Below are 55,500 nucleotides of genomic sequence, written 5' to 3' on the forward strand. Positions count from 1 at the left end.
AAAACGTCAACGCCGACGCCATGCGCGTCCTGGCCAAGACCACCCGCGTATCGCCGTCCGGCGACTGCGTCGCCATCGCTCAGGACCGCATCGCGGAAAAAGCCTGGATCGCCAAGGCCGGCTTGCCCACCGCTCCGTATCTGGCCATCCAGAGCGTGGAGGACATTCAGGTTGAGCTCGCGCCCTACCTGCCCGGCATCCTGAAAACCGCGCGCCTGGGCTATGACGGCAAGGGCCAGGTACGGGTCGGCACCGCGGAAGAAGCGCGCGCCGCCTACGCCAATCTGGGCGGCCAGGCCTGCGTGCTGGAAAAGATGCTGGACCTGCAACTGGAAGTGTCCGCCATCGTCACCCGAGTCAGCGCCACTCAGAGCGCGGTGTTCCCGGTGGCCGAGAACATCCACGCCGGCGGCATTCTGGACGAATCCATCGTGCCGGCGCGCATCAAACCGGCGCTGGCGGCCGAAGCGCAGAGCATGGCGATGCGGCTGGCCGAGGCGCTGGACTACGTTGGCGTGCTGGCGGTGGAATTCTTCGTGCTGGCAGACGACAGCCTGGTGGTCAACGAGATAGCCCCACGGCCGCACAACTCCGGCCACTACACGCTCACCGCCTGCCTCACCGACCAGTTCCAGCAACAGGTGCGCGCAATGTGCGGCCTGCTGCCGGGCCGCACCGACCTGCTCAGCCCGGTGGTGATGGTCAACCTGCTGGGCGATGTGTGGAAGGACAACGGCGGCCAGCCCAACTGGGACGTGCTGGCGGAAGCGCCCAACGCCCAACTGCATCTGTACGGCAAGAAAAGCGCGCGCCCCGGCCGCAAGATGGGCCACTTCAATGTGATGGCGGCCACGGCCGACGAAGCCTTGGACCAGGCCCGGGCCTTGAAGGATACGTTGTAAGCACATGGCGAAGCCTAAGAACCCGTTCAATGTCTGCTGCGCGTCGGCGATACCGCGTTGAAAACGGCTTCAGAATGCTCATGTACCACATGTACATTCCGCTTCTTCAGCCGTTTTCGCCTTGTCTCGCTCTAGCTCGCTAAACTTTGAACAGGTTCTTACAGGGCTTCGCCATTTTTTCGCCATGACACTGAACGGCCTCAATCACCTGACCCTGGCGGTGCGCGATCTGGAGCGCGCCTGGGACTTCTACGCCCTCACCCTGGGCTGCCGTCCCCACGCGCGCTGGGACGGCGGCGGCTATCTGAGCCTTAACGGCCTGTGGCTGTGTCTGTCCTTGGACCCGGCCGCCGCGCCAGCCCCCGGCTACACCCACTACGCCTTCGGCGTGGACGCCGCCGACTTCCCGGCCTGGCGCGAGCGCCTGGCCGCCGCCGGCGTCCGCCAATGGCGGGACAACCGCAGCGAGGGCGACTCGCTCTACTTCCTGGACCCGGACGGCCATCAGCTTGAGCTGCACGTCGGCACGCTGGCCTCGCGGCTGGACGCCTGCCGCGCCCAGCCTTACGCCGGCATGCGCTTCTTCGACGAGGCCCCGGCATGAACGCCGACATCGCCGCGCTGCGCGCCGGACTGAGCGCCGCCGCCGTTCCCGGCAAGGCCGCGCCGATGCGCTCCTATATGCGCGAGCAGTTCGACTATCTCGGCGTGCCCACGCCGGTGCGCCGCAAAGTGTCCACGCCCTGGATCCGCGCGCTGAAGACCCAATCCGCGGAACACTGCCTGGATCTGGCCGAACAACTGTGGCGGCAGCCGGAGCGCGAATTCCAGTACGCGGCGGTGGACCTGCTGACCGCGCGCGCCGAGGAACTACCGGCCGCCAGCCTGCCGCGGCTGCTGACGCTGGCCGCCGCCAAGCCCTGGTGGGACTGCGTGGACGGCTTGGCCGCCTGGGTGGTCGGCGCGCTGGTACGCCGACACCCGGACTTGCAACACGATATAGACGCGCTCAGCGGCGACGCCGACTTCTGGCTGCGCCGCGTCGCCATCCTGCACCAGCTGCGCTGGAAAGCCGACACCGACGCCGAACGCCTGTTCCGCTACTGCGCCGCTAATGCCGGCGACGCCGAATTCTTCATCCGCAAGGCCATAGGCTGGGCCTTGCGCGAATACGCTTACACCGACGCCAGCGCCGTGCGCGCCTTTGTCGCGGCCACGCCGCTATCCGGGCTCAGCCGGCGCGAAGCCTTGAAACACATTGCCCGCTCCACCGAGGATTTCCGATGACCGGACTCAACACCACCCAACTGACCAGCTTGAAGAAAATCTACTCCGGCAAGGTCCGCGACCTGTACGAGATCGACGACAAGCGCATGCTGATGATCGCCACCGACCGGCTGTCCGCCTTCGACGTGATCCTGGACGACCCCATTCCCGGCAAGGGCCAGATCCTCACCGCCATCTCCAACTTCTGGTTCGACAAGCTCAAAGACCTGGTGCCCTGCCACCTGACCGGCGACGCGCCGGAAGACGTGGTCTCCGCCGCCGACCTGCCGCAAGTGACCGGCCGCGCCGTAGTGGCCAAGCGCCTGAAGCCGGTGCCGATCGAAGCCGTGGTGCGCGGCTACCTGGCCGGCTCCGGCTGGAAGGAATACCGCCAGAGCGGCACCGTCTGCGGACTGGCGCTGCCTGCCGGCCTGCGCGAAGCCGACAAGCTGCCCGAACCCATCTTCACCCCGTCCACCAAGGCGGCGGTGGGCGACCACGACGAAAACATCAGCTACCAGCGCTGCGAGGAAATCGTCGGCGCCGAGCTGGCCGCCCAGGTGCGCGACACCGCGATCAAGCTCTACCGCGCCGCCGCCGAATTCGCCGCCAGCCGCGGCATCATCATCTGCGACACCAAGTTCGAGTTCGGCCTGGACGAGAACGGCGTGCTGACGCTGATGGACGAGGCGCTGACCCCGGACTCCAGCCGCTTCTGGCCGGCTGACAGCTATGCGCCGGGCGGCAACCCGCCGTCCTTCGACAAGCAGTTCGTCCGCGACTGGCTGGAAGCCTCCGGCTGGGACAAGCAGGCGCCGGCACCGACGGTGCCGCTGGAAGTGCGCGAGAAGACCGCGGCGAAATATAAAGAAGCGCTGGACAGGCTGACCGCCTAAGCCCCTGTTTACCTTGCCGGGTACTTTCGAATCCGCTTCGCGGATAATGATTTAGGGCCGGTTCCGCCCGGCAAACGGAAAGGGAGATTTGCGCGGCCAAATCTCCCTTTACCCTAAAGGCCGCCCTGCAAGCCTGGCCTACGGCTTCCCGCCGGGACCCGTCAGGCCCGAGGCGCGGCTGAACTCGCAGCGCGCTAACGTCGCGCTGCTCGAACAGGCAGCCGCTTAAGACCTCGGGCCTGCCACCCGTCGGCAGGCTTGAAGGGAGTTAGGGCGCGTCGAATACGCGGTTTCCTGAGTATTGAATAATGTTTCAAAGCACTGCCGAAAAATCGTAAACACATTCTCCGGACCAGTTCCAAGCCCCGCCCTAGCGGGGCTTGCTTTTTGCCGCGTTTCATATGACATTGGCGACTCAATCCCGCGACAGGAAACCCCGATGAAAACCGCCCTGCTGATCATCGACGTGCAAAGCGGCATGTTCGACAATGAACCCCGCGCCGACCAGGCCGACGCCGTCATCGCCCGCCTCAATCAACTGGCCGCCGCCGCCCGCGCGGCCGGAACGCCGGTGGTCTGGGTTCAACACGAACGCGCCAGCGCGCCGCTGATCCACGGCTCGGCGGAATGGCAGCTGGCCCGCGGCCTGGACGCCCAGCCGGACGACCACTACCTGCGCAAGACCACGCCGGACTCCTTCCTGCGCACCGGCCTGCATCAGCAACTGCAACAATGGGGCGTCGGCCAACTGGTCATCGCCGGCTACGCCAGCGAATTCTGCATCGACACCACCACCCGCAGCGCGGCGGCCCACGGATACGCCATCATCCTGGCCAGCGACGCGCACACCACCCACGACAAGGACCACGCCAGCGCCGCCCAAATCCGCGCCCATGAAAACGCCACTCTGCCCAAGCTGGGCAGCTTCGGCGTGCCCATCCTGCTGCGCGCGGCGGCTGAGATCGCCTTTCCCGCCAGCGCCTGACCCGCCCCGCATGCCCATCGCCCAGCCCACCCTCAGCACGCCGCGCTTGCTGCTCTTGCCGGCGCAGCCCGCGCTGGCGCGCGCGATGCTGGACTTCCACGTCCGCAACCGTCAGCACTTCGAACCCTGGGACCCCAAGCCCGGCGACATGTTTTACACCGAGCTGTACTGGACCATGCAGCTGCGCCAGCGCGCCCGCGACTGGGAAGAAGGCCGCGGCGGCCGCTTCCTGCTGGCACTGCACGCCGAGCCGGAACGGGTGATAGGCAGCGTCGGCCTCAGCAACATCAGCCGCGGCGCCTTCCAGTCCTGTCATCTGGGCTATGGGCTGGATCAGCACTGCCAGGGCCAGGGCCTGATGCGCGAAGCGCTGGAAGCGGTGATACGCTGCGCCTTCGACACCCTCAGGCTGCACCGGGTCCAGGCCAACTACCAGCCGCACAATCTGCGCAGCGCCGGCCTGCTCAAACGGCTGGGCTTCGAGGTCGAAGGCCACGCCAAGAACTACCTCTACCTGAACGGCGGCTGGCGCGACCACGTGCTGACCTCGCGGCTCAATCCGGACTTCGACCCGGAGCACATGCTGGCCTGAGCATCCGGCCGCAATCGCCTCCGTCGGCCGGCGGGCTCAAGACGTGACGGCTTCCAGCCTCTCCATCGCCCCCTGCAAACGCTGCTGTAAAGGCTCCAGCAAGGCCCACAGCGCCTTGCCGCGCACTTTCGCGTTTTCAGTGTGGCGCAGCATCAACAGCACCGCGCCCAAGGCCTCGCTGCATTGACGCAGCTCTTCGGCGATATCGTCGTAATGCTCACAGCAACGGGCTAGATGAATCAGAACGGGATCGATGGTGGAAAGCGCGGTATTTTCCGAACGCAGACCTTGCAGATGTTTGACGGTCTTGATCAGACGGCTGGCCGCAGGGAGAGCGGCTGGAGATTCAGCGGCCTCCTTGGATGGAGGCGGTTTTGCAAGCAGGGACAGAACTGACAATATCGGCATGACGGGCTCCTACTGAACAGAGCGCCTGCCACCCCGCTTCCAATCAAGATGGGCAGGCATATGGCAGGGTTGGAAGACAGGCGAGTAGGAGCCAGCAGGCCAAAGGCCTCCCTGCCATAACCTGCCCTGATGGGCGCAACTATAGCGTGGCGAGGGATGATAAATCCCTCCTACTCAATTCAGGCTTCCATTCCTGATGCCGCGCTTTATGAAACGGCACGCGGCTCATGTTGCCCACCCTGCTAGGCCTGGTCAAGCGCGGCGCGTCCCCGCGTGACCCGAAACCCTGCGCCCCACTCCAATAACGGCGACAGCGCCAGGACATTTGGATAGCGCTTGCCAGCATCACCGCGCCATGTTTTGCTGTGAAGCCGCCGCTCCACCGCAACCCTGATGCCGCGGCGTAGTCAAAACAGGCCATAAAAGGGCTCACCGCCATGCAAACCTTCCAACTGAACGCCGACGACGGGGAAACCCTGCACGCCGCCTGCTGGCTGCCGGACGGCGCGCCGCGCGCCGTGGTGCTGATCTCCCACGGCATGAGCGAATACGCGGTGCGCTACCACCGCTTCGCCCAAACGCTGACCGCCGCCGGCTACGCGGTCTACGCCCACGACCACCGCGGCCACGGCGCCGCGCCGCGCTTGCGCGGCCATTTCGCCGCCGAGAATGGCTGGGACAAGGTAGTGGCCGACGTGGAGACCCTGCGCCGCCATGCCGCCGAGCAACATCCCGGCCTGCCGGTGGCGCTGTTCGGCCACAGCATGGGCTCCTTCATTGCCCGCGCCTATTTCTTGCGCCACGGCGCGGCGCTGTCCGGCCTGGCGCTGTCCGCCACCGGCTACCGCCAACGCCCGCTGGCCTGGCTGCTGCGCGGCCTGGCGCGGCTGGTGGCCCGCTTCGGCAGCCCGGAACGGCCAAGCCGGCTGCTGGCGCGGCTGATTTTCGGCAGCTTCAACCTGGGCTTTCTGCCCGCCCGCACCGGCATGGACTGGCTGAGCCGCGACCCGGCGGAAGTGGACAAATACCTGGCGGACCCATTGTGCGGCTTCGACCCCTGCCCCGGCCTGTGGATAGATTTGTTCGGCGGCATTATCGCCATGGAACGCGGCGAGGCGAGCGGCGACAGCCTGCCGCGCCGCTGTCCGGTCTGGCTGCTGGCCGGCAGCCGCGACCCGGTCAGCCTGGGCAAGCTGGGGCTGGGCCAGCTGGAAATCCGCTACCGCGAGGCCGGCCTGCTGGACGTGCAAACCACGGTCTACCCCGGCGGCCGCCACGAAATGCTGAACGAAACCAACCGCGTGGAAGTGGAGCAAGACATGCTGCGCTGGTTGGAGCGGATTAGCGTGCAGCCGGTCAGTACAGGCTGAGAACCTGTTCATAGTCTGCTGCGCGTCGGCGATACGGCGTTGAAAACACCTTCGAAATGCTCATGTACCACGCGTACATTCCGCTTTCTCAGCCGTTTCCGCCTTGTCTCGCCTTAGCTCGCGAGACTTTGAACAGGCTCTACGCCTGAGAATGTCCGCCGCGCTTCGGCGGGACAGTTAGACAGGAGCATTGAAACCAGCTCCCAAGCGCGCCGCCGCGAATTGGACTAAAATCCGGCGATTCGTTTTTCGCAGGAGGCCGCCATGAGCCTGATTCCCGAGATCAAACCACAGCAATCGCTGGAACTGCTCAAAGAGCTGCACATCCTGACCCGCGACGGCAAGATCAACCAGGACACCCGCCGCAAGCTGAAACAGGTTTACCACCTGTACCAGTTCATCGAGCCGCTAATGGCCGACGTGCTGGCGGAAAAAGGCGAGATGAGCCTGGCCGACCACGGCGCCGGCAAGTCCTACCTGGGCTTCATCCTTTACGACCTGTTCCTGAAGGACAAGGCCGCCGGCAGCGTCTACGGCATCGAAACCCGGCCGGAACTGGTCAGCCGCTCGCAAGAGCTGGCCGCCCGCCTGGGCTTCGAACGCATGGGCTTTTTGAACCTGAGCGTGGAACAGTCGATCACCTCGGACCAATTGCCGCAGCAGGTGGACATCATCACCGCGTTGCACGCCTGCAATACCGCCACAGACGACGCCATCCGCTTCGCACTGGCCAAGAACGCGCGCTACATCGTGCTGGTGCCTTGCTGCCAGGCGGAAGTGGCCGGCGTGCTGCGCCAAAAGAAAAACCAGAGCTTCGGCCTGACCCCGCTGTCCGAAATGTGGCGCCACCCCATCCACACCCGCGAGTTCGGCAGCCATCTGACCAATGTGCTGCGCTGCCTGCAGTTGGAAGCGCGCGGCTATCAGCTCACCGTCACCGAGCTGGTGGGCTGGGAGCACTCGATGAAGAACGAGCTGATCATCGCCAAGTACACCGGCCAGCGCAAAAACAGCGCGCGCGAACGCCAGGAGGCGATTCTGAAAGAGCTGAACCTGGAAGACCTGCGCGAGCGCTTCGTATACTAAAAACCGCGTCAAAGTGCGCTGCGTTCCGCGACGCCATCTCCCTATGGGATTCCCGCGTGGGTATCGCTACGCTCCACCCACCCTACCTATAACGAGCAATCGCTCCTAGGGTGGGGGAGCCGCAAAAATACCCCTCTCCCGTCACTGACACCCGTCGCCTCGGCCCGTTTCCGGGCCCTGAGCATAATGGGAGCGACGCACCCGGACCGCCCCGCGCGGCCGGTCCCGCCCCCGCCCGCTTCTCCTCCCGCCTCAGATTCTTTCGAGCGTTTCTCCGCGTCCGCCGGGGGCCCTTCCCAGGAGCCCGACATGAATATCAGCGCCAATGGCGTCAAACTGATCCAGCAATTCGAAGGCCTGCGTCTCAAGGCCTACCAGGACGCGGTGGGCGTCTGGACCATAGGCTACGGCCACACCGGTCCGGACGTGACGCCGGGCCTGGTCATCAGCCAGGCCCAGGCCGACGCACTGCTGGCGCGCGATCTGAGCCGCTTCGAAGCCGGCGTCACCCGGCTGGCCGCGGTGCCGCTGAACCAGAACCAGTTCGACGCGCTGGTCAGCTTCAGCTACAACCTGGGCCTGGGCTCGCTGCAAAACTCCACGCTGCTGCGCCTGCTCAATCAGCGCGACTACGCCGGCGCCGCCGCTCAGTTCCCGCGCTGGAACAAGGCCGGCGGCAAGGTCCTGCCCGGCCTCACCCGCCGCCGCGCGGCGGAGCAGGCGCTGTTTCTGCAGCCGGTCTGAGCGAGTGGTATGAGCCATGAAAAAAGCCCAAGCGGATGCTTGGGTTTTTTTTGCGCAACGCGGCAGGCTACACCACGCTTGGGCCATGTCTTATTGCGGCGACTGCACCAGTTGGGACTCTTTCACCCCTTTTTGACCTTCGGCCTCGTCAACGCTCTGCAGCTTGTTGCGAGCGTACATTACGCCCATCTTCACTTCTTGCCAAACGTAGTAGATCTTGCCGGCCACCATGTCCATGGTCAGGCTGGAGTCGTTCTCGGCCTTGCCCACCAGCGTATGCGAGCCTGGCTCCAGATCGGCCATGATGTAAGTTTTGGACACGGTGTCGCCCAGAGCCTTGTTGTCGGCCAGCACGTTCATTTTTACTGCGGCGCCCATCGCTTCGTTGCGGTAGATGTAGACGCGGGCCTTATTGGGCTGGGTGTTGAACTGCTTGGCCTGGGCGTCAGCCTCGGGCGTGGCCAGTGTGGTGGAGGCGCAGCCGGACAGCAGCGCCAGCAGAGAAGCAGCGGCAAATAGTTTTTTCACGGAAAGTTCTTTCTTATATTCAAACGGTATGGCGGCGGGGATTCTACATGCAAATATTCCGCCTCGCATCCATACATTTTCACTTTCCAGCCATACCTAAACGACCTCGCAAGCCCAACTCAATCCTCATCCGCCAACACCGTCTCGCCATCGCGCTGCGCCAGCGTGAAACGGCGCAGTGGCCGGTGGCGCGCGATCAGCTCCGCCAAGCGCGGCGAATGGTTACCCACAGCTGGCTGTGGCGGTCGGCCTCGGCGATCAGCCGCGCCAAGGCCGGCAGCAAGTCCGGGTGCAGGCTGTTTTCCGGCTCGTTCAAGGCCATGAAGGCCGGCGGGCGCGGGCTGAGCAAGCCCACCGCCAGGCACAGGAAGCGCAGGGTGCCGTCGGACAATTCGGCCGCCTCCAGCGGCCGCAGGATGCCGTCGCGCTGCATCAGCATCTGGAAACGGCCATGCAGCGCCTCCGCCTGGAAGCGGCTGTCCGGAAACGCGTCGGCCAGCACGCTGCGCAGCAATTCGACGTCGCCGATCTCCACAATGGTCTGGAAGGCCGCCGCCAGATTGCCGCCGTCGTGCGCCAGCACCAGCGAGCGGATGCCCACTTGCGGCGCGCGCGGCGGCGAGCCGGGCCACACCGCGAACTCATGGTAGAAACGCCAGCGCCGCAGCGTCTCCCGCACTTGCGACACCTCGGGATAAAGATGCGGCTCAGCCAATTGGCCGAACACCGACTCCTCGGCCTGCAGGCCCAATGGATAGGTGGTCCTGACCCCGTCCACGCTGGTGAGAAAGGCGCTCTGATTGCGCCGCTCCAGCACCTGGGCCGAGGGACGGCGGCCCTGGCCGGCCAGCCACAGCGTTTCCTCCTTCACCAATGGGTCCAGCGAGAACAGGCTGCGGCTGGGTTCGGGGTAGCCCAGCTGCAATTCGTAGTCGTAGTCGGCCAGCCGCGCCGCCAACGTCATGCGCTTGGGCTCGCCCTTGCGGTCGCCGCGGCGCAGGCCGCCGGCCCACATCGCCTTCTGGATGCCGCCCTCTTCCGCCAAGGCCGCGGACAGGCGACCGCAAGCGGCCTCGTGCAGCAGGCGCACCGCCTTGTAGAGATTGGATTTGCCGCAGCCGTTGGGCCCGACGACGACGTTGAGCGGCTCCAGCTCCAGCCGCAGTTGGCGAATGGAACGGAAGCCCTTGAGGCTGAGCTCGTGAATGGACATGGCGGCTCCGGTGACGACGGAGCCGCCATTCTAGCGCGGACGCGCCGGTTTACTGCAGCGCCTGGTTGATCACCATGGCGATGCGCGCGCCGGCCTTGACCAGCTGCTGTTTGACCAGCTGAGCGCCGGCGGTCTGGTAGGTGCGGTCCAGGTAGGCCACGTCGCTGGGCGCGCTGCCGCAGCTGAAGTTGGACAGCGGGCCGTAGACCTCGCTGCGCGCGTACTGATTGGATTCCTTGATCCAGTCATTGACCTGCCCGCTCTGCCAGCCGGCGATGTTGCGCGCGTAGTACTTGAGGTTCTGCGTCGCCCAGCTCTGCTCGTTGGCGCCGCTCAAGGCCTGCTGCACCAGGGCGGTGTCCCACACCGAATGCAGATTGCCGGTCTTGTTGCTGCCGGCCAGCCGCGTCTTGACGTCGTTGCCGCCGCGGTCGTGGTTGTCGGCCGCGTGCAGCGGCTGATGGAGGTCGCCGATCATGTGCAGCAAGAAGGTCAGCGCCTGGGCGCGGGCGGACTTGCTGGCGCTCTTGTCGGCCAGCACCTTGCTGTAGCGCGTGATCTGATTGGACGCGCAGTTGCCGCTGGGGCAATCGTCCTCTTCCACGCCGTCGCACACCGGTTCGTCGTTGTAATGCCATTGATCCGAGCCCGGCAGCTGCTGCTTCAATTCCTGCTTGTGCTGGTCCATGTACAGGGCCAGCTGGGCGAAGTCCGCGTTGGGGATCAACTGATTGACCGCGGCCTTGGCCTGAGGGCTCAACAGTTGCTGGGCGACGTAGCCGGTGACGCGGTGGCCTTCCTGACCCCAGGCCAGCGCCTGGGCGCTGGGCAGCGCGAAGGCGGCGGACAACAACAGGGCGAGCGTAAATTTCTTCATGACGGTTTCTCTTGTGATTGTGATGGACCGCGGCCGGCAAAATGCCGCCCGCTTTTATGGCGAACGCATATTACCTGAAAATCATTAAATTAAAATGCCATTAAGATTTCCCCTGAAGATAAACCGCGGGCGCAAAAAAAGCCCGGCATCGCCGGGCTGGGTGTCTGCTATCCGTTGCGGAATCAGTCGGTACCGTACTTGGGAGAGTACGGGCCGTATAGCAGGCCGCCGTTATAGCCGGTGCTGAACAGCCGCTGGCTGGTGATGCCGGCCACATCGTGGCTGGCATCGGTGGCGGTGTTGATGATCTGCTTCAAGGCCGCGGTCACCAGAATGCCCACCAGGCCGCCGGAGTTATTGTTATTGCCTTCGTTGTTGGAAGCCGAGGCGGAGCCGGTCCACAGCACCGCGCCGGTCTTCAGGTCCACCATCTTGGCGCTGGCGGACACGATGGTGTCGCTGCTGATCACGCTGTAGCTGGTGCCGTACTTGCTCACCGTCACGTACAAGGCCGCATCCGCGCCGAAGATGTCCTTCAACTTGGCCGGCGCCACGCCGTGGATGTCCGAAGCCGTGCTCATGCCGTTCTGCTTGAAGGTTTCTTCCACCAGCGTCACCGGCAGCACATAGTAGCCGGCTTCCGCCAGCGGCATGGTCACTTGCGACAGCATGCTGAGGCTGGCGGCCACTTCCGGCGATTCGTTCAGCGGCGGCAGCACCAGGATGGAGCGCGGACGGCTTTGCTTGTACGCGGTGTAGTCGTAGGGCTTGGGAGTGGCGCAGCCGGTGGCCAGCGCCGCGATGGCCAGGCAGGCCAGCCATTGGGCAATGCGTTTGATCATGATGCGGTCTTTCACTTCTTGGCTTTCTTCAGCAGGAAGTCCATGTAGGCGGCGGATTCCGGAAACAGCTGCTTCTCGGTCTGGAACTGCTGGACCATCTGATCGTCCTTGCCCAGGTTGGCGTACAACATGCCCAGATGGGCATGGTAGCCCGGCGGCGGGGTCTTGCCGCTGGAACGGATTTTCTGCAGATCGCGCTCCAGCGCGGTGACTTGCTCTTCGGCCGCCGCGCCCTTGAAGTGCTGGTACACCTGAGGCTGGTAGCTTTCCCACTGGTACAGCGAGCTTTGACTGGCGCAGCCGGTCAACAATGCGCCGCCCAGCAGGGCCAGCGCCAATAGCGGCGTTTTCGCCATCTTGTGTTTCATGATGTTCAATCTTGCAATAGCTAGCACGGACGGGCCGCAAGGTCCGTCCTGCAATCATTCGAGGCTTGCTTAACGCTTAAAGCCGTTAACAAAACCTCGCAGAGAACCTGAGCCAAGGCGCGCCGACGCAGGCAGTACCAGTAGTACGACAAGGAGGCGCAACGCAGGATCAGGGGTTTTGTTAGCCGGTCTTATTTGGCGGGCTGCCAGGCGCCGGAATCTATGGCCGCGGTCAGCTTGTTCACCGCCTCGCGCATCGCCAGGTCCAGCACTTTGCCGTTCAGCGTGGAGTCATAGCTGGCGGTGCCGCCGAAGCCGATGATTTCGCGGTTGGACAGGCTGTATTCGCCGGCGCCCTGAGTGGAGTACACCACTTCCGAGGTGGCCACCTTGACGATGTTGAGGTTGACCTTGGCGTAAGCGATCTGCTGCTTGCCACGGCCGAGGATGCCGAACAGCTGATGGTCGCCCACTTCCTTGCGGCCAAATTCAGTCACATCGCCGGTCACCACATAGGTGGCGCCCTTGACCGCCTGCGCCTGCTTGCTGAACGCGGCTTCCTGCTTCATTTCTTCCAGGTTGTCGCGGTCCAGCACATTGAAGCGGTTGGTCTGCTGCAGGTGAGTGATCAGGATGGTCTTGGCCTGGCCGCCCAGACGGTCCACGCCATCCGAGAAAATGCCGCGCATATAGCTGGAACGGTTGTCGAACTTGCCCACCGCGATGGGGGAGCGCGGTCCGGCGTAAGGCTTGCCGGCGGTTTCCACCTGGGCAACCGTCAGCGCGCGCGAGCTTTCAGTCGCGCAGCCGCTCAGCCCCGCGGCCGCCGCCATGGCGAGTACCAGGCATTTCTTTGCGATCTTCATTGTTATTCTCTCAAGACATCCAACACAGAAAGTCGAACATCATACTTATCGCCCCGCGCGGGGTCGACGCAATTTATGCCAAAACAGCAACGGCTTATGTCCTCTAAACCAAGTCTAGCCAGTGTGTGTAAGCTGCTCCTAACGCCGCTGCGCCACACTGCTAAACCAAAGGCATGAAAAAACCCGGCCGTGGCCGGGTGGTTTGCACTGGAGTGAAGCGCGCTCAACGCGGCCGGTCGCCCAATATGGTGGCACGGTGCATCACCCGCCGCTGCGGCAGGTAATCCGCCACCGCGTAATGCTGGGTGACGCGGTTGTCCCAGAACGCCAGATCGTTTTCCTTCCAGCGCCAGCGCACGGTGAATTCCGGCCGCGCGGCATGGGCGAACAGCAGGGCCAGCAGGGCATCGCTCTCGCGCGGCGCCAGCTCCAGGATGCGGGTGGTGAAGCCCTCGTTGACGAACAGGCCTTTGCGGCCGGTGACCGGGTGAGTACGCACCACCGGGTGCACCACCGGCGGATGGTCGCGGCTGGCCTGTTGCCAGCGCGCGTATTGCGGCGTGTCCTTGAAGCGGCTTTCCGGGAAGGAATGAATAAAGCTGTGCTCGGCGCTGAGACCGTCCAGCAGCGCGCGCAAGGCTGGCGACAAGGCCTCGTAAGCGGCGCTGTTGCTGCTCCACAGCGTGTCGCCGCCCACGTCCGGCAGCTGCCGCGCCGACAGCACCGCGCCCAGCGGCGGGGTGGCGATGAAGGTGACGTCGGTATGCCAGTTGTCGTTGTCCGGCAGATTGTCGACATGGGTGTCCAGCACGATGATTTCCGGCTGCTCCGCCACCGTCGGGTAGACCGGATGCAGATGCAGATCTCCGAAGCGGGCGGCGAAGTCGCGCTGCTGGCGCGGCGTCAGCGGCTGGTTCTCGAAGAACAATACCTGATGGCGCAGCAGCGCCGCTTCGATCGCGTCGCGCTCGGCGCCGGACAGCGGCGCGCTCAAGTCGACGCCGGAAACGATGGCCCCCAGGGCCGGACTGATGGCTTGCAGTTGCAGGCTCATGACTGTGCTCCTTATCCGCTCAGCGGATTCAAATCCAAAAAATCGAAAACCCGCTCAAAACCGTTCCGGCGCGGCCCAGCCGGCGAAGCGTCGCTCCACCCAACGCAGCCCCAGCTCCAAGGCCAGCGCGATCCAGGCGATGATCAGGATGCCGGCGATCACCGCGTCGGTGACCAGGAACTGGGCGGCGGACTGCACCATGAAGCCCAGGCCGCGGGTGGCTGCCACCAGCTCCGCGGCCACCAGCGTGGACCAGCCCACGCCCAGGCCGATGCGCAGCCCGGTCAGGATTTCCGGCAGCGCGCTGGGCAGCACCACCAGCCGCAGCAGCTGGCCACGGCTGGCGCCCAGCGAGCGCGCGGCCTGCAGCCGCGCCGGGTCCGCGCGGCGCACGCCGGCGGCGGTGGCGATAGCCAGCGGCGCGAAGATGGCGAGATAAATCAGCAGCACCTTGCTCGCTTCGCCGATGCCGAACCAGATCACGATCAGGGGCAGATAAGCCAAGGGCGGCACCGGCCGGTAAAACTCGATCAATGGGTCCAGCGCCGCATGCGCGCGCCGGCTCAGGCCCATCAGCATGCCCAGCGGCACCGCGGTGGCCGCGGCCAGCAATAGCGCCAGGCCCACCCGGCCCAGGCTGGCGGCGGCGTGACGCCACAGGCTGGCGTCCATGAAGCCGTTGACCGCCAGGTCCGCCAGCCGCGCCGCCACCTGGGCCGGGCCGGGCAGAAACAGCGGCGACACCAGGCCGCCGGCGCTGGCCGCCCACCACAGCAGCAGCAGGCCGCCCACCGACAAGGCGGTGGGCCAGCGCCGACGCCAGGCGGCGAAACGGCCAGCGAGAGGGACGGGAGGATGGGCCGGCGGCGGCGCGCTTAGCTCGGCCTGCGCGGCCGGGCCCAATTCAGTCAGTTCAAGCGGCGGCATGGTCGGCCTCCTCCGCGCGGAAAATCCAGTCCAGCAAATGCTCGCGCATGGCGATAAAGGCGGGATCGGCCTTGATCGAGCGCGCCGATTCGCCGGCGGCGTAGCGATGGGCGAAACCCAGCTTCTGCCTCAGCGCGATGCGGCCGGGACGCGGCGTCAGCACCAAGAGCTCGGTGCCGAGGAACAGCGCCTCCTCGATGCTGTGGGTAATCAGGAAAATGCCCTTGCCGCTGCGCTGCCACAGGCTGAGGATTAGCGACTGCATCTTTTCCCGGGTCAGCGCGTCCAGCGCGCCCAGGGGCTCGTCCAGCAGCAGGAAGTCGGGATCGGCCGCCAGCGCGCGCGCCAGGCCCAGGCGCTGGCGCATGCCGCCGGACATCTGACTGAGCGCGTGGCCGGCGAAGGCCTCCAGCCCCACCCAGCCCAGCATGCGGCGCGCCTCGCGCCGCCGCTGCTCGCGCGGCACCCCGCGCAGGCGCAAGCCGAAGGCCACATTGTCCTCGGCGTTGAGCCAGGGCATCAGCGCGTCGTCCTGGAACACCACGCCGCGGTCCGCTCCCGGTCCGCGCACCGGCCGGCCGTTGGCCAATACCCGGCCCTGGCTGGGCGTCTGAAAACCGGCCATCAGCCCCAGCAAGGTGGACTTGCCGCAGCCGGACGGCCCCAGCGCCACCACGATTTCGCCGGAACGCAGCTCCAGCGACACCCGGTCCAGCGCCTGCACCGGGCCGGACGGGCCGGCGTAGCTGACGCCGGCGTTTTCCACGATCAAGCTCGCCATCGCGGCCTCCTGGCGCTCAGCGCGGCTGCGCCAGCCGCACGAAGCGCGGCTCGACATAGGCTTGATAATCCGGTAGCACCGCTTCCACCTTCTTCTGCTCCTTCAGGAACAGCGCGGTGTCGCGCAGCGCCTTGGCGGTGCCGCCGCCCAGCAAGCGCGGCGACAGCTGCTCCTGCGCCAGCGGGAAGCGGCTGCCGGCCAGCAGGCCGGGAATCTGCGCCGGATCGGCCCCAGTCAGCCGCGCGATCTTGGCCACCTGCGGCGAGCCGGCGCTCCAGGCCGCCGGCTTGGCGCGGTAATCGGCGAAGGCCTGCAAAGTCACCTTGGCGAAGGCGGCCAGCGCCTGCGGCTGGGCGGCGGCGAAATCCTTGCGCGCCACCCAAGCTTCGAAGGTGGGCGCGCCCCATTGCCCCACTTGTTCGGAATTGACCAGCACCGAGCCGGTTTTCAGCGTCTGGCTCAGCGCCGGGTCCCAGACATAGGCGGCGTCGATGTCGCCGCGCTGCCAGGCGGCGCTGATCTCGGACGGGCGCAGATTGACGATGGACAGCTTGGCCGGGTCCAGCTTCCAGTGTTTGAGCGCGGCCAGCAGGCTGTAATGGGTGGTGGAGACATAGGGCACCGCCACCTTTTTGCCGATCAGGTCCCGCGGGGTCTTGATGCCGCTGCCCTTGCGCGCCACCAGCGCCTCGGAGTTGCCGATCTCGGCGACGATCAGAAAGGTCTGGATCGGTAGTTGGCGGGTGGCAGCGGCGCTGAGCGGGCTGGAGCCCAGATCGGCGATATGCACGTCGCCGGAAGCCAGCGCGGCGAGCACTTCCGCGCCGCTCTCGAACTTGCGCCACTGCAGCGGCCGGCCGATGGCTTTTTCATACAAGCCGTCGGCCTGGGCCACTTTGGAGGGATCGACCCCGGTCTGGTAGCCGATGACGATGGGCGCCTCGGCGGCGTGTGCCGCCAAGGCGAGGAAGGACAGGCTGGCGAGGCTGAGCGCCAGCAGGGAACGGCGGGAGATGAACATGGACATGGCGAGTTCCTGAACAAGGGGGACTCAGCACACTATAAAAGCCATGTTTAATATCAAAAAGTAATTAAATTTGCTTTCAATATTCCAAATAAATCAATAGCGTATTGGAGCCTGTTCAAAGTCTCGCGAGCAAGAGCGCGACAAGGCGAAAACGAGCGAAAAAGCGGAATGTACAAGTGGTACATGAGCATTTTGAGCTCGTTTTTAACGCCGTATCGCCGAAGCGCAGCAGGCTTTGAACAGGCTCTTACCAGTTCACCTGATCATTCAACGTCAGCCCGCCGGCCGGCGCCTGCAACACGCGGTTGCCGGCGCGCTGCTCCCAGCTCACGCTGCCGTCGGCGTTCTTGCGGTAGTACTTGTACTCGATGCGCTGGCCGGCCGGCAGATTGACCCGGGTCTTCCACAGCGGGTAGGCCGCCGCGTCCGCCGGCAGGCCCAGGTCGGTGTTCCAATTGCCCAGAGCGCGCGCCGCGCCGGTCACGTACAGCTGCTGCCCCCAGCTGGTCTCGGCGGCAGCCTGGATCTCCACCGTCGCCTCTCCGGCCTTGGGTTCAACGCGGCAGGCGTAGTAACGCGCGCAGGCGGCTTCCGGCAGATCGACGACGCGGCCGGCGCGGATGGAAGCCAGCAGGCTGATGTATTCGCCCATCGCCCAACTCAGCGGCGCGATCGAGCGGGTGGGCGTGCCGGCGCGGTTACCGGCCGGCGTCTCCACCGCCCAGCCGTCCGGCAGCACCGCGCTGTGCGGCCACACCTGCTCCGGCAGCATGCCCTCAGGCGTGGCCAGCTGTTTCAGCGCGGCCAGATACGGCTGGCCGGCCGCGCCGCCGCCCTGGCGCGCAATTTCATAGATGCCGCGCTCGGCGGTGAAGATGGGCCACAGCCGGCCCACGCCGCTGCCGGCGAAATCACCGCCGTCGTTGCGCTCGCCATAACCGTCGAAGTTGTAGCGGAACCAGGCGTTGACCGGCAAAGCCGGCACGCCGGGCAGTTCCAGCCGCTGGCCCAGCACCGCGTCGTAAATGCCCAGCGTGGCGAGCACAGCCGGATCGTCGGCGCGCTTCACCCCCATGCGCACCAGTTCCAGGAAGCCGCCGTCCACCACCCGGCGCGCGTCGCGGCTACCGCCGCCGTTTTTCACTTCCAGCGTTTGCGGCGTATCCGGCCCCAGCGCCGGCGCCTGGCCGGCGCGGCTGGCTCCGCCTGCGCGCGCCGACGGGTTGAGGCGCAGATAATAACGGCCGTCGCCAAAGCCGCCGCTGCGGGTGAAGGTCCAGGCGTCCACGTTCTGCTGCCAGTAATCGGCGGCGGACAGATAGCGCGCCGCGCTGGCGTCGTCGCCGTTGGCGCGGGCGATGTCGGCGGCGGCGGCCAGCCCGGCGATCTGCGCCGCCAGCGTGGACGGCGAGTAGCCGCTGTTCTCCTCCCAGCGCTCCTGATAGGTCCACGGCCCGGCGTTCAGGATGTAATCGGCGGCCAGCTTGATGCGCGGCCACAGCGGCGAATACACCGCCGGCCCCTGCCGCCAGGCCAGCAGGATGGGCATGGCCTGCTCGTCCATCTGGGTCCCCTGCCAATACTGCGCGCCGCTGACCCAGGCGTTTTGCGGAAAACGGCCGTTGCGGCTGAAGCCGTCCGGGCAGCCGGCGGCGTCGTATTCCGCCGCGCCGCAGTCGCGACGCTGCTGCAAGGTATTGAACAAATAGTCCGTCACCCGCGCGGCGGTGGCGCGGTCGCCGGCGGTGAGCAGGGCGTTGGCGAACTTGAACAGGTCGCGCGGCCACACCAGATGGTAGCCGCCAGCGTTGGCGTCGCCCTGGGTCGCCCCCCACGGCGTGCCCAGGCCGGCCACCATCGCGCCGCTGGCCTTGTCCTGCATGGTTTTCAGCGTCATCGCCGCCAGGTAGTAGCCATCGTCGGCGCTGCCGCCCTGATCGGACAGGCCGGCGGCGTAGGCCTGCCAGCCGGCGTCGTAGCGCCGCTGCGCCGCATCCAGATCACCGCCCAGGGCGGCGGCGGCCGTGTCCAGCGCCTGCCCCTGGCTGGCGCCGAATCCCAGCACCACGTCGAAGGACACGCTGGTGGCGCGCGGGTCGCCCGCATCCAGCCAGCCCATCTGCGCCACATTGCCGTTGCCGGCGGAATCGAAGGTCCAGTCCATGCGCTTGTCCGCCGCGCCGCCCAGCAGATCGGTCCAGCCGTCGCTCAAACCGACAAAACCGCTGGACAGCATGCGGCGGCCGTTCTGCGTCTTCCACGGCAGGCTGCTCAGCAGTGCCGAGGCGCGCTGATTGTGGCTGGCCGCCAAGGCCGCGTCGCCGCCGGCGCGCGCCAGGGTGGCGGCGCTATTGCCGGCGCCGGCATTGTCCAGATAAGGCTTGAACAGCAAATAGAGTCGGAAATCGCCGACGCGGCGGCCGTCCAGCGCGCTGAAGGTGACGCGCTGGATCAGCGCGTCGCGCGCCGGATCGGTGAAGATGCGCTTGCTGATGCGCCAGTGATGGGCCGCGTTGCCGGTCTGCGCCTGCCAGCTCATGCTGCGCGGATGCAGCCGCTGTACGCGGTAGTCCTGCCGCTTTTCCTCATCGACGAAACCGCCGCCGGCGTCGCCCACCAGGAATTGCAGGTCCACCGCCGCCTGGGTGTCCACCGCCGGGTAGAACACCTCGGAGACCACCCCGCGATAGCCGGTAAAATACACCCGCGACGGCCCCTCCGCCGCCACGCCCACGAAAGACTTGGCCGCCGGGCCGCGCACCGCCGTCAGCCCCGGCGCGCCAAACGCCTCCCCGGCCTGCGCCGCGCCGCTCAAACTTCCCGCCAGCAGGGCCAGGCCCATCCATTGCTTGATCATGTCCGCTCGCTCCTGAATTTGGCTGGGAGCGTAGCAAAGCAACATACAAATGTCATTTCATGCCAGAACAAAACCCAGCTGTTTCAAGCATCGAGCGCCGGCAATGAAGCGATAAAACACTCAAACCCTCTCACGCTCAGCATTTGCCAGCTTTCTCCGCTTTCGGCTCGTCTATAAAACAATGTCATGCAAATCAAATAGACGCCGCCACCCCGGCCGCACAAGGAGAAAACGCTATGGGCTTGAATGCCATCACCCCGGACGACCATCGCTACGAAACGCTGAAAAAAGGCTTCAATCTTCGCTGGCCGGCAGCTGGCCAGGCCGCGGGCGGCATCATCATCTGCAGCGATGAAGCCGAGGCCGTCGCCGCTCTGCAATACGCGCTTGACCACAAGCTCAATCCCACTATCCGCAGCGGCGGCCATTGCTACGAAGGCTTCGTCAGCAACAATCCCGGCGGCCTGATCATAGACATCGGCCAGCTCTCCGGCCTACGCCGCGACGTGGCGGCGGACGGCCGCCGCTACGGCTTTCAGCTTCTAGCCGGCAATCAAAACTGGGACGGTTACGTTGGCCTGTACAAACTCACCGGTAAGACCGTGCCCGGCGGCTCCTGCTACTCAGTGGGCGCCGGCGGCCACATCAGCGGCGGCGGCTACGGCCTGCTGTCGCGGCTGCAGGGCCTGACCGTGGACTGGTTGAGCGCGGTGGACATTCTGCTTGCGGACGGCGGCAAGGCGCGCAAGGTGCACGCCCGCGCCGACAATGAATTCGCCGACTTGCTCAAGCTGTGCAAGGGGGCAGGCGGCGGCAATGTCGGCCTGATCACCAGCTATTACTTTGACGATTTGCCGCCGGCGCCGCAGCAGGTGGGCGTGCAGCTCTTGCAATTCGACTGGAACGACTTCAAAGACTTAGGCCGCTTCACCGACTTGCTGCAAACCTATGGCCAATATTGGCAGGAGGCGGACAGCGAGCCCGAAGGCTACGGCCTGTTCAGCCTGCTCAAGCTCACCCACATCAGCGCTAAAAACCTGGGCCTGGTGGTGCAATACACCGACAGGGACGGCAAGCTGAACCACACCGCGCCCTTCAACGATTTCTACCAGCGCATCAAGCAAGTGACCCGGCCGCAGTTGCTCAATACCTACCTGCCCGGCGGCGGCCACCTGCCCCATATTCCGCACCGCTCGCAGCCCAAAAACGCCGCTCCCTTGCCGGAACACGCGCAGGCGATGGACTGGCTGTACGCCACTCAGACGCTGAACGGCTCCGGCAACAACCAGCGCGGCAAGTACAAATCCGCTTACATGAAGCAGAACTTCTCCGCGGAAGAATGCAAAGCCATCCACCTGCATCTGACATCCGATCCCGACAACCAGGACCTTGCCCAGTCGCTGCTGCAAGTGGATTCCTACGGCGGCGCGATCAACCACCGCGGCGCCGGCAACAACGGATTCGACCCGGCCGACAACCAGACCGCGGTGCCTCAGCGCGCCTCGGTAATGAAGTTGCAGTACCAAAGCTACTGGACCGACCCGGCCAACGACGCTGAGCATCTGCGCTGGATGCGCGACTTCTTCGACGCCGTCTACGCCGCCGACGGTTTCAACGGCACACCCTATCCGGCCTCGGCGGCCTTGCCGGACTCGCCCTATGAGGGCTGCTACATCAACTACCCGGACGTGGACATGTTGAACGGCGCGCGGCCGGGCACGCCCGGCTATAGCTGGGGCGAGCTGTATTACGGCGCGCTGTATCCGGAGCTGGTGGCGATCAAGCGCAAATACGACCCGGGCAATGTGTTCAAGCACGCGATGTCGCTAGGCGCGGAGTAAGTCTCTCTGCGCGGGATGGGGCCTCTTCAGTCCCGCTCCAGCGCCTGCGCCAGGCTATAGCCCTCGGCCAGCCAGAACTCCGGCCCAGCCGCCTGGATGCGCCGGATCGCCTGATCCATATGGCGCGTCGCCGCCTGCCGCGCCGCCTCGGCGTCGCCGGCGGCGATGGCGTCGACAATGGCCGCGTGTTCGGCGTTGACCTCGGCCAGCATCGTCGGATCATTGCTTTCGAACGCGCGCAACACGGCGACCGCGCCGCGCAGATGAGCTGCCAGGTAATCCATGGTCTCCAGCAGGAAGGGATTGCCGGCGGCCTGGGCGATACAACGGTGCAGGGCCACGTCTTCGTCCACCCCGCTGCCGGAACGGCTGGCCGCTTCCACCGCCGCCTGCGCGGCGCGGATCGCCTTCAAGGCGGCAGGGTCGCGCCGCAACGCCGCCAAGCCGGCCGCCTCGGCCTCCAGACCCCGCCTCACTTCCGCCATCTGCACCACCGCGCTGACCGAATGCGCCTCCGTCGCGCCGAAATTCAGCGGCGCCCGGCCCGGCGCCAACACCAGCACGCCATAACCCTGCCTCGACTCCACCAAACCCAGCGATTTCAACTGCGACATCGCCTCGCGTACCACGGTGCGGCTGACCTTGAATTGCTGTGCCAGTTGCGCCTCGGTCGGCAGCTTGCTGCCCGGCGTCCAGGCGCCGTCGCGAATGCCGCCCGCCAGCGCCTCAGCCACCTGCTCGGATAATCTTGCCCCCGTCTGGGCTTGCTGAAACATCATTGTCACAAGCGTTTCCCCCTCCCATGCCTGCCGCTCGCCGGCGCGTAGCAGCCACTATAGCACCCCGCCCATCGCCCCTTCGCGACGAGGCCGATGTTGGCATTTGGCGACACTCCCTTGCCGCCAGCGGCCGCCGACGACGTGACTCGCCTCAATTTGTATGATAACCATACAACATGAACGAAGCCCTTTCGTTCGCCAGACAGGCTGCATCCCTTTCTCACCGACAGGAGTTGCCCATGTTACTAGGCGTCATCGCCGACGACTTCACCGGCGCCACCGACATCGCCGGCATGCTCGCCCAAAGCGGCATGCGCGTCACGATCCGAACCGATCTACGCCACCCGCCCACCGCCGACAGCGACGCGGTGGTCATCGCCCTCAAATCCAGAACCAATCCGCCGCAACAGGCGGTGCGCGACTCGCTGGCGGCGCTGGAATGGCTGCAAGTCCATGGCGCGCTGCGCTACTACTTCAAGTACTGCTCCACCTTCGACTCCAGCCCACGCGGCAATATCGGCCCGGTGGCCGAAGCGCTGCTGCAAGCGCTAGACGCCGACTTCGCCATCGCCTGCCCGGCGCTGCCCGACAACGGCCGCACCGTCTACCAGGGCCATTTGTTCGTCGGCACAGAACTGCTGTCCGACTCCGGCATGCGCGATCACCCGCTGACGCCGATGCGCGACGCCAATCTGGTGCGCGTGCTGCAGGCGCAAAGCCACGGCAAGGTGGGCCTGCTGAGCCGCGCCACGGTCAGCCAGGGCGCGGCTGCCATCCGCGCAGAATGCGCTCGCCTGCGCGGCGGCCAATACCGCTTCGCCATCGCCGACGCGCTCGACAATGCCGACCTATTCGCCCTCGCCGAAGCCTGCGCCGAACACCCTCTGCTCACCGGCGGCTCCGGCCTGGCGCTCGGACTGCCGGCCGCCTATGCAGCGCGGCGCTGGTTCCAGCCCGCGGTCGCGGCCGGCCCGTGGCCACCGGCTGACGGCGCTGCCGCGGTCTTGGCCGGTTCCTGCTCGCAAGCCACCCAGCGCCAGATACGCCATTGGATCGCGGCCGACCGCCCCGCCTGGCGCTTGGACCCATTGCGCCTGGCCACCGGCCAGACCGGCGCCGGCGAAGCCTTGGACTGGGCCGCCACACAGCGGCAGCCGGTGCTGATCTACGCCAGCGCGCCGCCGGAAGACGTCGCCGCGGCGCAGCTGGCTTTAGGCCCGGAGCGCGCCGGTCAGCTAGTGGAAGCCTGCCTGGCGGACATCGCCCGCGGTCTGGCAGCCGCCGGCGTCCGCCGCCTGGTGGTGGCCGGCGGCGAAACCTCGGGCGCCGTCGTTCAGGCCTTGGGCGCGGAGACGCTTCGCGTCGGCCCGGCCATCTGCCCCGGCGTGCCCTGGACACAAGCGGAGGGCCGGCCGCTATGGCTGGCGCTCAAATCCGGCAACTTCGGCGCCGACGATTTCTTCAGCGCCGCGCTTGGCGACAGCCACTGAACCGAGAGAGCACGATGCATCCAGACCTATTCCATTTACGCCGGGAGATTTGCCGCGTCGGCCAATCGCTGTTTCAACGCGGTTATGTCCACTCCAGCGCCGGCAATATCAGCGCCCGCGTGCCAACCGCCGCCGGCGGCGGCCTGCTGATCACTCCGTCCGACGCCTGCCTCGGCTTTCTCGAGCCGGAAACGCTGGCCTGGCTGAATGCCGACGGCGAGCGCCTGGCCGGCCCGCCGCCCAGCAAGAGCCATCTGCTGCACCAGCGCCTCTATGATCTGGAGCCCGATGCCGGCTGCGTGCTGCATACCCACTCCAGCCACTTGGTGGCGCTCAGCCTGCTGCGCGCTTGGAACGAAACCGATCTGTTGCCGCCGCTGACGCCGTATTACGTGATGAAGGTGGGCCATGTGCCTTGCATCCCCTACCTGAGTCCCGGTGATCCGCATGCGGCGCACTGGCTTGCCGACACCCTGACCCGCCACCGTGCCAAGGGCCTGCGCCTGCGCGCGGTGATGCAGGAGCGGCTGGGCCCCACCGTCTGGGGGCCCAGCCCGGCCGCCACCATGGCCACGCTGGAAGAACTGGAAGAAAACGCGCGCTTGTGGCTGCTGACCCAGGGACAGCCCACGCCCTTGAGCCCCGCGCAGATCGACGACTTGCGCCAACGCTTTGGCGCCAGTTGGTAAGCCTCGTACCACTTTGTAAGGAGAGCAGAATGGATGCCATCGCACCTCAAGACACCGTCGGCTCGCAGCCCGGCGCCGCGCTGTATCGCAAGATCGCCTGGCGCATCATGCCTCTGTTGATGCTGTGCTATGTCGCCGCCTATCTGGACCGGGTCAACATCAGCTTCGCCAAGCTGCAGATGAGCCGGGACCTGGCTTTCAGCGACACCATCTTCGGTCTGGGCTCCGGCATTTTCTTTCTGGGCTATTTCCTGTTCGAAGTGCCCAGCAATCTGGCGCTGAACCGGATCGGCGCGCGGGTGTGGATCGCCCGCATCATGATCACCTGGGGCCTGATTTCCGCCGCCTTCGCCTGGGTGGAAACGCCGGCGGCCTTCTACACCTTGCGCTTCCTGCTGGGCGCGGCCGAAGCCGGCTTCTATCCCGGCATCATCCTCTACCTGACCTACTGGTTCCCCTCCCATCGCCGCGCGCGCATGGTGGCGCTGTTCATGTCCGCCATTCCCTTGTCCGGCATTTTCGGCAGCCCCTTGTCCGGCTGGATCATGGACGGCATGGCCGGCATCGCCGGATGGGCAGGATGGCAATGGATGTTCGTGCTGGAAGCGGTGCCCGCCGTCTTGCTGGGCCTGGTGGTGCTGCGCTGCTTGGAGGATTCCGCCGAGCGGGCCCATTGGCTGACGAAGGAAGAGAAAACGCGGCTAAGCGCCGAACTGGACGCCGACAATGCCCACAAGCCGCCGCGCGGCAGCGCGCGCGACGCTTTCGCCGACCGCCGCGTCTGGCTGATGTGCCTGATCTATTTCTGCTTCGTCATGGGTCAGTACGGCGTCACCTTCTGGCTGCCCAGCTTCATCCGCAACACCGGAGTGGCCAGCAATCTGGCCATAGGCCTGCTCAGCGCCATCCCCTTCCTCGCCGCGGTGCTGGCGATGAATCTGCTGGGCCGCAGCGCCGACGCCCGGCGTGAACGCCGCTGGCACCTGGCGCTGCCGGCGCTGACCGCGGCCGCCGGCTTCGTCGCAGTGGCGCTGTTTCCGGACAGCACCGCGTTGTCGCTGCTGGCGCTGTGCCTGGCGGCCGCTGGCGTGCTCAGCTGCGCGCCTCTATTCTGGTCGTTGCCCACGGCTTTTCTCAGCGGCGGCGCGGCGGCGGCCGGCATCGCCATCATCAACTCGGTGGGCAATCTGGCCGGTTTTGCCAGCCCCTTTCTGGTGGGCACGTTGAAAGACCTGACCGGCAGCAACGCCGTCAGCCTGACACTGCTGGCGCTATGCCTGGTGATAGGCGCGCTGGCGGTGCTGAGAATCCCCGCCACCCTGGTCAACCGCTAGCCTTCAAGGAGCCGCCATGCCGCGTTTCGCCGCCAACCTGACCCTGCTGTACACCGAGCTTCCGTTTCTGGAGCGCTTCGCCGCCGCCGCCGCCGACGGCTTCCGCGCGGTGGAATGCCTGTTCCCCTACGACTGGCCAGCCGCCGACATCGCCGGCCGCCTGCGCGAGCACGATCTGACCCTGGCGCTGTTCAACCTGCCGCCGGGGAACTGGACCGCCGGCGAGCGCGGCCTGGCGGCGTTGCCCGGCCGCGAGCAAGAATTCTCCACCGGCGTGGAGCTCGCGCTGGAGTACGCCTTGGCCACCGGCTGCCGCCGCCTGCACGCGATGGCCGGCACCCCGCCACCGGGCGACGCCGCACCGCGCGACGTCTATCTCGCCAATCTGCGCCGAGCCGCCGACCGGCTGGCGCCCCATGGCATCACTTTGTTGATCGAAGCGATCAACGCCACCGACATGCCCGGCTATTTTCTGAGCCGGCAGCAGCAGGCGCTGGACTGCATCGCCGCCGTAGGCGCAGCCAATCTGCGGCTGCAATTCGACTGCTACCACTGCCGTATCAGCGACGGCGATCCGCTGGCCTGGCTGCCCCGCGTCTGGGAGCGGCTTGGCCACATCCAGATCGCCGGCGTGCCCGGCCGCCACGAACCCGAAGACGGCCAGATCGACTACCCCGCCCTGTTCGCTCAGCTGGACGCGCTCGGCTACGCCGGCCATGTCGGCTGTGAATACCGCCCGCGCGGCGATACCCGCGCCGGCCTTGACTGGTGGCAAGCCTGGAGGGACAAACAATGAAAATACTGATCACCGGCGCGGCCGGTTTCATCGGCGACAGACTGGCGCGCGAGCTGTTGCAACGCGGCCGGCTGGACACTCATAAAATCGAGCGCTTGCTGCTGGCCGACTTACACCCGCCGGCGATGGATTTGCAGCTCGATCCGCGCGTTGACACCTTCGTCGGCGATCTGCTCCAGTTGGCGGACTCATTGCCCGGCCATGCACTGGACGGCGTGTTCCATCTGGCCTCGGCGGTGTCGGCGGAGTGCGAGCGCGACTTCGACCTGGGCCTGAGCGCCAATCTGGACAGCACGCGCGCGCTGCTGGACGCGCTGCGACGTGCCGGCAGGCGGCCGCGGCTGGTGTTCTCCAGCTCGGTGGCGGTATTCGGCGCCGATCCGGCGCTGCCGCTGCCCGCCGTAATCGACGACCGCAGCCTTCCCGCGCCGCAAACCTCTTACGGCGCGCAGAAATTCATCTGCGAGCAACTGGTGGCCGATTACAGCCGCAAGGGCTATATCGACGGCCGCAGCGCGCGGCTGATGACGGTGGCGGTACGCCCCGGCCGCCCCAACGGCGCGGCGTCCGGCTTTCTGTCCGCTATCATCCGCGAACCGTTGGCTGGCCAGCCCGCGGTTTGCCCGGTACCGCCGGACACCCTGGTTGCGCTGGCCTCGCCGGCCAATACCATCGCCGGCCTGATCGCGGCGTTTGAAGCCAGCCACGCGGAGTTTGGCGGCCGCACCGCGCTCAATCTGCCGGCGCTGAGCTTGCGCGTGGGCGAGTTGCTGGATGCGCTGGAACAGGAAGCCGGCGCAGCGACGCGGCGGCTGGTGCGCTTTGAGCCCGACGCGGCCATCCAGGCCATCGTCTCCGGCTGGCCGGCGCAGGTGGACGGCTCACGCGCCGCCCGACTGGGCCTTCGCCCGGATCCCGACGCGCAGACGCTGATTCGCCAGTACCGGCAACACACTCCCCACTAAGCCCCGCCTTCTCCACCGGGCCGCGCCGTGCCCGGCATCCACCTGTCCTAAAGAACATTGCCCTTACGGCCAGCGCCGCCTATACCCGCGCTATGCCCATGGAATTAAATCGCCCACGACAGCCGTCCGCGGATTTTCCTGCCAGCAAGGAGCCAATATGAGCTATCTGCAGTTCCCCCGTCTGGCCTTCTCTGGCCAGTTCCAGGCCGACGTCTCCACCGTCAACAACGATCCGCGCCATTTTGACAACGCCAACTTCGAAGCCCACTTCCAGGAATTCCAGCAAGCGGACGCCGCCGGCAACACCAAGACTTACAACGGCTGGTGGCACCCCACCGGCACCGCCATCATGCGCTTCGCCAACTGCCAGGTGACCAGCCTGCGCGGGCCCAGCGGCATTCTGGTCACCAACCCGGCGCAAGACCCGTTGCTGTCCTGTAGCGTGGGCAACGCCATTGGCAGGCCGTCCGCCAAGATGGTGGACCTGGACCCGGACTGGCAGCTGGCCTCCAATGTCTACGGCCTGGCGGTGTCGCTGCTCAAGCCGGACGGCACGCCGCTGATGACCGCCGACTACCAGAGCAACCCCTTCCGCGATCTGTGGTTCGGCCGCGGCCAGGGCAACGGCAGCGATATGGGCGCCTCGGCGATCTTCCAATCCGTGCTCACCAATATCCATTGGCATCTGGACGGCTTCGACAGCCCGCTGCTGGCGCGTCTGATCGAACTGAGCGATCAGGATCGGCTATCCATCCGCCTGACCACCTACGGCTACGATATGAACGCCGGCTCGCCGCTGTTCGGCTACGGCACCGTGCTCGGCGCCATCGGCCCGGCCTATACCGGCCAGCCGCGCTCCTTCATCCTGGGCCGCCGCTTCATGCCCACCACGCAAAACAGCCTGCAGGATTCGGTGTCCGGCAACGGCATCGGCTGTTTCTCCTCCTGGCTAGACCCGGACAGCGCCAGCTTGCAAGTGGACCTGAGCAACGCGCTGCCGTTGGACGGCAACAACCAGATCGCCGCGCTGCCGGCGCTTCAGTACGCCATCCTGCACAATGCCTTGACCGCGCAGGACGCGGAGATAGGGCCTGACGACTACACCGTCATCGCCGGCGTGGACGCCTCGCAAACGCTGCAAGACCAGCAATCCGGCATCCAGTCCGTACCGTTGAGCGAAACGCAACTGCGGCTGGCCAGCCAGCCGCTGCCGCTGGCCATCGTTCAGCCGGTGGACGCCCAGGGGCGCGCCACGGTCTGCGTGCGCGAAGTACTGCTGGGCAATGAGGTGCGCGCCGAGGACTTCGCCATCCGCCTTGATCCCAACCACCCGGACAAGAACCACCTGCACACTCATATCTACGCCGCATGCTACGGCCAGCCGCTGGCCGGCGCGGAGCTGGCCTTCTGGGCCGGCGCGCCGATGCTGGACTACGGCAACACCCCCGCCGACGCCACCGCGGGCACCACCCCGCGCGCGCTGTTGCCGGTCAACAACGTGCCCAACGCCGCCATCCGCATCAGCCCGGCGGCGCCAATCACCGACCAGGCCGGCCGGGCCGCCATCACCCTGCATGGTCCGGAAAGCTTCGGCACCCCGCGCGAATACATGGACGGCCAGCTGTTCACCCTTTCCTACAATCTGGCCGGTTCCGATCCAGCCCTGCAGCAGCATTACGACAACTTGGCGGTGGTGGTGTTCAGCAGCTTCCCGCAGCCGGGCCAGGACATAGATCTGGACAATCCCCGTTGGGAGGACGTGCAGCCCATCCTGCAGCAATACGCCAACCTTTACCCGGTGATGAGCCAGGGCTTGTTCGACTTTTCCAAGCAGGCGGTGGCCGACGCCAGCGCCTTCATCATGCGCTTCGTCTTCGACAAGCCCATTGAAGATCCGGACCAGATGCCGGTGACGCGCGATCTGTCCGCCAGCAAACGGCGCATGCTGATCAATTACTTCCAGAACGTGATAGACCGCACCGGCAAAACCTTCGACCGCCAGCTGATGTACGGCAAGCGCTGCCCGCTGCGCCAAAGCGCGCCGCCCAGCCAGGCCGACATCGCCGCCACGCTCAGCTCGCCGTCCGCCAGCAAGCTGCGCAAGCCCCGCGGCTGACCTCGGCCCCGTCATCCGACCTTCCAAGGAAACCAAGCGATGCTGAAGATACGCCAAGAACTGATGGACGAACTGCGCCAGGCCGACCACATCCAACATGTGCGAACCATGCTGGCCGGCGCGGTGCGGCTGGAGCTGTCCACCATCCCCACTTACCTGACCGCGCTGTTCTCCATCAAGCCCGGCCAGAACCAGGAAGCGCGCGCGCTGATGCAATCGGTAGTGGTGGAGGAAATGCTGCACATGACCCTGGCCGCCAACACCCTGATCGCCATCGGCGGCAACCCGCGCGTCGTCGAAGACGGCCAGGCGCTCAACTACCCGGGACCGCTGCCGATGTGCGTGGACACCGGTCTCATCGTCAGCCTCAAGGCGCTGAGCCGGCAGCAGGCGCAGGAAGTGTTCATGGAGATAGAACGTCCGGACACCCAGGCCATCCTGCCCGGAGAAACCCAGGCCTATGTCGACAACCAACCCGGTTTCGACTCCATCGGCCGCTTCTACCAGGCGATACTGGAACGGCTGCAACACCTGGAAAACCACGGCCACGACTGCTTCGCCCAGCCGCGGCTGGACGAGCAGGTGGACGTCAGCCAGTGGTTCCCGCACGAGGTGCCGGGCTGTCCGGACGGCAAGGTCTACGATATGGCCAGCGCCCGCGCGGTGATAGACACCATCGTGCGCCAAGGCGAGGGCGTGCAGGTAGAGGACGACTGGATCAATCCCAAGGAAGACGCCGGCGGCAGCTACGCCCACTATTTCAAGTTTGGCGAAATCTACTACGGCAAGCGACTGATCCGCGATTACGCCAGCCCCTCAGGCTGGTCCTACACCGGCGAGCCGGTGCCGCTGGACGAAACCGGCGTGTTCAATCTGCTGCCCAACGCCGCGCTCAGCGACTACCCGGCCGGCAGCGGCGCGGCCATCAGCGGCGCCCAGTTCTACCAGGCTTATCAAAACCTGCTGGCCGCGTTGGACCGCACCTTCAACGGTCAGCCACAGCAGTTGGACGCCGCCATCGGCATCATGTACGAACTGAAGCTGGTAGCGCAGAAGGTGATGCAGAACCCGGTCAGCAGCAGCGTGCCGGACGTGGTGGCCGCGCCGCCCTTCATGCGCCTTCATCAGTCGAGCTGAGCGCCGGCAGCGTCAGGGCGGCGCATAACCCGCCCTCCTCGCCGGCCAGCAACTCCAGACGGCCGCCAAAACGCCCTGCTATCGCGGAGACGATGGACAGGCCCAGGCCGCTGCCGGCGCCAGCATGCCGCCCGCGCCAAAAGCGCTGCGCGGCCTGCTCGCGTTGAGCCGCCGTCAATCCCGGCCCCTGATCGCGCACTTCAAATCGCAAACCCGCCTCGCTCAGCGCGGCCTGCAAACGCACCGGCGCGTCCGGCGGCGAATAGCGCAGGGCATTGTCCAGCAGATTGCGCAGCGCGGTGGCCGCCAGCGCCTGAGGCAAGGCTAGCGCGGCCTCAGGCAACGGGCCGCAGACAATGCGCCGCGGCGGCGCGGGCTCCGCGTCGCGCATCGCCAGCCGCGCCACCTCGTCCGCGTGGGCCGGAGGCCCTTCTTCCCAATCGAAAGCCCCTTCCAGCCGCGCCAGCATCAGCAACTGCCCCAGGGTGTTCTGCAAGCGTTCCGCCCCCTCGGCGGCGTGGGCCAGCGCCTGCGCCGCGTCCGGTCCCTGGGTGATGCGCGCCACTTGCAGATGGGTCTTGATCGCCGTCAGCGGGGTGCGCAGCTCATGGGCCGCGTCGCTGGTCAAACGCCGCTCGCGTTGCAGTGCCTCGCCCACGCGCCGCAGTAGCTGATTCAGGCTGTCCGCCAGCGGCAACACATCGCGCGGCAAGCCCTGAGTGGCCACCGGCTCCAGCGCCTCCGGCGCGCGGCGGGCCAAAGCGCGGCGCAGCCGCTCCAGCGGCCTCAAGCCCCGGCTCACGCCCAGCCACAAGGCCACCAGGCTGCCGGCCAGGGCCGCGATGAAGGGCACGGCGGCGGCCCAGCGGATATCCGTCAACATCGCGTCGCGTTCGGTCAGCCGGTCCGCCGTGGTCACCCGCAGGCCGTTGGCCACCACCGTATAGCTGCGCCAGCGCTCGCCGCGCACGGTTTGTTCGGCATAACCCGACGCCGGATCCGCGCGGGTGTCCGGCGCGCCCGGCGTGCGCGCCAGCACCTCGCCGCGCACGGAAACGATCTGACAGGCAATGCCGGCGCCTAAGCCCTCGAAAAGCGGCACGGCGCGCGGCGGCGGCGCGGGCAGCTGCTCCATCAGCCCGGCCACCATCTGTGCGGACATCGCCAGCCGCCGGTCCAGCGTCAGCCGCATCTGCCGGTCCAGATCATGCAGCGTCCAGGCCGCCACGCCGCCCCACAGCAGGCACAGCGACACCCCTATCCATAACAGCAAGCGCAGGCGCAAACTCATTCACCGGCCCTGCCGTAGCGATAGCCCAGGCCGCGCACCGTCTCCACCACCGCCGGCCCCAGCTTGCGCCGCAAATGGTGGATGTGCACGTTCAAGGCGTTGCTTTCAATTTCCTCGCTGTAATCATAGAGCCGGTCCTTCAGCTGCTCGGCGCTGAGAATCCGCTCCCGCGCCTGCATCAAGGCCGCCAACAGCGCCAGTTCGCGGCGCGCCAGCGCCACCGGCCGGCCGTGTAGCCAGACTTCGCCGCGCACCGGGTCCAGCCGCAGCGGACCGTCCTCGATCACATCCACGCAACGGCCGGCGGCGCGCCGGCGCAAAGCGTGCAGCCTGGCCACCAGTTCGTCCAGATCAAAAGGCTTGAGCAGATAGTCGTCCGCGCCGGCGCGCAGACCGGCCACCCGGTCCTCCACCGCGTCGCGCGCGGTCAACACCAGCACCGGCAGCGCCTCTCCGCGCGCGCGCAAGCGCGCCAGCAAGCGCATGCCGTCCTCGTCCGGCAGCCCCAGGTCCAGAATCATCACATCGGCGTCCAGCGTCGCCAGCGCCGCCTCGGCCTGGGCCGCGCTGCCCACCGCGTCCACCGTCAGGCCGTGAGCGCGCAGCCCGGCGACGATGCCCAGCGCGATCAACTCGTTGTCTTCCACCAATAACACCCGCATTTCCTGCCTCCTTGTCGCCGCCAGCTTGCCGACGACGGATTATCCCATTGTTAACGGCGGCTTAATCCCCGGCATCCAGGCTGTGCGCATTCATCGCCATGGAGACCGCAATGCCGCTCATCTTCCGCAGCCTGTTGCTGCTGCTTTTTCTCTGGATGCCCGCCGCCCAGGCGCAAACCGGTTTTCTGCCGCCGGAACAAGCCTTCCGCCTCAGCGTCAGCGAGTTGGGCGACGGACAAGTCCGCCTGCGCTGGGACATCCGGGACGGCTATTACTTGTATCGCAAGAACATCAAGATCGCGGCCGACCCCGTCGGCAGCGTCCCGCCGCCGTCGATGCCGGCCGGCAAAACCATCCGTGATGAATTCTTCGGCGAATCCGAGGTGTATTACCAGCGGCTGGAACTACTGGTGCAGGCCGGCCAGGCGCGCCGTCTCATGCTGAGCTGGCAAGGCTGCGCCGAAGCCGGACTGTGCTATCCGCCGCAGCATCGCGCCGTTGAACTATCAGGACGCGGCAAGGCCGTTAAAACCAGCGCGGCGGGAGCGACAGGGATGGATGCCGCCGTCCCCATCGCGCCTGCCTTGGGCGAGGACCAGGCGCTGGCCGCGCGGCTGGCGCAATCTGGCACCGGCTGGGTCTTGCTGGCCTCCTTCGGCCTGGGCCTGCTGATGACCTTCACGCCCTGCGTGCTGCCGATGGTGCCCATTCTCAGCAGCTTGATCGTGGGCAGCGGCGCCACGCCGCGGCGCGGCATGGTGCTCGCCCTGGCCTTTGTGCTGCCGATGGCCTTGACCTACGCGGCGCTGGGCGCGCTGGCCGCCAGCATGGGCGCCAACCTGCAAGCCGCTCTGCAAACGCCGTGGGCGCTGGGCCTGTTCGCCGCGCTCTTCGTCCTGCTGGCGCTGGCCATGTTCGGCGTTTACGAGCTTCAATTGCCGGCCGTGCTGCGCGACCGGCTGGCCACGGCCAGCCAGCGCCAGCGCGGCGGCACCCTGGCCGGCTCGGCAACGATGGGCGTGCTGTCCGCCTTGCTGGTGGGCCCCTGCATGACCGCGCCGCTGGCCGGCGCCTTGCTCTACATCAGCGACAGCGGCGACGTGCTCAAAGGCGGCCTGGCCTTGCTCGCCATGGGCCTGGGCATGGGCGTGCCGCTGTTGCTGGTGGGCGCGCTGGGCGCCAAGCTGCTGCCGCGCCCCGGCCTGTGGATGAACCGGGTCAAAGCGGTGTTCGGCTTCCTCCTGCTGGGCATGGCCATCTGGTTCCTCGGCCGCGTGCTGCCCCCGGCTGCCAGCCTGGCCTTATGGGGCGCGTGGCTGTTCGCCGTCGCCGTCGGCTTGTTGACGCTGACCCGGCCCTGGCGCGCCAGCCCAGGCCAATGGACGCTGCGCGGCGCGGCGGCGCTGCTGAGCTTGTGGGCGGCGGCGATGCTGATCGGCGCGGCCGCCGGGCAAAGCGATCCGCTGCGGCCGCTCGCCTTCGTCTCCGCGGCGGCTCCGCCCGCCGCCGGCATGGAACAACTCGGCTTCGTCACCGTGCGCGATGTCCGCGCGCTGCAAGACGGCCTGGACGAAGCCGTGCGCCAAGGTCAGTGGGCGCTGGTGGACTACTACGCCGACTGGTGCGTGGCCTGCAAGGAAATCGAACACAAAGTGTTTGGCGACCCCCGCGTGCAACAAGCCTTGGCCGGCATGAAACTGCTGCGTCCCGATGTGACCGAGTCCGGTCCGGACAGCGCCGCGCTGCTCGCCTCGCGCCAGGTGATAGGCCCGCCCACGCTGCTGTTGATCGGCCCAGACGGCCAGGAGCGCCGCGCCCAACGCATCGTCGGCGCGCTGAGTCCAGACGCCTTCCTCGAACGCCTGCACCAGGCACGACAGGCCCGCTGAATCTTTTGGAAAAGACCCAGTCTATTCAAACGATTAAAAAATAAGCCTCCCCCACGCGCACGGCCTTGATTAAGCGGCCGGAGCGAAGGGAGCCCCCCGTCATGCCGCTCCGCGCGGCACAGGACTGAACCATGCTTTCTTTCCACCTTGGCCCGCTGGCCATTCCCATCAGCCTGACCATCGTCGCCGCCGCCTGGCTGGCCGCCCACGGCGCCGGCCTGCTCGCCGGCAGAAGCCGCCGCGTCAGCGTGGCCGCCCACCTCAACGACATGCTGTTGTGGGGTTTCGTCGCCGCGCGCGTCGGTTTCGTCCTGTATTGGTTTTCGCTGTACTCCCACCAGCCGCTGGCGATGCTGGACCTGCGCGACGGCGGCTTTCTGCCCTGGGCCGGCATCGCCGCCGCGCTCGCCCTGGCCGCTTGGCGCGGCTGGCATCGCCCGGAGGTGCGCCGCCCGCTGGCCGCCGCCGTCCTGTCCGGCGCTTTGGTCTGGGCCGGCGGCGAGGCGCTGCAACGAAGCGGCGCCGAGACCGCGCTGTCTCCGCGCGTACTGCGCCAGTTGGACGGCCCGCCCGCCTCGCTGCCGGCCCTGGCCAGCGGCAAACCGGTGGCGCTCAATCTCTGGGCCAGTTGGTGTCCGCCCTGCCTGAGGGAAATGCCGCTGCTGCAAGACGCCCAGCAGCAAAGGTCGGACGTACGATTTATCTTCGCCAACCAGGGCGAGGATGAAGTCGCGGTACGCGATTTCTTCCGCAAACAGCCGCTGCGGCTTCAGCACGTGCTGCTGGACCCCGCCGGCGCCCTGGGCCGGGAATACGGCTCCGTGGCGCTGCCCACCACGCTGTTTTTCGACGCCGACGGGCGTCTGTCCTCCGTCCATCTGGGCGAACTATCCGCGGCCACCCTGGCCAGCAAACTGCAAGCGCTCGCCCGCTCAAACTCCAAGGAATAAACGCGCCATGACCGCCCCGCTCCTTCTCCGCCTGGCGCCGCTGGCGCTCTGGCTCAGCCTGAACGCCCTCCCCGCCCACGCCCAGCCCTGGCCGGCGCCTATCCAGGCGCTGGAGGCCCAGGGCTATGAAATCCTCGGCAGCTTCCCCGGCCCGTCCGGGCTCACCGGCTACGCCTCGCTCTACCTGGGCCGGCCGCAGGCCGTCTACCTGACAGCGGACGGCCAGCAGGCCATCGTCGGCAACGTCACCGACGCCAAGGGCGAAAAATGGAATCCCGAGCGGCTAGACCGGCAGTTCAGCGCCGCGCTGTGGCGGCAGCTGGAAACCAGCCACTGGATAGCCGACGGGAAGACCGGCGCCCAACGCGTGATCTACACCTTCACCGATCCCAACTGTCCCTACTGCCGACAGCTCTGGCGCGACGCCCGGCCCTGGGTCCAGGCCGGCAAGGTCCAGATCCGCCACATCCTGGTGGGCCTGCTGGCCGAAGACAGTCCGGCCAAGGCCGCCGCCCTGCTGGCCGCGCCGGACCCGGCCGCCGCGCTGGCGCGCCACGAGGCCGGCGCTTCAATCCAACCGCTGGCCAAACCCCCGGCAGCCGTCAGCGCCAAACTGGCGGCCAACCAGCAGTTGATGGAGCGCTTCGGCGTGTTCGCCACCCCGGCCTCCTTCTACCGCGACGCCAGGGGCCAGCTGCAAAAAGTGCAGGGCGCGCCCACGGCGGCCACGCTGCAAAAACTGCTAGGGCCGCGCTGAGCCCGAGTCGCTCAGCCCTTGCGGCGGCTGCGCCGCCATTGCCACAAGGGCGGCAGCAAGAGCAGCGCGACCATGCCCAGCACCAGCCACAGCATATTGTTCTGCACCCATGGAATCGCCCCCAGCCAGTAACCCATGGACACCAGCCCGCCGCACCAGATCACCGCGCCCAGCACGTTGTAGCAGGCGAAGCGTCGCGGGCACATGCCGGTCAACCCGGCCAGGAACGGCGCCACTGTGCGCACAACGGGCACGAAGCGGCCGATGGTGATGGTGGGCGCGCCGTAGCGGTCGAAAAAGGCCTGGGTCTTGGCCAGATGCTGGGGCTTGACCCAACCGCGGCGGATCAGCGTCTGCCCCAAGGCGGAGCGGCCAATGCTGTAATTCAGCAAATCCCCCAGGATGGCCGCCAGCGTGATCAGCCCCATCGGCCACCACGGCGACACGCCCTGCGCGCCCAGCAAGGCGCCGGTGGCGAACAAGAGCCCGTCGCCGGGCAGAAAGGGCAAGACCACCAGACCGGTTTCGCAAAACACGATGGCGGCCACGATCCACACCCCCAGCTCCCAGTTCTGCGCCAGCAGAGACATCAGATTCTCATCGCCGAACAACCAGCTCAGAAACCCCATGGTCAACACACTGCTCTCCTTGCCTCAATGAATTCGTCGCGTCTAGTGCTTGACCGCCGCGCCGGGCGGATGTTTCCCCGGCCTGCTGGCGCGGCCGCGGAATCTTAATTTGACATGGGCATATCGTTTTGTTTTTAATGATGACAGCAAATGTCAGAATTGATTCTGCAACGGCTATCGACTTTCAAACTAAACCGCTTTCAGGAAGCCGCCATGCCTCAGTTGCCGCAAGCCCCCCTCTCCTCCTGTCCGCGCGCGGGAGCGCCGACGTGAGCGCCGGCCTTGCCGCCCCGGAACTCTCCAACCAGGACGACGCGCTGCCGCTGTACCGCCAAGTGTATCAACGCTTCATCCAGGCCATCAGCCAGGGCAGCCTGACGCCGGGACAACGGGTGCCGTCCATCCGCGCGCTGGCCAGCGAGCTGCAAGTGTCGCGCAATACCGTGGAGCTGGCTTACGAATTATTGATAGGCGAAGGCTATCTGGAAGCGCGCGGCCAGGCCGGCACCGTGGTGTCGCCGCGGCTGGCGGAAGTGCGCATGCAGCAGCCCCGCCCGGCGGATGCGCCAGCCCCGCGTCCGGCCGGCCTGTCCTTGTTCGATTCCGCCTCCGACTGGCAACCCCTGCCCTATCAGTTGGGCTTGCCGGCGCTGGACCTGTTCCCGCGCAAGCTGTGGGCCAGCCTGAACACCCGCCAGCTGCGGCTGCAAAACCGTTTTCTATCCTATCCGCAACCAGCCGGCTACGGGCCGCTGCGCGAGGCCATCGCCGCCTATCTGCACCTGTCGCGCGGGCTGGACTGCTCGCCGCAGCAGGTGTTCATCACCGCCGGCTACCGCGGCGCGCTGAATTTGATCGGCCGCACCCTGCTGCGGCCGCTGGATCAGGTGTGGATTGAAGACCCCTGCTTCCCACCCAGCCGCCACCTGATGGCGGAAATGGGCGCGGAGCTGGTGCCGGTGCCGGTGGACCGGGACGGCATGCAGGTGGCCGCCGCCAAGGAGAGGGCGCCGCACGCCCGTTTCGCGCTGGTGACGCCGGCGCATCAAAGCCCGCTGGGGGTGTCGCTGTCCCTGGTGCGGCGCCTTGAGCTGCTGGCCTGGGCCGAGCACAACAACGCCTTCATCATCGAAGACGATTACGACAGCGAATACCGCTACGACGGCCGGCCGCAGCCGGCGCTGGCAAGCCTGGGGGCCAACGACAACGTGCTCTACGTCGGCAGCTTCAGCAAGGTGCTGAGCCCGGCGCTACGCCTGGCCTATCTAGTGGTACCCAAGCCCCTGCTGACACGCTTCAACGCCGCCTGCCACACCTGGCACGACGGCTGTCCGTTGTTGAATCAGGGGGTGGTGGTGGATTTCATGCAGGAAGGACACTTCATCCGCCATCTGCGCAAGATGCGCTCCGCCTACGCCCAGCGCCGCGAGCTGGTGATCGCCAGTTTGCGGCATGAGTTCGGCGAACGAATGAGTTTCGACGTGCCGGCCTGCGGCCTGCATTTGCTGGCGCGGCTGAATCGTTCTGAGGACGACATCGCCTTGGCGCAGCGCGCCAAGCGCGAGCGCTTCGGCATCGCCGCGCTGTCTGCGCGGGCGCTGGAGGCGGATTGCGGCAAAGGGCTGTTGTTCGGTTTCGCCAATGTGGCCACGCCGGAGCAGGCCGCGCAACAGGCGCGGAATCTGCGCCTATGCCTGGAAGGCCGGTCCTTGCCGTCGGGTGGCTGAGGGCGGGCTCTCTTGATGTCGCCGGCGGAAACGGCGGGGTTTGGCGGGTATCGCCTCGCGGCCCCACCCGACCCAACCGTCCGGTCCAACAAGCCTCAATCCGGAATTACCGCCGTCGCCTCGATCTGCACCTTGGCGCCCGGCACCATCAGGGACGCCACCTGGAACGCGCTCATCACCGGGAAATGGCCGATCAATTCCCGGTAGGCGCGGCCCACTTCCCGGGCCTCGGCGAAATAGGCGTCGCGGTCGGACACATACCAAGTCAGCCGCACCAGATGCTCCGGCTTGGCGCCGGCCTCGGCCAGGACCGCCACGATGTTCTTCAGGATCTGGATCGCCTGCTCGGCGTAGCCCGGCCCCACCAGCTTTTCCTCCGCGTCCCAGCCCAGCTGGCCGGAGGTGAACACCATGGTGCCGCGCGCGGCGATGCCGTTGGCGTAGCCGCGCGGGCGCGCCCATTCCGGCGGTTGCAGAATTTGCATCATGCCGTCGCCTCCTCCAGCAAGCCGCTCAAGGCGGCGCGCACGTCGGCCGGCGCGTCGATGGCGGCGCCGCTGTCCAGCGAGATGTGCACCAGCACCTGACGGCAGCGCAGCCGCAGTTCGCCATTGGCGTGGCCTTCCATGTCCAGGGTCAGCGAGCTGCCGCCCAGCCGCGCCACGCGCAGTTGCAGCGTCAGCTGCTCGCCCTGGCGCGACGGGCGCAGGAATTCGCAGTCCAGCTTGATGATGGGCAGGCCCAGCCGGCGCGGGCCGATGAAGTCGGCAAAGCTGATGCCCAGGCCTTCGGTGAACCAGTCTTCCACCAGCCAGTTGCTCAGCACCAGGTATTGCGGGAAGTAAACGATGCCGGCCGGATCGCAGTGGGAGAAGCGGATCGGGTAGGCCTTGGAAAAATGGGGATCTTGCATCTTGTCGCTTTCTTGGCGGGGGCGGCCGCGGCCGCCCCCTTGCATGTGTCAGACCAGCTCGGTTTCCGCTTGCGCGGCGCGCTCGGCCAGCCGCAGATAATTGCCCAGCATGCTGAGCCCCTGTTCGGTCAGCACCGATTCCGGGTGGAATTGCAGGCCGTGAATCGGCAGGCTGCGGTGGCGCAGCGCCATGATTTCGCCCCGGCCGCCGTCGGCGCGCAGCGCCCAGGCGGTGGCCACCAGCTCGTCCGGCAGCGCGTCCGCCACCAGCGAGTGATAGCGCGCCACCTTGAGGCCGTCGGCCAGGCCTTCGAACAGGCCCTCGCCGTCGTGATGGATGCGCGACACTTTGCCGTGCAGCACTTCGTCGGCGCGGCGCACCTGCGCGCCGAAGGCGGCGGCGATGCACTGGTGGCCCAGGCAGATGCCGAGGATGGGCAGGCGGCCGGCGAAGCGGCGGATCGCCGCCAGCGACACCCCGGCCTCGGCGGGCGAACAGGGTCCGGGCGAGACGATCAGCGAGCGCGGCCGCAACGCTTCCATCTCCTCCAGGCCGATCTCGTCGTTGCGCCTCACCATGATGTCCGCGCCCAGCATGCCCAGGTACTGCACCACGTTGTAGGTGAAGGAATCGTAGTTATCGATCATCAAATGCATGCCGCCTCCTCTTGCCGCGCCGCCGCGGCCAGCTTGGCCGCCAGCAGCATCAGCCGGCTTTTTTCCAGGGTTTCCTGCCATTCGCGCTCGGCCAGCGAGTCCTGCACCACGCCGGCGCCGGCCTGCACGTGCAGCTGGCCGCCTTGTAGCACGCCGGTGCGGATGGTGATGGCCTGGTCGGCGTTGCCGCGCCAGCCGATGTAGCCGATGGAGCCGCCGTAGACCCCGCGCGAATGCGGCTCCAGCTCGGCGATCACCTCCAGCGCCCTCACCTTGGACGCGCCGCTGAGGGTGCCGGCCGGGAAGGTGCTCTTGAGCACGTCCAACGCCTGCGCCTGTTGCGGCAGCTTGCCGGACACGGTGGAGACGATGTGCATGACGTGCGAAAAGTTCTCCACGGTCAGCAACTCGTCCACCTGCACGCTGCCCAGCTCGGCCAGCCGGCCCAGATCGTTGCGCGCCAGGTCCACCAGCATCATGTGTTCGGCGATTTCCTTGGGATCGGCCAGCAGTTCGCGGCGCAGGTCCTGGTCTTCCGCCGCGTCCGCGCCGCGGCGGCGGGTGCCGGCCATCGGGCGGCTGGTCACGCGCTCGTCTTGCTGGCGGAACAGCATTTCCGGCGAGGCGCCGACGATCTGGGCGTCGCCCAGATTGAGCAGGTAGCGGTAAGGCGTGTCGCCCAGGCCGGACAAGGCCCGGTACAGCGTGGGCGCGTCGGCGGCGAAGGGCTGGCTCATGCGCTGGGACAGCACCACCTGCATCACGTCGCCGGCGGCGATGTAGTCCTTGATCCGGCCCACCGCCCGCTGGAAGTCCTCGCGCGAAAAAGCGTGATTCAGCGCGGGGTCCGCCGCCGCGTCCGCGGCGAACGCCGGCGGCGGCTCCGGCGGTTCCGCCAACAGCGCGCGGGTGCGCTCGCACAGCTCCCGCAAGCGCCGCTGTCCGCGCGCGTAAGCGGCCGTCGCCTCGGTGGATTCGTGGACGATGCAGTAGACGCTGGCCTGCTGGTGGTCCAGCACCAGCAAGTCCAGGCTCAGCCATTGCAGCGCGTCCGGCAGCGCCAGCCCTGACGGCTTGCGCGGCTGGCGGCGCAGCCGCGGCTCGATCAAACGGGTGGTTTCAAAACCGAAGTAGCCGAACAGGCCGCCGGAGAACGGCGGCAAGGCGCTGAAATGCGGCGCGGTCCAGCCCTGCCGCAGCCTGGCCAGCTCCGCCAGCGGGTCCTCGCACTCCAGTTCGCGCAGCAGTTGGCCGTCGCGCCAATGGCGCAGCCGGCCTTCGTCCAGTTCCACCCGCTCGCGGCAGGGCAGGCCGATCACCGAATAGGCGCGCTGGAATTCGCCGTCGCGCCAGTGGCCGGTTTCAAACAGATAGTCCCTGCCCTGGTTGGCCAGCGCCTGGTACAGCGCCAGCGGGTCCGCGCCCGCCGGCAGCGGCAGGGTCCGCCACAGCGGCGCCAGGCTGAAGCCGTGGTCGCCGTAACGCAGAAACGCCTCTTCGCTCAGCATACTTTTTCCTCCTTGCGCTCCGCCTGTTCCCGGGCGGCCAGCTGCGCCATGGCGCGCCGGTCCGGCTTGCCGTTCTTGTTCAGCGGAATCTCCTCCAGCGCCAGCACCAGCGCCGGACGCTTATAGCTTTCCAGATGGGCTTCCAGCGTGGCGTGCACCAGGCGTACCAGCGCCTCGCTGTCGTCGCCGGCGCGCAGAATCAGCGCCGGACGGGCTTCGCCGTCGCGGTCCGGCGCGGCCACCACATAGGCGTCGCCCAGTTCCGGCAACAACGCGGCCAGCAGGTTTTCGATTTCCACCGGCACCACCCAGCGGCCAAACACCTTGAAGCGGTCGTCTTCGCGACCGTGGAAGCTCAGATAGCCGTGCTCGTCGCGGCTGAACAGATCTCCGGTGCGATACCAGCCGTCCTGGAAACGCTCCTGTTCTTCCTGCGGACGCCGCCAGTAGCCCAGCGCGCGGCTGGGCGCCTTGACCAGCAGCACCCCGCATTCGCCGGCCGGCGCGTCCCGGCCGTCGGCGTCGACGATGCGCGCCTCCCAGCCCGGCAACATGCGGCCAACGCTGCCGGAGCGCAGCGCGTCCGGATAGCTGGTGGCGAACACATGGCACATTTCGGTGGCGCCGATGCCGTCGTGCAGATCAAAGCCGAAACGCTGACGCCAGCGCCGCGCCAAGGGGGCGGACAGCGGAGCGCCGGCGGAGAAGGCCAGCCGGATCGCCACGTCGGATGGCTCCAGGCCGTGTTCCAGCAGCAGCCGGTACAGAGTGGGCACGGCGAACAGCACGGTGGGGCGGAACTGACGCAGCACGCCGGCCACGCGTTCGGCCGACGGCCAGGCGCCGTCCAGCACGCCGCAAGCGCCCAGATACAGCGGGAAGAACAGGCTGTTGCCCATGCCGTAGCCAAAGAAGGATTTGGGCGCCGAGTACAGCACGTCGTCCGCGCCCAGCCGCAGTTGGCCGGCGGCGAAGTGCGAGCACACCGCCAGCATGGAGCGGGCGCTGTGCACCACGCCCTTGGCCTGGCCGGTGCTGCCGGAGGTGTACTGGATCAGCGCCGGCGCGTCTTCCGGCTGGCGCGCGAAATCGTCCCAATCGTCGTCGGCGCTGTCGCCGGCCAGCCATTCCAGGTGAGCGCCGGCGTCCAGCAGCCGCAGCTTGGCCGCGGCCGGCCACACCGCGATCTGCGAGGACTGGCCCAGGCACAGCGCCGGGGCGGCGTCGGCCAGCAGATGGTGCAGCGAGGCGGCGTCCAGCCGCGGATTGGCCACCACCGGCAAAGCGCCCACCGCCAGCGCGGCGTAGAAAGCCACCGCCAGCTCCGGGCCGTCGTCCAGGGCAATCAGCACGCGCTCGCCGGCGGCCACGCCTTCGGTTTGCAGCCAGGCGGCCTGGCGGCGCAGCGCGCGGTTGAGCTGGCGGTAGCTGAGGCTGAAGCCGGGGCCGACAAAGCAGAGCCGGTCGCTGTCCGGCCGGCTGGCGGCCAGACGCTCGGCCAGATTGATCAGCGGTTCCGGGGCGGCGGCGTCCGGCGCCGGCCTCGCCGCCGCGCCGGAGGGCTGGGTCAACGCGGCAATCAAGCGATCGGTCAGGGCCAGCGCCTGGCGTGGGTTGAGCCGCGGGTCGCAACTGCTGTGGTAGGCGCGGCCCAGGTCTTCCTCGGCCAGCGCGTCCGGCCCGCCCAGGCATTCGGTGACGTCCTGGGCGCTCAATTCCAGGTGCACGCCGCCGGCGTGGCTGCCGCAGTCGCGGTGGGCGGCGAGGAAGGCCTCCACCTCGGCCAGGATGTCTTCATAGCGCCGGGTCTTCACGCCGTTGGCCGCTTGCACGCCGTTGCCGTGCATCGGGTCGCACAACCACAACACGTGGCGGCCTTCGGCGCTTACCGCGTTCAGCAGTTCCGGCAAGCGCTGGATGTTCGCCGCGCCGAAGCGGGTAATCAGGGTCAGCCGGCCGGCTTCGTTGTCCGGGTTCAGCGCGTCGATCAGGCTCAGCAGTTCGTCGCGCGCCATGCCGGGGCCCACTTTGACGCCCACGGGATTGTTCACGCCTCGCAGGAATTCCACGTGCGCGCCGTCCAGTTGGCGGGTGCGTTCGCCCACCCACAAAAAGTGGCCGGAGCCGCAATACCAATCGCCCCGCTCGTCCTGTTGCAGCTGGGCCTGTTCATAGGGCAGCAGCAGCGCCTCGTGGCTGACGTAGTAGCCGCTGTCGCGCGGCGCGGCCTCGCGGTCCAGACCCCGCAGGTAATTGAGGCTGGCGGCGGCGTGGAAGTAGGCGGATTCCAGCCGCTGCGGGTCGTGGGCGCGCGCGGAGGCGGCAAATTCCACGCCGTTGACGATGTCGCCGCGATAGCTGGGCAAGCTCAGCCCGCCCAGGGCTTCCTGCGGCTGGCTGCGCGGCTTGGCGTACTGGCCGGCGATGCGGCCGATGCGCAGCACCGGGCGTTGCAGCGCCTGGCCCAGGTCCGCGGCCATGCGCTCCAGCAGGCGGTAGTGGCCGCCCAGCACGTCCGGCCGCAGGCCGGCGAAGCGCTCGGCGCAGTCGCCGGCCTGGATGACAAAGCCCTCGCCCCGCGCCACGCCGGCCAGCGCGGCGCGCAGCCGGCGGATTTCGGCGGAGGGCACCAAGTTGGGATAGGCGCTCAAACGCGACAGCACGGCATGCAACGCGGCGCCGTCGTCGTAATCGGGCATTTGTGTGTGCGGTTTCGCCTGCCAGCTGCTTGGGCTCCAGGCTTTGGATAGTGTCAGCATCGGGATCTCGTTTATCGGGTGCTGATTGGGAAAAGCCCGCCCGGCAAGAGCCGCTTGCGCCGGGCAAGGCTGCGGGCCGGGCCGCCCTGTAGGCAGGCGGTCCGGCCGGGGCTCAGGCGCTCAGTTCTTCGCGCAGCGCGATGCCGCCCAGGTTCTGCAACAAGGGCGCGTTCTCGCAGGCCAGGTAGACGCACTCCTCCGCGCCGGTGTTGACGTGCTGATGCTCGGCCCAAACCGGCACGTAGATGGCGTCGCCGGCGCGCCACGGCACCTGGCGGTCGCCGATGCGGGAATAACCCTGGCCCTGGGTGACGTAGATCACCGTCTCGTAGTTGTGGCGGTGCAGGCGGGTGGACTCGCCCTCTTCCAGCCGGCCTATGGTCAGGCTGATGGTGCGGCTGGGCAGATCGACGATGTGCACCTTGTGCTTGCGCTCGGAGGAGAAGGCCTGGTCGCCGCCCTGGCTGGCCGCCATCACCTGCTCGTGGCTCAGCCGCGCCGGCAACTGGGCCTGCAACTGGCTGGGCACGCGCCAGAAATCGGCGGAGGAGAAATGGCCGGCCGGGGCCGCGGCGGGCGCGGCGGCCGGCTGCGTCTGGCAATGCGCCCAGATGGCGTCGAACATCGCCACGCGGCGGGCGATCAGCTCGCGGCCCACGGCGATGGCTTGCTCGCGGCGCGCGTCCTGATCCAGGGTCAGGCGCTGCATGATGGCCAGCATGGTCAACGCGTGGTCTTCGTCTTCCTCGATGTGCAGGCTGAAGAACTCGGTGGCGTCCTCGCCGAAGCCGTGGTGTTGCAGCGCTTGCAGGATGGGGCGGTAGATCAGCGGAACGATGGCTTCCGCGCCCAGGCACATCGCGGCCAGGCCGGCCAGCGCGTCCGGGGACTGGCAGTGGCCCATCATGGTGTCCACCATCGCCAGGGTCTGCGGCAGCGGCGCGTGCGAGGCCGGCGCCGCGCCCACCACGCGCAAGGTGCGCTGGAACATTTCGGCGTGGGTGATGGCGCTGCCGCCGTCCACGCCCATTTCCTCGCGCATGTTTTCCATCAGCGCCATCACGTCGGCCGGATCGCTCAGTTGACCCATCAAGGCGCACAGATAGCGGGTGAAGTGGCGCGAGTAATGGCTGTGCTGAATCAGCAGGGTGCGCACGGTGGCCAGGCTGGCCTCATTGCGTTCCAGCGCTTGCAGCAGCGGGTGTTCCACCAGGTCCTGCAGGTCTTCTTCTTTCAGCCAGTCGGCCCAGATCAAGCTCATGCCTGCGATCAACGGGGTCTTGCTGCCGCTCTTTTCCAACAATGCTTCCATGTCCATCTCCCAATCGAAGTGTGCGGTTCGCGGCGCGGAAAGCGCCGCGGCGTCCAGGTGTTGCGGTGTTGCGAAATCAGGCCCGGGCAAAGCGCAGCGCGGGGTTGCGCCAGCTCAGGAACAGCAGCCCGGCGGCGGCGCAGGCCGCCGGGAACAGATACATGCCGGCCCAGCCCAACCGGTGGATGGCGATGCCGCCCAACCAGGAGCCGAGCGCGGCGCCGAAGAAGAAAACCGTCATGAACAAGCTGTTCAGCCGCGAGGCGGCGGCGGGGTCTATGCCCAGCACCCGGCCCTGGGCAATGGTCTGTACCGAACGCACGCCCAGATCGGTCACCATCAGGAAGGCAACTATCATCAGCACCTGGCTGCCCAGCCAGACGCCGGCCAGCGAGGTGGCGGCGATGCCGACGCCCAGCAGCGCGATCACGCCGTGCCAGTCCAGCCGGCGCTGCAGCCATTGCGCCAGCCACGGCGCGCGCAGCGCGGCGATGGAGGTAAAGGCCAGCAGGCCGGTCTGGCCCGCGTTCCAGTTCAGGGTGGAGTGGGTCAGCGAGGACAAATTGGCCCAGATGCCGTTGGAGGCGGCGAAGAAGCAAGCGGCCACCAGCGCCAGCCGGCGCAGCTCCGGCAGCTTCAGCCACAAAGCGCCCTGCTGGCTCAGCATGCGGCCGTAGCGCAGCTGGCCGGCCAGCGGCACCTCGCCGATGCAGCCGCGCAGCGCCAGGCCGATGACGAAGGTCAGGGCGCCCACCGTCAGATAAATGCCGCGCCAGCCGATATGCTCGCCGCCCCAGCCGGCCAGCACCCGCGCCAGCAGCAAGCCGGCGAACAAGGAAGTGAGCAGGCTGCCCACCACCCGCCCGCGCTGCTCCGCCGCCAGCGCCTTGGCGCTGTAGGCCAGCAACAGCTGGCCAGCGATGGACAGCAGGCCGGCCAGGCCGCACAGCAGCACCATCAGCCAAGGCGACGGGGCGATGCCCACCAGCAGCAGCACCACGCCCAACGCCAGCATGGCGGCGGGGATCAGCCGACGCGGCGCGATCATGTCGCCCAGCGGCAGGCCCAGAACCAGGCCGGCGCCGTAGCCGAACTGGGTGGCTACCGACAGCCCCCACAGCGAGTCCGCGGACAGGCCGAAGGAGACGGCGATCAGCTGCGTCATCGATTGGTGGTAGACCACCGCCGCCACGGAAAACCCGGTGGCCAGGCAATAGAGGGTCAGCGCCCAGCGGGACAGGGCGTTTTGAGAGGTCATGATGTGTGTCCTTAGGCGCGGATCAGTCGAATGACAGCGCCAGTGTTGAAGTCAGCGGGCGGCTGCGGCAGCTGAGCACATAGCCGGCGGCCACCTCCTCGGGCGCCAATGCGTGCGGCGCCTCCATGTCCACTTCGCCGGCCAGCACCTGGCAGCGGCAGGTAGCGCAAACGCCGGCCTTACAGGAATAGCGCGGCGTAACGCCGGCTTGCAGCAGCGCGTCCAAAAGGTTGTCCACCGGCGCGCCCAGTTCCACCTGGCGCTGCATGCCGTCCATCCTCACCGTCACCCGCACCCGCTCCGGGCTGTCCGCCAGCGCGCGCTCGGCGCGAGCCGGGCCGGCGGCCGGGGCCGCGGCGTAGTGTTCGCTGCGGATGCGTTCCGGCGGCAGGCCGCTGTCGCTCAGCGCCTGGCTCACCGCCTCCATCATGCCGGCCGGGCCGCAAACGTAAGCGTGGTCGATGGAGGCCGCCGGCAGGCAGCCGCGCAACAGCGCCAGGCAGCGCTCGCGATCCAGCCGGCCGTTGAACAGCTCGATCTCCTGCTCTTCCGCGCTGAACAGATAGATCAGGGACAGCCGCGCCGGGTAGCGGTCCTTCAGCGTCGCCAGCGTTTCGCGGAACTGCAGCGAGGCCAGATTGCGGTTGCAATAGACCAGGGTGAAGCGGCTGAGCGGCTCGCGCAGCAGCGTGGCCTGCAAAATCGACAGCACCGGGGTGATGCCGCTGCCGGCGGCGAAGCCGGCGTAATGGCGGGCCGCTTCCGGCGCCGCCGGCAGGCCGAAGCGGCCGGACGGCGGCAAGGCTTCCAGCATCGCGCCCGGCCCTAGATTATCGTGCGCCCATTGCGAGAAGCGGCCGCCGGCCACCCGCTTGATCGCCAGTTGCAGCTTGGGCGCGTCCGGCGCGTTGCACAGCGAATAACTGCGGCGCACTTCCTCGCCGTCCAGCCAGGCGCGCAGGGTCAGATGCTGGCCCGGCTCATGGCGGAAGCGGTCGCGATGCTCCTCCGACGGCTCCAGCGTCAACAGCAGGCTGTCCGGCGTGTCGCGCTGGATCTCGGTCAGCTGCAAGGGGTAAAACTGCGGCATGGCTGCTTCCTCATAAACTCTTGAAGTGCTCGAACGGATTGCGGCAGGCGTCGCACTGGTACAGCGATTTGCAGGCGGTGCCGCCGAATTCGCCCTGCGGGCGGGTGGCGTCGGAACCGCAGCGCGGACAGGGCACCCGCGGCGCGGCGGCGGCGACGAAGCTCAGCCGCTGCCAGCCCGGCTCCGCCGGCAGGGGCGGGGCGATGCCGGCGGCGCGCAGCTTGGACCGGCCGCTTTCGCTCAGCCAGTCCGTGCTCCAGGCCGGGTGCAGCCGCGTTTCCAGCCGCACCGCCTCCACGCCCCGGTCTTGCAGGGTCTGGCGGATATTGCTGTCTATCTGCGCCTTGGCCGGGCAGCCGCTGTAGGTGGGCGTCACCACCACGCGCAGCGCGTCGTCCTCCCAACGCACGTCGCGCACGATGCCCAGGTCCACGATGGAGACGTAGGGCATCTCCGGGTCCGGAATGCCGGCCAGCCACTCCCATACGCGCTCGGTGCCGCTTTGCACCTCCAGGCCGTGCACCCGGCTCACCAGCCGGCTCCCGGATGGGCGCGGGTCAGGAACTGCATTTCCATCAGCAAGGCCACCAGCGCCTCGCCGTGCGCGCCTCGCTTGCCGCCGCTAACGCCGGGCGCGGCGCGCGGCGGCTCCAGCGTGGCCGCGGCCAGCACTTCGTTGACGTAGGCCAGCCATTCCGGATACAGCGCGGCCAGGTCGCAGCCCACGCCCTGGGCCAGCATCGCCTGCTCCAGTTCGTCCATCTCGAACAATTCGCCCACGTAATGCCAGCAGCGCTCCAGCGCCAACCGGCAGAATTCGCGGCTTTGCCGGCTGCCGTCGCCCAGCCTCACCACCCAGCCGCTGCTGCGGCGCAGGTGGTAAGTGGCCTCTTTCAGCGCCTTGGCGGCGATGGCGGCCACTTCCGCGTCCGCCGAATCCGACAGCTCGCGCAGCAGCAGGCAATGCCAGCTGTCGAACAGGAACTGGCGCATCTGGGTGTCGGCGAAATTGCCGCGGGTCAGCTCCGCCAGCAGCACGTTGCGGAAGGCTTGGGCGTCGCGGCCGTAGGCCAGATCGTCCTCGCTCTGCGGCGGCGTCAGTCCGCGGCCGGCGGCGTCCAGCCACAGCCGCGCCTGGCCCAGCAAGTCCAGCGCCACATTGCTCAGCGCCAGGTCTTCTTCCAATGTGGGCGCGTGGCCGCACCATTCGCACAAGCGCTGCGACAGAATCAGCGCGTTGTCGCCCAGGCGCAGCAGGTATTCCGCGCGCAGGTTTTTCAATTCCGGATGCAGGGTCACAGGTGTTGCACTCCCTCTGGCACCTCGTAATAGGTCGCGTGGCGGAAGCCCTTGTCCGCCGCGGTCTCGAACCACGGCGCGCGCTCCACCTCGCCGCTGCTCACCAGGTCTTCGGCGGCCACCAGCCACAAGCTGACGAACTCGCCGCGGCGGGTGAACACATCGCGCGCGTGCTGCAGCGCCATCGCCGCGTCGCTGGCCTGCACGCTGCCCACGTGGCGGTGCGCCACGCCGTTCTGGCTGCGCGCGAACACTTCCCAAAGCTTCCACTCATGCATCTCGTTCTCCTTGCGGCCGCGCCGCCAGCTTGACGGCGTGGCAGGCGGCGGCTTCGCGCACCCAGGCGCCCTCGTCCCAGGACCGGCGGCGGCTGGCGATGCGTTCGCGGTTGCACAGGCCCTGGCCCCGGATCACCCGGTTGAATTCGTCCCAGTCGATGCGGCCGATCTCGTAATGGCCTGTGTCCGGGTTGAAACGCAGATCCGGGTCCGGCACCGTCAGGCCCAGGTGCAGCACTTGCGGCACGGTCTGATCGACGAACTTCTGGCGCAGGGTGTCGTTGGAATACAGCTTGACGCCCCAGCGCATCGAACGCTGCGAGTGCACCGAATCCTCGTCCGGCGGGCCGAACACCATCACCGTCGGCCACCACCAGCGGTTGAGCGCGTCCTGCGCCATCCGCCGCTGCGCCGGCGTGCCCTCCGCCAGCCGCCGCACCAGATCAAAGCCCTGGCGGTGGTGGAAGCTCTCCTCCTGGCAGATGCGCACCATGGCGCGGGCGTAAGGGCCGTAGGAACAGCGCGACAAGGGCACCTGGTTGACGATGGCGGCGCCGTCGGTCAGCCAGCCGATCATGCCGACGTCCGCCCAGCTCAAGGCCGGATAGTTGAAAATGTTCAAATACTTGGCCTCGCCGGCCAGCAACTGACCGTAAGCCTGCTCCCGGCTCAGGCCCAGGCTCTCCAGCGCGCTGTACAGATACTGGGCGTGACCGGCCTCGTCCTGCACCTTGGCCAACAAAATGCATTTGCGGCTGAGACTGGGCGCGCGGGTGATCCAGGCGCCCTCCGGCAACATGCCCACGTATTCGGAATGAGCGTGCTGCGCCATCTGCCGCTGCAAGGTGCGGCGGTAGGCCTCCGGCATCCAGTCCTGCGGCTCTATTTTCTCGCCGCGGTCTATCCGCTGTTGAAACGCCAGCTCCAGCGCTTCCAGATCGTCCGTCGTCTCCATCCCTCAGCCCCTCAGGTAGTCCAGCAGGCTCTGCGGCTCCGCCGCCGCCTCCGGCTGACGGTCCAGCGACTGGTTCCAGCGCAGCGCGCTGAATACGTCGCGCAGGCCGTCGTCGTAGTCGCGCTGCCAGCTCCAGAACTGATCGCGCGCCACGCGCTTGAGCACTTTGCCGGTGGAGCCCACCGGCAGCGCGTAGTCGTCGCCCAGCACGCCCACGCACACGGTGTAGTCCGGCAGCGCGCCGCGGCCTTTGAACGGGAAGCAGTCCAGCGCCTGGCGCAGCACCTCGTCCGCGTCCAGCGCCGCGCCGGCCTTGCCGCGCGCCAGCACCAGCACCGCCTCTTCACGCGTCGGCCCGCGCGAGACGCCGATCACGCTGACGTCGAACAAATCCGCATGGCTCAGCAAATGTTCTTCCAGCAGCAGGGTGTAGGCCGGCACGCCCAGCGGCGTCGGCACCGCGTCCACAATGCGGTCCAGGTGCACGAACTCGCCGTTGTCCAGGCGCAGGCCGATGTCGCCGGTCAGCCAGTAGCCGTTCAGCGTGGTCAGCGCGGTCAAGTGCGGCTGGCCGTAATAGCCCGGCGTCACCGTGGGCGAACGCACGCCGATATAGCCCGGCTGGCCGTCCGGCAGCAGCTCGCCCTGCGGAGTGAGCACGTCGCAGCGCGCGTAGGACGCGGCCGCGCCCACCGTGCGCTTGCTGGCCACCTGCTCCGGCGTGGACACCTTGAAGAACTGCGACATGCCCAGCTCGGACGCGCCGAACATATCGGTGAAGCGGCCGCTCGGCGCCAGGCGCAGCAGTTGGCGGATATGCGCCTCGTGCGCGGTGTCGCCGGTGTTGTAATAGCGGCGCACCGAATCGAAATAGCCGTCCGGCAGGTTAAGCTCCGCGAAAGAGGCGTAAGTCTGGGAAAACGCGGTAACGATGGTGGGCTGGAAACTGGCGATCAGATTAGCCGCCACCTGACCGGTTTGCGTCGCCAGCGCCAGCGCCGGCAATTGCAGCATGGTGGCCGTCATCAAATAGCTGATGCCGGCCGCGTGGGTGGGCGGCATCGCCGTGGCCAGCTTGTCCTCGTCTTGCTCGACGAAGCCGCGCAGGCGCTCGCGCTTGCCGTTGAAGAACTGCGCGTGGCCGAACAGCACCGCCTTGGGAATGCCGGTAGTGCCGGAGCTGTGGCACACCATCACGATGTCCTCGTCCTTCACCGCCGCCGGCCAGCCGGAGGCCGGCAACGGCGCCAGCGCCACCGCCGCGCCGGCGTTGAAGCCCGCGTCCAGCGCGGTGAGGCCGCGCAGCGCGCCGGCCAGGTCCCAGCGCGCGTCGGTTTCCTTGTCGTAGACGAACACGTCGAAGCGGTTGCGCTGCGCGTACAGCGCCGCGATGTCGGCGCGCAGATGGCCGTTGATCAGCACCGGCACGCAGCCCAGGCTGCCCAGCGCCAGGAAGTGCAGGAAGGACGGAATGCCGTCGCCCAGGAACAAGCAGACATGCCGCCCCGCCTGGATGCCCTGCTGGCGGTACCAGGCCGCCAGATCGCTCACCAGATGGAACAGGCTGTCCAGGGAAAAGGACTGATAGGCGTTGCCGCGCGGGCCGATAAAAGGCTTTTCCAGGAACAGATAGTCTTCCCGGCTGCCGCCGTAGGCGGCGTGGGCCTTGAACAGAAAATTGCCGGCGCCCAGTTCCGGATCGTTGAACAGCGCGTCCCAGGCTTGCTTTTTAATCAGGTGGTCCATGTCGGTGTGTGTCTGCTGGCGTTGGTTAAGCCCGCCGCTTGCGGCCAGGCGGGTGGGTGGACTGTCCGCGAGCCCGCTCCGCGAGCGGGCCCTGGCTCAGGCGCTTACTGACGCATGCCGACGGCGAGACGGTTCATGCCGTTCATCAGCGCGATGGCGAAGGTCAAATCGGAAATCTCCTGATCGCTGAAATGCGCTTTCAGCGGCAGATAGGCGGCGTCGTCGGCGTGACTGTCCACGACATAGGTCAGCGCCTCGGCCCATTCCAGCGCGGCCTTCTCGCGCTCGCTGAACTGGGCGCTGACGCGCCAGCCGGCCAGCTCCGCCAGACGGCGGTCGCTTTCCTCGCGCTCGCGCAGCGCCTTGGTGTGCATGTTCAGGCAGAAGGAACAACCGTTGATCTGGGACACGCGCAGATAGATCAACTCGATCAGCGGCAGACCCAACACGCTCTTTTCCAGGCCCTGCTTCACCAGGCGGAAGCCCTGCAGCAGTTCCGGGGACAATTCGTAATAAGCAAGACGCAAGCTACTCATGATCAACACTCCTAAATTTGGATAAGGACAGGAAGCGGGCGCGGCCCGGCCGCGCCCGGAAACTTCAAGCGCGGCGCGCGCCCGGCGTCGGCTCCAGCGAACTGGCCAGATACACCAGCGCGGCGCAGGCGGCGCAGGTGAGCACGCTGAAATTCAGCGACAGCTTCAGGCTCTGGAACGCGGCCATGCTCAAGGCGAACACCAGCAGCAACGCCGCGCTGATCCAGGCGGAGGCGCGCAGTTGAACGCCCAGCAGCAGGGTCACGCCCAGCACCGCCTCCAACGCGTTCACCGCCCAGGCCAATACCGGAATCAGGCCGGCCGGCGCCCACGGGCACAGCTTGGCCACATGGCGATAGAAGTTCTCCATCGTTCCCCAGGACACCCCCAGTTCGCCCATATGGCCCCAGAAGCCGAAGCGATCCGCCACCGCCGACAAGAACGCCGCCGCCAACGCGAACCGGGCCAATAGCAACACCGCCTTCCAGGCGCTTTCCTTTTGCATGCCTAAACCTCCCAATCGATATGGATGCCAACAAGCCGCGGCGCGCCGCCTTGTTATGCAATATGGATTGCACTGTAATAGACATACTCGATAGGCATAAGGGACAAGAATGAATTTTCCGACCATGACAAAGCGCATGACGGTATTTGGAAACAGGAAAGACAACGCGCGGATCGCCTGACGCAAAACGGCGCAAGCCATTGAAAAGAAAAATAGATTCACAAAAACAAGAATGCGCGGGCCGGGGCCGCGCCAACATCCAAGCCGCCGGGACATGACCCCGTCGCCGCCGCGCCGGCATGACCCCGTCCGCGCCGCCGCCTGTCCGGACGGACAGCCCCGCCTGGCAAAAACACCCTTTACCCGCCGCCGCCGCCGCGCTTAGAGTCTGTTTACGATCTAGCGAGCAAGAGCGAGACAAGGCGAAAACAGCTGAGGAAGCGGAATGCACAGATGGCACATGAGCATTTCGAAGGCGTTTTCAACGCGGTATCGCCGCAGCGCAGCAGATTGGAAACAGGCTCTTAAATGACAAGCTTATCCACAAGCAAAGGCAAACCATGCGCCGCCTCCTGCTCCCCCTCCTCGCCGCCGGCCTGACCCTGTCCGCCGCCGTCCAGGCCAAGACCCTGAATTTCTCCGGCTACGCCTGGGAAGTCCGCAATCAAAGCCAAAGCGGCCCCGGCCCCAACGACTGGGACGAAAACAACGCCTGGGTGGACGCCCAGGGCCGGCTCCATCTCAAAATCGCCCACCGCGGCGGCAAGTGGAGCAGCGTCGAGGTCTACCTGCCGCAGCGGCTGGGCTTTGGCCGCTACCAGTTCAAGTTGATAGGCCGGCCGGACCTGTTCGACGACAATATCGTGCTGGGCCTGTTCAACTACCCGACGCCGGACGTGGGCCCGGACGCCACCAATGAGATCGACATCGAATTCGCCCGCTGGGGCAATCGGCAAAACCCGATGGGCAACTACACCGTCTACCCGGCCGTGCCCGACCCCAAGCCCACCTCCTACGCCTTCGAACCGAATCTCAACGGCGACTACAGCACCCACCGCTTCAACTGGGACGCCAGCCGGGTGCTCTACCAATCGCTGCACGGCCATCAGGACGGCGACCTGTATGAAATGGCGCGCTGGAACTTCGCCCCGGCGGACCCCACGCGCCTGGTGCCGCAGCAGCCGCTGCCGCCTCACATCAATCTGTGGCTGTTCCAGGGACGGCCGCCCAAGGACGGCAAGGAAGTGGAGATCGTGATCAAGGAGTTCTCCTTCATCCCGGCCGCCGCCAAATAAGACCCGCTAACAAAACCCCTGATCCTGCGTTGCGCCTCCTTGTCGTACTACTGGTACTGTAGCTTCGCAGAAACTTCGTTTTCTGCGTCGGCGCGCCTTGGCTCAGGTACGCTGCGCGGTTTTGTTAGCGGCTCTTAGCGCGCAGCGGCGTTTTGCGAAGAGAGCGGCAATGAAAAACCCGGCCAGGCGGCCGGGTTTCGCGTTGCGGACAAACAGCGTCAAAGCTTGATCAGGGCCAAACGCTTGGGCCAATAACGCTCCAGCAAGGCAAACAGAATGGCTGCGGTCTCCACGTCCAGCGCGCCGCGGTAATCGCTGGCGCGGAAATGCATCTGGAAGGCGCGCACCAGGGTGGTAAAGCCGGCGTCGCCGCCCGCCGCCGCCACCTCGTAGCCGTAATGCTTGAACGCCGCCAGCATCTTCTCCCGGCCGGGCAAGCCCTGCTGCTGGAACTGCTCTGTGTATTTACGCTGCGTCTCCGCCTCCGGCCACGCGCCCACCCCGGCCTGATGCAGCTCCAGCCACGGGAACATCGGGCCCGGATCGCTCTTGCGGCCCACGGCGACGTCGGAATGGCCCAGCACGTTCACCGGGCTGATGTCCGGATAGCGCGCCAGAATGTTCCGCGCCAATTCCGTCACCGCCTCCACCTGCTGCGGGTGATAAGGCGGAAACACCATGCCGCCCTTGTCCTCCCGCGCCAGATTGACGATTTCCACGCCGATGGACGAATCGTTCAGATTGCTGC

General features: G+C 67.0%; 54 protein-coding genes (2 of these 54 running past the window's edge). 22 read left to right on the top strand and 32 right to left on the bottom strand.

Going from position 1 to position 55,500, the window contains the following annotated elements; genetic code table 11:
- The 6 genes from MOV80_RS19760 to MOV80_RS19785 form a co-directional block, all read left to right on the top strand.
- Positions 1-902, top strand: partial view of a 5-(carboxyamino)imidazole ribonucleotide synthase gene (locus MOV80_RS19760; RefSeq protein WP_043592475.1) — the 3' portion only. Its footprint begins 229 nt before the window's first position; 902 of the gene's 1,131 nt are visible here — the last part of the coding sequence; the start codon falls outside the window, past its left edge; the stop codon is at positions 900-902.
- 184 nt (positions 903-1,086) lie between these two features.
- Positions 1,087-1,506, top strand: a complete 420-nt coding sequence (locus tag MOV80_RS19765; RefSeq protein WP_249605413.1) for a fosfomycin resistance glutathione transferase — start codon at positions 1,087-1,089, stop codon at positions 1,504-1,506.
- Positions 1,503-2,189 (top strand): DNA alkylation repair protein, encoded by a 687-nt coding sequence (locus MOV80_RS19770; protein ID WP_249605414.1) that lies wholly within the window; start codon positions 1,503-1,505, stop codon positions 2,187-2,189. Before MOV80_RS19765 ends, MOV80_RS19770 begins: the two co-directional genes overlap by 4 nt.
- Positions 2,186-3,064: a phosphoribosylaminoimidazolesuccinocarboxamide synthase gene (locus MOV80_RS19775; RefSeq protein ID WP_249605415.1), complete on the top strand. Its 879-nt coding sequence runs from the start codon at positions 2,186-2,188 to the stop codon at positions 3,062-3,064. The genes MOV80_RS19770 and MOV80_RS19775 overlap by 4 nt, the downstream gene beginning before the upstream one ends.
- A gap of 439 nt (positions 3,065-3,503) precedes the next feature.
- The gene (locus MOV80_RS19780) at positions 3,504-4,049 is read left to right on the top strand and encodes a cysteine hydrolase family protein (protein WP_019103408.1); all 546 of its coding nucleotides are present in this window, start codon (positions 3,504-3,506) and stop codon (positions 4,047-4,049) included.
- 10 nt (positions 4,050-4,059) lie between these two features.
- Positions 4,060-4,641, top strand: a complete 582-nt coding sequence (locus MOV80_RS19785) for a GNAT family N-acetyltransferase (protein ID WP_043592479.1) — start codon at positions 4,060-4,062, stop codon at positions 4,639-4,641.
- 36 nt (positions 4,642-4,677) lie between these two features.
- Here the strand turns inward: MOV80_RS19785 and MOV80_RS19790 are convergent, their stop codons facing one another.
- Positions 4,678-5,049 (bottom strand): DUF1484 family protein, encoded by a 372-nt coding sequence (locus tag MOV80_RS19790; RefSeq protein ID WP_019103410.1) that lies wholly within the window; start codon positions 5,047-5,049, stop codon positions 4,678-4,680.
- Between the two features lie 437 nt (positions 5,050-5,486).
- Between MOV80_RS19790 and MOV80_RS19795 the strand changes: the two genes are divergently transcribed.
- The 3 genes from MOV80_RS19795 to MOV80_RS19805 all read left to right on the top strand — a co-directional run bounded on the left by MOV80_RS19795 (position 5,487) and on the right by MOV80_RS19805 (position 8,249).
- Entirely contained in the window at positions 5,487-6,419 is a 933-nt protein-coding gene (locus tag MOV80_RS19795) for an alpha/beta hydrolase (RefSeq protein ID WP_161523032.1), read from the top strand.
- A 264-nt stretch (positions 6,420-6,683) separates the two neighbouring features.
- Entirely contained in the window at positions 6,684-7,505 is an 822-nt protein-coding gene (locus tag MOV80_RS19800; protein WP_048416074.1) for an SAM-dependent methyltransferase, read from the top strand.
- A 309-nt stretch (positions 7,506-7,814) separates the two neighbouring features.
- Positions 7,815-8,249 (top strand): lysozyme, encoded by a 435-nt coding sequence (locus MOV80_RS19805; protein WP_107731377.1) that lies wholly within the window; start codon positions 7,815-7,817, stop codon positions 8,247-8,249.
- Between the two features lie 90 nt (positions 8,250-8,339).
- Here MOV80_RS19805 and MOV80_RS23500 read toward each other — a convergent pair whose 3' ends face one another.
- From MOV80_RS23500 to MOV80_RS19860, 11 genes are all read right to left on the bottom strand, one after another.
- Positions 8,340-8,777: a DUF2846 domain-containing protein gene (locus tag MOV80_RS23500; protein ID WP_211104331.1), complete on the bottom strand. Its 438-nt coding sequence runs from the start codon at positions 8,775-8,777 to the stop codon at positions 8,340-8,342.
- A 196-nt stretch (positions 8,778-8,973) separates the two neighbouring features.
- A complete protein-coding gene (locus MOV80_RS19815; protein ID WP_249605416.1) occupies positions 8,974-9,990 on the bottom strand; it encodes an AAA family ATPase in 1,017 nt (338 codons plus the stop codon).
- Positions 9,991-10,039: 49 nt separating this feature from the next.
- Positions 10,040-10,867 (bottom strand): S1/P1 nuclease, encoded by an 828-nt coding sequence (locus MOV80_RS19820; protein ID WP_107731380.1) that lies wholly within the window; start codon positions 10,865-10,867, stop codon positions 10,040-10,042.
- Between the two features lie 182 nt (positions 10,868-11,049).
- A complete protein-coding gene (locus MOV80_RS19825) occupies positions 11,050-11,709 on the bottom strand; it encodes a DUF799 domain-containing protein (RefSeq protein ID WP_039756123.1) in 660 nt (219 codons plus the stop codon).
- A gap of 11 nt (positions 11,710-11,720) precedes the next feature.
- Positions 11,721-12,077, bottom strand: coding sequence for a DUF4810 domain-containing protein (locus MOV80_RS19830; RefSeq protein WP_039756122.1), 357 nt, complete (start codon positions 12,075-12,077; stop codon positions 11,721-11,723).
- A gap of 191 nt (positions 12,078-12,268) precedes the next feature.
- Entirely contained in the window at positions 12,269-12,943 is a 675-nt protein-coding gene (locus MOV80_RS19835) for a CsgG/HfaB family protein (protein ID WP_107731381.1), read from the bottom strand.
- Positions 12,944-13,166: 223 nt separating this feature from the next.
- A complete protein-coding gene (tauD, locus tag MOV80_RS19840) occupies positions 13,167-13,997 on the bottom strand; it encodes a taurine dioxygenase (RefSeq protein ID WP_161523029.1) in 831 nt (276 codons plus the stop codon).
- A gap of 54 nt (positions 13,998-14,051) precedes the next feature.
- Positions 14,052-14,924 (bottom strand): taurine ABC transporter permease TauC, encoded by an 873-nt coding sequence (gene tauC, locus MOV80_RS19845; RefSeq protein WP_249605417.1) that lies wholly within the window; start codon positions 14,922-14,924, stop codon positions 14,052-14,054.
- Positions 14,911-15,705 carry an ATP-binding cassette domain-containing protein gene (locus tag MOV80_RS19850; protein WP_043592509.1) on the bottom strand — a complete coding sequence of 265 codons (795 nt, stop codon included), beginning with the start codon at positions 15,703-15,705 and terminating at the stop codon, positions 14,911-14,913. Before MOV80_RS19850 ends, tauC begins: the two co-directional genes overlap by 14 nt.
- Before the next feature lie 16 nt (positions 15,706-15,721).
- Entirely contained in the window at positions 15,722-16,732 is a 1,011-nt protein-coding gene (gene tauA, locus MOV80_RS19855; protein ID WP_249605418.1) for a taurine ABC transporter substrate-binding protein, read from the bottom strand.
- A gap of 247 nt (positions 16,733-16,979) precedes the next feature.
- Positions 16,980-19,589: a glycoside hydrolase family 15 protein gene (locus MOV80_RS19860; RefSeq protein ID WP_249605419.1), complete on the bottom strand. Its 2,610-nt coding sequence runs from the start codon at positions 19,587-19,589 to the stop codon at positions 16,980-16,982.
- 236 nt (positions 19,590-19,825) lie between these two features.
- On the opposite strand from MOV80_RS19860, the gene MOV80_RS19865 reads away from it, so the two are divergent.
- Positions 19,826-21,430 carry a BBE domain-containing protein gene (locus tag MOV80_RS19865; protein ID WP_249605420.1) on the top strand — a complete coding sequence of 535 codons (1,605 nt, stop codon included), beginning with the start codon at positions 19,826-19,828 and terminating at the stop codon, positions 21,428-21,430.
- Between the two features lie 26 nt (positions 21,431-21,456).
- On the opposite strand, the gene MOV80_RS19870 is transcribed toward MOV80_RS19865, so the two are convergent.
- Positions 21,457-22,209: an FCD domain-containing protein gene (locus MOV80_RS19870; protein ID WP_249605438.1), complete on the bottom strand. Its 753-nt coding sequence runs from the start codon at positions 22,207-22,209 to the stop codon at positions 21,457-21,459.
- A gap of 239 nt (positions 22,210-22,448) precedes the next feature.
- On the opposite strand from MOV80_RS19870, the gene otnK reads away from it, so the two are divergent.
- The 7 genes from otnK (at position 22,449) to MOV80_RS19905 (ending at position 30,736) form a co-directional block, all read left to right on the top strand.
- Positions 22,449-23,699, top strand: coding sequence for a 3-oxo-tetronate kinase (gene otnK, locus MOV80_RS19875; protein ID WP_249605421.1), 1,251 nt, complete (start codon positions 22,449-22,451; stop codon positions 23,697-23,699).
- Between the two features lie 14 nt (positions 23,700-23,713).
- Entirely contained in the window at positions 23,714-24,388 is a 675-nt protein-coding gene (locus tag MOV80_RS19880) for an aldolase (RefSeq protein ID WP_249605422.1), read from the top strand.
- A gap of 29 nt (positions 24,389-24,417) precedes the next feature.
- Positions 24,418-25,722: an MFS transporter gene (locus MOV80_RS19885; protein WP_249605423.1), complete on the top strand. Its 1,305-nt coding sequence runs from the start codon at positions 24,418-24,420 to the stop codon at positions 25,720-25,722.
- Between the two features lie 16 nt (positions 25,723-25,738).
- Complete coding sequence (gene otnI, locus MOV80_RS19890) at positions 25,739-26,518, top strand: 2-oxo-tetronate isomerase (RefSeq protein ID WP_249605424.1); 780 nt, start codon at positions 25,739-25,741, stop codon at positions 26,516-26,518.
- Complete coding sequence (denD, locus tag MOV80_RS19895) at positions 26,515-27,483, top strand: D-erythronate dehydrogenase (protein WP_249605425.1); 969 nt, start codon at positions 26,515-26,517, stop codon at positions 27,481-27,483. Before otnI ends, denD begins: the two co-directional genes overlap by 4 nt.
- Positions 27,484-27,640: 157 nt before the next feature.
- Positions 27,641-29,599, top strand: coding sequence for a hypothetical protein (locus MOV80_RS19900; protein WP_043592488.1), 1,959 nt, complete (start codon positions 27,641-27,643; stop codon positions 29,597-29,599).
- A gap of 39 nt (positions 29,600-29,638) precedes the next feature.
- Positions 29,639-30,736: a ferritin-like protein gene (locus tag MOV80_RS19905; RefSeq protein ID WP_081575762.1), complete on the top strand. Its 1,098-nt coding sequence runs from the start codon at positions 29,639-29,641 to the stop codon at positions 30,734-30,736.
- On the opposite strand, the gene MOV80_RS19910 is transcribed toward MOV80_RS19905, so the two are convergent.
- Positions 30,711-32,027 (bottom strand): ATP-binding protein, encoded by a 1,317-nt coding sequence (locus MOV80_RS19910; RefSeq protein WP_191186217.1) that lies wholly within the window; start codon positions 32,025-32,027, stop codon positions 30,711-30,713. The two genes, MOV80_RS19905 and MOV80_RS19910, sit on opposite strands and share 26 nt — an antisense overlap.
- Positions 32,024-32,689, bottom strand: a complete 666-nt coding sequence (locus MOV80_RS19915; RefSeq protein ID WP_043592490.1) for a response regulator — start codon at positions 32,687-32,689, stop codon at positions 32,024-32,026. Before MOV80_RS19915 ends, MOV80_RS19910 begins: the two co-directional genes overlap by 4 nt.
- 110 nt (positions 32,690-32,799) lie before the next feature.
- Here MOV80_RS19915 and dsbD point away from each other — a divergent pair, with 110 nt between their 5' ends.
- From dsbD to dsbG, 3 genes are all read left to right on the top strand, one after another.
- Positions 32,800-34,578: a protein-disulfide reductase DsbD gene (gene dsbD, locus MOV80_RS19920; RefSeq protein ID WP_249605426.1), complete on the top strand. Its 1,779-nt coding sequence runs from the start codon at positions 32,800-32,802 to the stop codon at positions 34,576-34,578.
- Between the two features lie 131 nt (positions 34,579-34,709).
- The gene (locus MOV80_RS19925) at positions 34,710-35,528 is read left to right on the top strand and encodes a TlpA disulfide reductase family protein (RefSeq protein ID WP_043592492.1); all 819 of its coding nucleotides are present in this window, start codon (positions 34,710-34,712) and stop codon (positions 35,526-35,528) included.
- A 7-nt stretch (positions 35,529-35,535) separates the two neighbouring features.
- Positions 35,536-36,285 (top strand): thiol:disulfide interchange protein DsbG, encoded by a 750-nt coding sequence (gene dsbG / locus MOV80_RS19930; protein WP_019100024.1) that lies wholly within the window; start codon positions 35,536-35,538, stop codon positions 36,283-36,285.
- Positions 36,286-36,296: 11 nt separating this feature from the next.
- Here the strand turns inward: dsbG and MOV80_RS19935 are convergent, their stop codons facing one another.
- Positions 36,297-36,914, bottom strand: coding sequence for a VTT domain-containing protein (locus tag MOV80_RS19935; RefSeq protein WP_039753304.1), 618 nt, complete (start codon positions 36,912-36,914; stop codon positions 36,297-36,299).
- A gap of 269 nt (positions 36,915-37,183) precedes the next feature.
- On the opposite strand from MOV80_RS19935, the gene MOV80_RS19940 reads away from it, so the two are divergent.
- On the top strand, positions 37,184-38,641 hold the full coding sequence (locus tag MOV80_RS19940; RefSeq protein ID WP_052052125.1) for a PLP-dependent aminotransferase family protein: 1,458 nt from the start codon (positions 37,184-37,186) through the stop codon (positions 38,639-38,641).
- A gap of 95 nt (positions 38,642-38,736) precedes the next feature.
- Here the strand turns inward: MOV80_RS19940 and MOV80_RS19945 are convergent, their stop codons facing one another.
- The 15 genes from MOV80_RS19945 to MOV80_RS20015 form a co-directional block, all read right to left on the bottom strand.
- Positions 38,737-39,129: a RidA family protein gene (locus MOV80_RS19945; protein ID WP_048416091.1), complete on the bottom strand. Its 393-nt coding sequence runs from the start codon at positions 39,127-39,129 to the stop codon at positions 38,737-38,739.
- Positions 39,126-39,554: a thioesterase family protein gene (locus tag MOV80_RS19950; RefSeq protein WP_249605427.1), complete on the bottom strand. Its 429-nt coding sequence runs from the start codon at positions 39,552-39,554 to the stop codon at positions 39,126-39,128. Before MOV80_RS19950 ends, MOV80_RS19945 begins: the two co-directional genes overlap by 4 nt.
- A gap of 48 nt (positions 39,555-39,602) precedes the next feature.
- Entirely contained in the window at positions 39,603-40,211 is a 609-nt protein-coding gene (locus MOV80_RS19955) for an aminodeoxychorismate/anthranilate synthase component II (protein WP_048416092.1), read from the bottom strand.
- On the bottom strand, positions 40,202-41,719 hold the full coding sequence (locus tag MOV80_RS19960) for an anthranilate synthase component I family protein (protein WP_249605428.1): 1,518 nt from the start codon (positions 41,717-41,719) through the stop codon (positions 40,202-40,204). Before MOV80_RS19960 ends, MOV80_RS19955 begins: the two co-directional genes overlap by 10 nt.
- On the bottom strand, positions 41,713-44,478 hold the full coding sequence (locus MOV80_RS19965) for a 3-deoxy-7-phosphoheptulonate synthase (RefSeq protein WP_249605429.1): 2,766 nt from the start codon (positions 44,476-44,478) through the stop codon (positions 41,713-41,715). The genes MOV80_RS19960 and MOV80_RS19965 overlap by 7 nt, the downstream gene beginning before the upstream one ends.
- Positions 44,479-44,590: 112 nt before the next feature.
- Positions 44,591-45,790, bottom strand: a complete 1,200-nt coding sequence (locus MOV80_RS19970; protein ID WP_249605430.1) for an iron-containing redox enzyme family protein — start codon at positions 45,788-45,790, stop codon at positions 44,591-44,593.
- A 76-nt stretch (positions 45,791-45,866) separates the two neighbouring features.
- On the bottom strand, positions 45,867-47,048 hold the full coding sequence (locus MOV80_RS19975) for an MFS transporter (protein WP_043592495.1): 1,182 nt from the start codon (positions 47,046-47,048) through the stop codon (positions 45,867-45,869).
- Between the two features lie 22 nt (positions 47,049-47,070).
- Positions 47,071-48,138, bottom strand: a complete 1,068-nt coding sequence (locus tag MOV80_RS19980; protein ID WP_118266257.1) for a 2Fe-2S iron-sulfur cluster-binding protein — start codon at positions 48,136-48,138, stop codon at positions 47,071-47,073.
- Positions 48,139-48,148: 10 nt separating this feature from the next.
- Positions 48,149-48,670 (bottom strand): 1,2-phenylacetyl-CoA epoxidase subunit PaaD, encoded by a 522-nt coding sequence (paaD, locus tag MOV80_RS19985; RefSeq protein WP_200123099.1) that lies wholly within the window; start codon positions 48,668-48,670, stop codon positions 48,149-48,151.
- On the bottom strand, positions 48,667-49,437 hold the full coding sequence (gene paaC, locus MOV80_RS19990) for a 1,2-phenylacetyl-CoA epoxidase subunit PaaC (RefSeq protein WP_019104273.1): 771 nt from the start codon (positions 49,435-49,437) through the stop codon (positions 48,667-48,669). Before paaC ends, paaD begins: the two co-directional genes overlap by 4 nt.
- Positions 49,434-49,715, bottom strand: a complete 282-nt coding sequence (gene paaB, locus MOV80_RS19995; protein ID WP_019104274.1) for a 1,2-phenylacetyl-CoA epoxidase subunit PaaB — start codon at positions 49,713-49,715, stop codon at positions 49,434-49,436. The genes paaC and paaB overlap by 4 nt, the downstream gene beginning before the upstream one ends.
- Positions 49,708-50,670 (bottom strand): 1,2-phenylacetyl-CoA epoxidase subunit PaaA, encoded by a 963-nt coding sequence (gene paaA / locus MOV80_RS20000; protein ID WP_019104275.1) that lies wholly within the window; start codon positions 50,668-50,670, stop codon positions 49,708-49,710. Before paaA ends, paaB begins: the two co-directional genes overlap by 8 nt.
- Before the next feature lie 3 nt (positions 50,671-50,673).
- Positions 50,674-52,416, bottom strand: coding sequence for a class I adenylate-forming enzyme family protein (locus MOV80_RS20005; protein WP_043592497.1), 1,743 nt, complete (start codon positions 52,414-52,416; stop codon positions 50,674-50,676).
- Positions 52,417-52,520: 104 nt separating this feature from the next.
- Entirely contained in the window at positions 52,521-52,952 is a 432-nt protein-coding gene (locus tag MOV80_RS20010) for a carboxymuconolactone decarboxylase family protein (protein WP_019104277.1), read from the bottom strand.
- A gap of 64 nt (positions 52,953-53,016) precedes the next feature.
- Positions 53,017-53,457 (bottom strand): MauE/DoxX family redox-associated membrane protein, encoded by a 441-nt coding sequence (locus tag MOV80_RS20015; protein ID WP_118266255.1) that lies wholly within the window; start codon positions 53,455-53,457, stop codon positions 53,017-53,019.
- 560 nt (positions 53,458-54,017) lie between these two features.
- Here MOV80_RS20015 and MOV80_RS20020 point away from each other — a divergent pair.
- On the top strand, positions 54,018-54,752 hold the full coding sequence (locus MOV80_RS20020; protein ID WP_249605431.1) for a glycoside hydrolase family 16 protein: 735 nt from the start codon (positions 54,018-54,020) through the stop codon (positions 54,750-54,752).
- Between the two features lie 218 nt (positions 54,753-54,970).
- On the opposite strand, the gene MOV80_RS20025 is transcribed toward MOV80_RS20020, so the two are convergent.
- Positions 54,971-55,500 carry the 3' portion of an N-acetylmuramoyl-L-alanine amidase gene (locus tag MOV80_RS20025; protein WP_249605432.1) on the bottom strand. 265 nt of this gene lie beyond the right edge of the window, so the window shows 530 of its 795 coding nt (coding positions 266-795); the start codon falls outside the window, past its right edge; it ends in the stop codon at positions 54,971-54,973.

The organism is Chromobacterium sp. IRSSSOUMB001 (assembly GCF_023507765.1).
GTDB classification, from domain to species: Bacteria; Pseudomonadota; Gammaproteobacteria; order Burkholderiales; family Chromobacteriaceae; genus Chromobacterium; species Chromobacterium haemolyticum.

What these genes read in the sequence shown, in the direction of transcription:
- MOV80_RS19765 (WP_249605413.1), top strand. Translation starts at nt 1,087, where the DNA reads ATGACACTGAACGGCCTCAATCACCTGACCCTGGCGGTGCGCGATCTG.
- MOV80_RS19770 (WP_249605414.1), top strand. Translation starts at nt 1,503, where the DNA reads ATGAACGCCGACATCGCCGCGCTGCGCGCCGGACTGAGCGCCGCCGCC.
- MOV80_RS19775 (WP_249605415.1), top strand. Translation starts at nt 2,186, where the DNA reads ATGACCGGACTCAACACCACCCAACTGACCAGCTTGAAGAAAATCTAC.
- MOV80_RS19780 (WP_019103408.1), top strand. Translation starts at nt 3,504, where the DNA reads ATGAAAACCGCCCTGCTGATCATCGACGTGCAAAGCGGCATGTTCGAC.
- MOV80_RS19785 (WP_043592479.1), top strand. Translation starts at nt 4,060, where the DNA reads ATGCCCATCGCCCAGCCCACCCTCAGCACGCCGCGCTTGCTGCTCTTG.
- MOV80_RS19790 (WP_019103410.1), bottom strand. Translation starts at nt 5,049, where the DNA reads ATGCCGATATTGTCAGTTCTGTCCCTGCTTGCAAAACCGCCTCCATCC.
- MOV80_RS19795 (WP_161523032.1), top strand. Translation starts at nt 5,487, where the DNA reads ATGCAAACCTTCCAACTGAACGCCGACGACGGGGAAACCCTGCACGCC.
- MOV80_RS19800 (WP_048416074.1), top strand. Translation starts at nt 6,684, where the DNA reads ATGAGCCTGATTCCCGAGATCAAACCACAGCAATCGCTGGAACTGCTC.
- MOV80_RS19805 (WP_107731377.1), top strand. Translation starts at nt 7,815, where the DNA reads ATGAATATCAGCGCCAATGGCGTCAAACTGATCCAGCAATTCGAAGGC.
- MOV80_RS19815 (WP_249605416.1), bottom strand. Translation starts at nt 9,990, where the DNA reads ATGTCCATTCACGAGCTCAGCCTCAAGGGCTTCCGTTCCATTCGCCAA.
- MOV80_RS19820 (WP_107731380.1), bottom strand. Translation starts at nt 10,867, where the DNA reads ATGAAGAAATTTACGCTCGCCCTGTTGTTGTCCGCCGCCTTCGCGCTG.
- MOV80_RS19825 (WP_039756123.1), bottom strand. Translation starts at nt 11,709, where the DNA reads ATGATCAAACGCATTGCCCAATGGCTGGCCTGCCTGGCCATCGCGGCG.
- MOV80_RS19830 (WP_039756122.1), bottom strand. Translation starts at nt 12,077, where the DNA reads ATGAAACACAAGATGGCGAAAACGCCGCTATTGGCGCTGGCCCTGCTG.
- MOV80_RS19835 (WP_107731381.1), bottom strand. Translation starts at nt 12,943, where the DNA reads ATGAAGATCGCAAAGAAATGCCTGGTACTCGCCATGGCGGCGGCCGCG.
- tauD (WP_161523029.1), bottom strand. Translation starts at nt 13,997, where the DNA reads ATGAGCCTGCAACTGCAAGCCATCAGTCCGGCCCTGGGGGCCATCGTT.
- tauC (WP_249605417.1), bottom strand. Translation starts at nt 14,924, where the DNA reads ATGCCGCCGCTTGAACTGACTGAATTGGGCCCGGCCGCGCAGGCCGAG.
- MOV80_RS19850 (WP_043592509.1), bottom strand. Translation starts at nt 15,705, where the DNA reads ATGGCGAGCTTGATCGTGGAAAACGCCGGCGTCAGCTACGCCGGCCCG.
- tauA (WP_249605418.1), bottom strand. Translation starts at nt 16,732, where the DNA reads ATGTCCATGTTCATCTCCCGCCGTTCCCTGCTGGCGCTCAGCCTCGCC.
- MOV80_RS19860 (WP_249605419.1), bottom strand. Translation starts at nt 19,589, where the DNA reads ATGATCAAGCAATGGATGGGCCTGGCCCTGCTGGCGGGAAGTTTGAGC.
- MOV80_RS19865 (WP_249605420.1), top strand. Translation starts at nt 19,826, where the DNA reads ATGGGCTTGAATGCCATCACCCCGGACGACCATCGCTACGAAACGCTG.
- MOV80_RS19870 (WP_249605438.1), bottom strand. Translation starts at nt 22,209, where the DNA reads ATGATGTTTCAGCAAGCCCAGACGGGGGCAAGATTATCCGAGCAGGTG.
- otnK (WP_249605421.1), top strand. Translation starts at nt 22,449, where the DNA reads ATGTTACTAGGCGTCATCGCCGACGACTTCACCGGCGCCACCGACATC.
- MOV80_RS19880 (WP_249605422.1), top strand. Translation starts at nt 23,714, where the DNA reads ATGCATCCAGACCTATTCCATTTACGCCGGGAGATTTGCCGCGTCGGC.
- MOV80_RS19885 (WP_249605423.1), top strand. Translation starts at nt 24,418, where the DNA reads ATGGATGCCATCGCACCTCAAGACACCGTCGGCTCGCAGCCCGGCGCC.
- otnI (WP_249605424.1), top strand. Translation starts at nt 25,739, where the DNA reads ATGCCGCGTTTCGCCGCCAACCTGACCCTGCTGTACACCGAGCTTCCG.
- denD (WP_249605425.1), top strand. Translation starts at nt 26,515, where the DNA reads ATGAAAATACTGATCACCGGCGCGGCCGGTTTCATCGGCGACAGACTG.
- MOV80_RS19900 (WP_043592488.1), top strand. Translation starts at nt 27,641, where the DNA reads ATGAGCTATCTGCAGTTCCCCCGTCTGGCCTTCTCTGGCCAGTTCCAG.
- MOV80_RS19905 (WP_081575762.1), top strand. Translation starts at nt 29,639, where the DNA reads ATGCTGAAGATACGCCAAGAACTGATGGACGAACTGCGCCAGGCCGAC.
- MOV80_RS19910 (WP_191186217.1), bottom strand. Translation starts at nt 32,027, where the DNA reads ATGAGTTTGCGCCTGCGCTTGCTGTTATGGATAGGGGTGTCGCTGTGC.
- MOV80_RS19915 (WP_043592490.1), bottom strand. Translation starts at nt 32,689, where the DNA reads ATGCGGGTGTTATTGGTGGAAGACAACGAGTTGATCGCGCTGGGCATC.
- dsbD (WP_249605426.1), top strand. Translation starts at nt 32,800, where the DNA reads ATGCCGCTCATCTTCCGCAGCCTGTTGCTGCTGCTTTTTCTCTGGATG.
- MOV80_RS19925 (WP_043592492.1), top strand. Translation starts at nt 34,710, where the DNA reads ATGCTTTCTTTCCACCTTGGCCCGCTGGCCATTCCCATCAGCCTGACC.
- dsbG (WP_019100024.1), top strand. Translation starts at nt 35,536, where the DNA reads ATGACCGCCCCGCTCCTTCTCCGCCTGGCGCCGCTGGCGCTCTGGCTC.
- MOV80_RS19935 (WP_039753304.1), bottom strand. Translation starts at nt 36,914, where the DNA reads ATGGGGTTTCTGAGCTGGTTGTTCGGCGATGAGAATCTGATGTCTCTG.
- MOV80_RS19945 (WP_048416091.1), bottom strand. Translation starts at nt 39,129, where the DNA reads ATGATGCAAATTCTGCAACCGCCGGAATGGGCGCGCCCGCGCGGCTAC.
- MOV80_RS19950 (WP_249605427.1), bottom strand. Translation starts at nt 39,554, where the DNA reads ATGCAAGATCCCCATTTTTCCAAGGCCTACCCGATCCGCTTCTCCCAC.
- MOV80_RS19955 (WP_048416092.1), bottom strand. Translation starts at nt 40,211, where the DNA reads ATGCATTTGATGATCGATAACTACGATTCCTTCACCTACAACGTGGTG.
- MOV80_RS19960 (WP_249605428.1), bottom strand. Translation starts at nt 41,719, where the DNA reads ATGCTGAGCGAAGAGGCGTTTCTGCGTTACGGCGACCACGGCTTCAGC.
- MOV80_RS19965 (WP_249605429.1), bottom strand. Translation starts at nt 44,478, where the DNA reads ATGCTGACACTATCCAAAGCCTGGAGCCCAAGCAGCTGGCAGGCGAAA.
- MOV80_RS19970 (WP_249605430.1), bottom strand. Translation starts at nt 45,790, where the DNA reads ATGGAAGCATTGTTGGAAAAGAGCGGCAGCAAGACCCCGTTGATCGCA.
- MOV80_RS19975 (WP_043592495.1), bottom strand. Translation starts at nt 47,048, where the DNA reads ATGACCTCTCAAAACGCCCTGTCCCGCTGGGCGCTGACCCTCTATTGC.
- MOV80_RS19980 (WP_118266257.1), bottom strand. Translation starts at nt 48,138, where the DNA reads ATGCCGCAGTTTTACCCCTTGCAGCTGACCGAGATCCAGCGCGACACG.
- paaB (WP_019104274.1), bottom strand. Translation starts at nt 49,715, where the DNA reads ATGCATGAGTGGAAGCTTTGGGAAGTGTTCGCGCGCAGCCAGAACGGC.
- paaA (WP_019104275.1), bottom strand. Translation starts at nt 50,670, where the DNA reads ATGGAGACGACGGACGATCTGGAAGCGCTGGAGCTGGCGTTTCAACAG.
- MOV80_RS20005 (WP_043592497.1), bottom strand. Translation starts at nt 52,416, where the DNA reads ATGGACCACCTGATTAAAAAGCAAGCCTGGGACGCGCTGTTCAACGAT.
- MOV80_RS20010 (WP_019104277.1), bottom strand. Translation starts at nt 52,952, where the DNA reads ATGAGTAGCTTGCGTCTTGCTTATTACGAATTGTCCCCGGAACTGCTG.
- MOV80_RS20015 (WP_118266255.1), bottom strand. Translation starts at nt 53,457, where the DNA reads ATGCAAAAGGAAAGCGCCTGGAAGGCGGTGTTGCTATTGGCCCGGTTC.
- MOV80_RS20020 (WP_249605431.1), top strand. Translation starts at nt 54,018, where the DNA reads ATGCGCCGCCTCCTGCTCCCCCTCCTCGCCGCCGGCCTGACCCTGTCC.